Annotated in this window: 34 protein-coding genes; 20 read left to right on the plus strand and 14 right to left on the minus strand. The window is 40.8% G+C overall.

Features of this window, described 5'->3' with window-relative positions:
- The first annotated feature begins 290 nt into the window (after positions 1 to 290).
- Positions 291 to 1,631, plus strand: coding sequence for an amino-acid N-acetyltransferase (argA, locus tag L1272_RS15860; RefSeq protein WP_235373830.1), 1,341 nt, complete (start codon positions 291 to 293; stop codon positions 1,629 to 1,631).
- Positions 1,632 to 1,654: 23 nt separating this feature from the next.
- Here the strand turns inward: argA and L1272_RS15865 are convergent, their stop codons facing one another.
- On the minus strand, positions 1,655 to 2,725 hold the full coding sequence (locus L1272_RS15865) for a DUF3083 family protein (RefSeq protein WP_235373831.1): 1,071 nt from the start codon (positions 2,723 to 2,725) through the stop codon (positions 1,655 to 1,657).
- A 228-nt stretch (positions 2,726 to 2,953) separates the two neighbouring features.
- On the opposite strand from L1272_RS15865, the gene glnS reads away from it, so the two are divergent.
- Positions 2,954 to 4,621, plus strand: a complete 1,668-nt coding sequence (glnS, locus tag L1272_RS15870; RefSeq protein WP_054551362.1) for a glutamine--tRNA ligase — start codon at positions 2,954 to 2,956, stop codon at positions 4,619 to 4,621.
- An 86-nt stretch (positions 4,622 to 4,707) separates the two neighbouring features.
- Here glnS and L1272_RS15875 read toward each other — a convergent pair whose 3' ends face one another.
- Positions 4,708 to 7,113, minus strand: a complete 2,406-nt coding sequence (locus L1272_RS15875; RefSeq protein ID WP_235373842.1) for a TonB-dependent receptor — start codon at positions 7,111 to 7,113, stop codon at positions 4,708 to 4,710.
- A 165-nt stretch (positions 7,114 to 7,278) separates the two neighbouring features.
- On the opposite strand from L1272_RS15875, the gene L1272_RS15880 reads away from it, so the two are divergent.
- Positions 7,279 to 7,806, plus strand: a complete 528-nt coding sequence (locus tag L1272_RS15880) for a YaeQ family protein (RefSeq protein WP_054551360.1) — start codon at positions 7,279 to 7,281, stop codon at positions 7,804 to 7,806.
- Here the strand turns inward: L1272_RS15880 and yfaE are convergent.
- From yfaE to ubiG, 5 genes are all read right to left on the minus strand, one after another.
- Complete coding sequence (yfaE, locus tag L1272_RS15885; protein ID WP_054551359.1) at positions 7,803 to 8,075, minus strand: class I ribonucleotide reductase maintenance protein YfaE; 273 nt, start codon at positions 8,073 to 8,075, stop codon at positions 7,803 to 7,805. The two genes, L1272_RS15880 and yfaE, sit on opposite strands and share 4 nt — an antisense overlap.
- Complete coding sequence (gene nrdB / locus L1272_RS15890) at positions 8,075 to 9,205, minus strand: class Ia ribonucleoside-diphosphate reductase subunit beta (protein ID WP_054551358.1); 1,131 nt, start codon at positions 9,203 to 9,205, stop codon at positions 8,075 to 8,077. The genes yfaE and nrdB overlap by 1 nt, the downstream gene beginning before the upstream one ends.
- Positions 9,206 to 9,275: 70 nt before the next feature.
- Positions 9,276 to 11,561: a class 1a ribonucleoside-diphosphate reductase subunit alpha gene (gene nrdA, locus L1272_RS15895; protein ID WP_054551357.1), complete on the minus strand. Its 2,286-nt coding sequence runs from the start codon at positions 11,559 to 11,561 to the stop codon at positions 9,276 to 9,278.
- A gap of 392 nt (positions 11,562 to 11,953) precedes the next feature.
- Complete coding sequence (locus L1272_RS15900; RefSeq protein WP_199529665.1) at positions 11,954 to 12,628, minus strand: HAD family hydrolase; 675 nt, start codon at positions 12,626 to 12,628, stop codon at positions 11,954 to 11,956.
- On the minus strand, positions 12,628 to 13,338 hold the full coding sequence (ubiG, locus tag L1272_RS15905) for a bifunctional 2-polyprenyl-6-hydroxyphenol methylase/3-demethylubiquinol 3-O-methyltransferase UbiG (protein WP_054551355.1): 711 nt from the start codon (positions 13,336 to 13,338) through the stop codon (positions 12,628 to 12,630). Before ubiG ends, L1272_RS15900 begins: the two co-directional genes overlap by 1 nt.
- 176 nt (positions 13,339 to 13,514) lie before the next feature.
- On the opposite strand from ubiG, the gene gyrA reads away from it, so the two are divergent.
- From gyrA to L1272_RS15960, 11 genes are all read left to right on the plus strand, one after another.
- A complete protein-coding gene (gene gyrA, locus L1272_RS15910; protein ID WP_138600685.1) occupies positions 13,515 to 16,211 on the plus strand; it encodes a DNA topoisomerase (ATP-hydrolyzing) subunit A in 2,697 nt (898 codons plus the stop codon).
- 69 nt (positions 16,212 to 16,280) lie between these two features.
- Positions 16,281 to 17,369: a 3-phosphoserine/phosphohydroxythreonine transaminase gene (serC, locus tag L1272_RS15915; RefSeq protein ID WP_235373832.1), complete on the plus strand. Its 1,089-nt coding sequence runs from the start codon at positions 16,281 to 16,283 to the stop codon at positions 17,367 to 17,369.
- Positions 17,370 to 17,371: 2 nt separating this feature from the next.
- Positions 17,372 to 18,652, plus strand: a complete 1,281-nt coding sequence (aroA, locus tag L1272_RS15920; protein WP_235373833.1) for a 3-phosphoshikimate 1-carboxyvinyltransferase — start codon at positions 17,372 to 17,374, stop codon at positions 18,650 to 18,652.
- 104 nt (positions 18,653 to 18,756) lie between these two features.
- Positions 18,757 to 19,464: a (d)CMP kinase gene (cmk, locus tag L1272_RS15925; protein ID WP_058585079.1), complete on the plus strand. Its 708-nt coding sequence runs from the start codon at positions 18,757 to 18,759 to the stop codon at positions 19,462 to 19,464.
- A gap of 98 nt (positions 19,465 to 19,562) precedes the next feature.
- A complete protein-coding gene (gene rpsA / locus L1272_RS15930) occupies positions 19,563 to 21,230 on the plus strand; it encodes a 30S ribosomal protein S1 (protein WP_054551350.1) in 1,668 nt (555 codons plus the stop codon).
- A 65-nt stretch (positions 21,231 to 21,295) separates the two neighbouring features.
- A complete protein-coding gene (ihfB, locus tag L1272_RS15935; protein WP_036968575.1) occupies positions 21,296 to 21,583 on the plus strand; it encodes an integration host factor subunit beta in 288 nt (95 codons plus the stop codon).
- Between the two features lie 20 nt (positions 21,584 to 21,603).
- The gene (locus tag L1272_RS15940; RefSeq protein WP_054551349.1) at positions 21,604 to 21,885 is read left to right on the plus strand and encodes a lipopolysaccharide assembly protein LapA domain-containing protein; all 282 of its coding nucleotides are present in this window, start codon (positions 21,604 to 21,606) and stop codon (positions 21,883 to 21,885) included.
- A gap of 2 nt (positions 21,886 to 21,887) precedes the next feature.
- Entirely contained in the window at positions 21,888 to 23,024 is a 1,137-nt protein-coding gene (lapB, locus tag L1272_RS15945) for a lipopolysaccharide assembly protein LapB (protein ID WP_235373834.1), read from the plus strand.
- A gap of 32 nt (positions 23,025 to 23,056) precedes the next feature.
- On the plus strand, positions 23,057 to 23,761 hold the full coding sequence (gene pyrF / locus L1272_RS15950) for an orotidine-5'-phosphate decarboxylase (protein WP_235373835.1): 705 nt from the start codon (positions 23,057 to 23,059) through the stop codon (positions 23,759 to 23,761).
- A 392-nt stretch (positions 23,762 to 24,153) separates the two neighbouring features.
- On the plus strand, positions 24,154 to 24,819 hold the full coding sequence (locus tag L1272_RS15955) for a hypothetical protein (protein WP_235373836.1): 666 nt from the start codon (positions 24,154 to 24,156) through the stop codon (positions 24,817 to 24,819).
- A gap of 561 nt (positions 24,820 to 25,380) precedes the next feature.
- On the plus strand, positions 25,381 to 26,832 hold the full coding sequence (locus tag L1272_RS15960; RefSeq protein ID WP_055197233.1) for a P-loop ATPase, Sll1717 family: 1,452 nt from the start codon (positions 25,381 to 25,383) through the stop codon (positions 26,830 to 26,832).
- A 271-nt stretch (positions 26,833 to 27,103) separates the two neighbouring features.
- Here the strand turns inward: L1272_RS15960 and L1272_RS15965 are convergent, their stop codons facing one another.
- Both L1272_RS15965 and L1272_RS15970 read right to left on the minus strand, forming a co-directional pair.
- Positions 27,104 to 27,934 carry a CvfB family protein gene (locus L1272_RS15965; RefSeq protein ID WP_199529659.1) on the minus strand — a complete coding sequence of 277 codons (831 nt, stop codon included), beginning with the start codon at positions 27,932 to 27,934 and terminating at the stop codon, positions 27,104 to 27,106.
- Between the two features lie 2 nt (positions 27,935 to 27,936).
- Positions 27,937 to 29,262: a DEAD/DEAH box helicase gene (locus tag L1272_RS15970; protein ID WP_235373843.1), complete on the minus strand. Its 1,326-nt coding sequence runs from the start codon at positions 29,260 to 29,262 to the stop codon at positions 27,937 to 27,939.
- 199 nt (positions 29,263 to 29,461) lie between these two features.
- Here L1272_RS15970 and trhO point away from each other — a divergent pair, with 199 nt between their 5' ends.
- From trhO to L1272_RS15995, 5 genes are all read left to right on the plus strand, one after another.
- Positions 29,462 to 30,469: an oxygen-dependent tRNA uridine(34) hydroxylase TrhO gene (gene trhO, locus L1272_RS15975; RefSeq protein WP_166340207.1), complete on the plus strand. Its 1,008-nt coding sequence runs from the start codon at positions 29,462 to 29,464 to the stop codon at positions 30,467 to 30,469.
- Between the two features lie 290 nt (positions 30,470 to 30,759).
- Positions 30,760 to 31,776, plus strand: coding sequence for an efflux RND transporter periplasmic adaptor subunit (locus L1272_RS15980; RefSeq protein ID WP_268841509.1), 1,017 nt, complete (start codon positions 30,760 to 30,762; stop codon positions 31,774 to 31,776).
- Between the two features lie 2 nt (positions 31,777 to 31,778).
- Entirely contained in the window at positions 31,779 to 34,856 is a 3,078-nt protein-coding gene (locus tag L1272_RS15985; RefSeq protein WP_138601366.1) for an efflux RND transporter permease subunit, read from the plus strand.
- An 84-nt stretch (positions 34,857 to 34,940) separates the two neighbouring features.
- Positions 34,941 to 36,839, plus strand: coding sequence for a DUF294 nucleotidyltransferase-like domain-containing protein (locus L1272_RS15990; RefSeq protein ID WP_138619468.1), 1,899 nt, complete (start codon positions 34,941 to 34,943; stop codon positions 36,837 to 36,839).
- Entirely contained in the window at positions 36,839 to 37,546 is a 708-nt protein-coding gene (locus tag L1272_RS15995; RefSeq protein ID WP_235373837.1) for a 3'-5' exonuclease, read from the plus strand. Before L1272_RS15990 ends, L1272_RS15995 begins: the two co-directional genes overlap by 1 nt.
- A 107-nt stretch (positions 37,547 to 37,653) precedes the next feature.
- Here the strand turns inward: L1272_RS15995 and L1272_RS16000 are convergent, their stop codons facing one another.
- From L1272_RS16000 to L1272_RS16020, 5 genes are all read right to left on the minus strand, one after another.
- Complete coding sequence (locus L1272_RS16000; RefSeq protein WP_235373838.1) at positions 37,654 to 39,228, minus strand: BCCT family transporter; 1,575 nt, start codon at positions 39,226 to 39,228, stop codon at positions 37,654 to 37,656.
- 332 nt (positions 39,229 to 39,560) lie between these two features.
- Positions 39,561 to 41,228, minus strand: a complete 1,668-nt coding sequence (gene asnB, locus L1272_RS16005; RefSeq protein WP_138619474.1) for an asparagine synthase B — start codon at positions 41,226 to 41,228, stop codon at positions 39,561 to 39,563.
- Positions 41,229 to 41,596: 368 nt separating this feature from the next.
- On the minus strand, positions 41,597 to 42,532 hold the full coding sequence (locus L1272_RS16010; protein WP_235373839.1) for a biotin-dependent carboxyltransferase family protein: 936 nt from the start codon (positions 42,530 to 42,532) through the stop codon (positions 41,597 to 41,599).
- The gene (gene pxpB, locus L1272_RS16015; RefSeq protein ID WP_054553782.1) at positions 42,529 to 43,197 is read right to left on the minus strand and encodes a 5-oxoprolinase subunit PxpB; all 669 of its coding nucleotides are present in this window, start codon (positions 43,195 to 43,197) and stop codon (positions 42,529 to 42,531) included. The genes L1272_RS16010 and pxpB overlap by 4 nt, the downstream gene beginning before the upstream one ends.
- Positions 43,198 to 43,349: 152 nt before the next feature.
- On the minus strand, positions 43,350 to 44,873 hold the full coding sequence (locus L1272_RS16020; protein ID WP_235373840.1) for a leucyl aminopeptidase: 1,524 nt from the start codon (positions 44,871 to 44,873) through the stop codon (positions 43,350 to 43,352).
- 157 nt (positions 44,874 to 45,030) lie between these two features.
- On the opposite strand from L1272_RS16020, the gene msrA reads away from it, so the two are divergent.
- Entirely contained in the window at positions 45,031 to 46,308 is a 1,278-nt protein-coding gene (gene msrA / locus L1272_RS16025) for a peptide-methionine (S)-S-oxide reductase MsrA (protein ID WP_235373841.1), read from the plus strand.
- Positions 46,309 to 46,767 lie beyond the last annotated feature (459 nt).

Here is a 46,767-nt window from a genome sequence, read left to right on the forward strand (position 1 = left end):
CATATCATCGAAGTGCTGAATTAGAGACATAAAAAATCCGATATTATTTCTAATATCGGATTTTGAAGCTATGAAAAGATCAGTCAAGTGATCATAAAAATATTCTTAACTGATCAGCATTACGCTAATGCGGGCCTTTTTTGTATTTATCCCTTTCTTATAACTCGCACGAAAATTCCACCTACAAATTAAGAATAATAATGCTTTATTTGTGAATATAAATTCTCTACACTTGTGGCTTGTATATCTGTTTTTATTAAAACATTCGACTTTAATAAGGTAAATATTACGTGCGTACCACAGAATTGGTAGATGGATTTCGCCAGTCAACCCCATACGTTAATGCTCACCGCGGTAAAACATTCGTTGTTATGCTTGGCGGGGAGGCGATCGATCAGTCTGGTTGTCGCAGCATCATCAACGATGTCGCGTTATTAACTAGTCTTGGTATTAAGATTGTTTTAGTGTTTGGTGCTCGCCCACAGTTTAACGCAGCGCTTGAGCAAGTTGGCATAACTAGTCAGTTTCATAATGAGATACGGGTAACTGATAACGCAACATTTGATGTAATTAAGAAAGTTGCGGGTGCAATGCAGTTCGATATAACCGCGCGTTTATCTACGTCTTTAAGTAGTACACCAATGTCTGGCTCATTTTTAAATGTGGTGAGTGGTAATTTTGTTATTGCTCAGCCTTTAGGTGTTGATGAAGGTGTTGACTATCATCATTCAGGTAGAGTGAGACGTATTGATGTTGCGGGTATTCGCCACCAGTTAGATAACAACGGAATTGTTCTGCTTGGGCCAATAGCGGCGTCTGTTACAGGTGAAAGCTTTAACTTAACTGCTGAAGAAATTGCTACGCAAGTAGCGCTCAAGCTTCGCGCCGATAAAATGCTTGGCTTTTGTCAAGAAGCCGGTATTTTGGATGAAAATGGTGAAGCAATTGCAGAGCTAATGCCAAATGAAGCTGAGCAACTATTAGCAAGCTACCGCAAGCAACCTGACTCATGTGTCAGCGCAACCGTATTCTTACAAGCTGCAATTGATGCTTGTCGAGGTGGCGTACATCGTTGCCATCTTGTTAGTTACAAAGAAGATGGCGCCTTATTACAAGAGCTGTTCTCTTTAGATGGTATTGGTACACAAATCGCACCGCAAAGCTCTGAGCAATTACGAAGTGCCAGTATTGCTGATATTACCGGTATCATTAACCTTATTAGACCCCTTGAACAGCAAGGCTATTTGGTGCGTCGTTCTCGTGAACAGCTAGAAATCGAAATTGAACAATTTACGGTTATCGAGCGTGATGGGCTAATCATTGCCTGTGCTGCGCTATATCCGTTTGCTGACGAACAGGTTGGAGAATTTGCAAGTTTGGCTGTTCACCCTCAGTACCGAGATGCCGACCGCGGAAGTTATCTACTGAGGTTTATTATTAACAAGGCTAAACGTGCAGGTTATTCGCATTTATTTGCTCTCACCACACGCAGCATTCACTGGTTTTTAGAGCAAAGCTTTGAAATAGTGACAGTTGATGAACTACCTGCGAAGAAAAAAGCGCTATATAATCATGAACGCCGCTCTAAAGTATTGCGTCTAGATTTAACTAAACTAGGTAATAAGCGGTGACGCATGCGTCACCGCTTATACTCTTAATATTGATAGTTAATGTGCTGATAAAAACGCACACGTAAATCTTGGCGAGTCGGATTAAACGCCAGCTCGTCAGTAACTTCATTTATCGCACTTTGCACTTGATTCATAAACTTACCATAACCAATGTCATGCTTGTCTTTATCGGCTGCGGCAATCACAAAATGTAGCGAATCTACAAGTTGATCTGCATCCCAGTACTGTTGTAATTGCACTTTTTCAGAGCTGCAATCAAAGGTTAACTTTTGTAGTTCGCTGTTACTTTGTGCGTTATCAATATTGCTATTACGAACAATAGGGCGGGTACCGTTAGCGATGAAAGCACCGAGTTTTAAGCCGCGTTTATCACATGCTCGTTTGAAGGCATCAAAGATGTATTGATAAAACTGCGTATAATTCTCTTCATTCAACATATGCTGAAATTGCGTTTTAATGGCACGAGTTACTGGAATCGAAAACCCAGCGTATGTCATCTCACTGTGTTCATTTGGCACATGACATTGGCGAGACTGGTAACGTGGGTATAAGCTACGTAATTTATAGCCATAGCTTTCTTTGTGACCTTTTGCTTTAGCAAATAAATCATAAGTTAGGTGTTGGTGGTCACGAATTTTAAGAGGTGGTTGGCCGCTTAGTAGCTTTTCTTGTAGTGAGTTGATCACTCTTTGCACATTATGATGAAAACTAGCCGCATGAGCGCGAATATCTTCACCGGTCGCTAAGAATAATAAACGAATTTTTTTGCATTTTTGCTCACCATCAGCAAATACATTATGTGCTTCATGGTATTGTGGGTTATAGAAAAACAAAATTTGCTTAGCGGTTTCTAAGCTATATGCCTCATCATGGTAACGAACCACTGGCAGTTTATCGTTGGCGATTAGGTGTACATTATGTAATTCATACTCATCACATAGTGCAAATAACTCCCTTGCAAGACGCTTATAAGCACAGCTCACGTTGGTGAACTGGGCAAAAAACTCATCAGTAGGTTTAAATTCAACTAACACATACTGGTTTGCACGTGCTGAGCTTGGAATATAGACTCGATGTTGATTGAGCGAAGCCATCTCTTTTCCTTATTGGTAGTGAAACTGACGGCACTATATCGCTAGTCAATGATCATTTTATTGCGTTAGAACAATTTTTTTACCGATTTTGTCCAGTCTGTGAACTATGTATTCAACAATCGACGTAATATCTTCAATAAACATGATGCAACCACTGTATGTTAGGGTTTGTTTTTGTAATAATGCATTAGTTTTGTCACCATGCAATATTCAGAGGATTATGCTCCTATGGCGGAAATTGAGAATCGCCCAAGTAACTTTATTAGAACGCGTATCGACGAAGATCTAGCAAGCGGTAAGCATGCGTCTACACACACGCGTTTTCCACCAGAACCAAACGGTTTTTTACACATTGGTCATGCAAAGTCTATTTGTTTGAATTTTGGTATCGCCCAAGATTATCAAGGTCTTTGTAACTTACGTTTTGATGATACGAATCCAGAAAAAGAAGACATCAACTACGTAAATTCGATTAAAGAAGATGTGCAGTGGTTAGGTTTCCAGTGGGATGGTGAAATTAAATATTCATCTAACTATTTCGATGCGTTATACGGCTATGCTGTTGAGCTTATCGAAAAAGGCCTAGCGTATGTGTGTTTCTTATCGCCAGATCAAGCCCGTGAATACCGTGGTACTTTAAAAGAGCCGGGTAAAAATAGCCCACACCGTGATACGCCAGTTGAAGAAAACCTAGCGCTATTCGAAAAAATGCGTAATGGTGAGTTCAAAGAAGGCGAATGTGTACTGCGTGCTAAAATCGATATGGCAAGCTCATTCATGGTATTGCGTGATCCAATTTTATACCGTGTACGTTTTGCTCATCACCACCAAACAGGTGACAAGTGGTGCATTTACCCAATGTACGACTTCACGCACTGTATTTCAGATGCGCTAGAAGGTATTACACATTCATTATGTACGCTTGAGTTCCAAGATAACCGTCGCTTATACGATTGGGTATTAGATAACATCAGCCTTGAGTGTCATCCGCAACAAATCGAGTTCTCACGATTAAATCTTGAGTACACCATTATGTCTAAGCGTAAATTAAACGACTTAGTAGTAAATGGTCATGTTGAAGGCTGGGATGACCCACGTATGCCAACGATTGCTGGTCTACGTCGTCGTGGTTATACACCTGCATCAGTGCGTGAGTTCTGTTCTCGTATCGGTATCACTAAACAAGAAAACATGGTTGAAATGGGCATGCTAGAAGCTTGTATCCGTGAAGACCTAAATGAACATGCACCTCGTGCAATGGCTGTTCTTGATCCGGTGAAGATTGTTATCGAAAACTATGACGCAGATAAAGTAGAAACATTGTCTGTAGCAAATCACCCGAATAAAGAAGAGATGGGTCGCCGTGACGTACCTTTCACTCGTGAACTTTATATCGAGCGTGAAGACTTCCGTGAAGAAGCAAACAATAAGTTTAAGCGTTTAGTTCTTGATAAAGAAGTACGTTTACGTGGTGCGTATGTAATTAAAGCTGAGCGCGTTGAAAAAGACGAAAACGGCGAAATTACAACTATCTTCTGCTCTTACGATCCTGAAACTTTGGGTAAAAACCCAAGTGATGGCCGTAAGGTTAAAGGTGTAATTCACTGGGTATCAGCAAGTGAATCTATCACAGCTGAAGTTCGTTTATACGACCGTTTATTTAACGTGCCAAACCCAGCGGCAGCAGAAGACTTTAACGCAACACTAAACCCTGAATCACTTGTGGTTCTTGAAAATGCGAAAGTTGAGCCGTCACTTGCAAATGCACAAGCAGAGCAGGGCTTCCAGTTTGAGCGTACAGGTTACTTCTGTCGTGATAGCAAAGCAGAAACATTAGTATTCAATCAAACTGTGGGTCTTCGTGATTCATGGGCAAAGATTGAACAAAAGGGCTAATACCTAATTTTGTTAAGTTTCTATGCTTAATAAAAAACCCTTTCACTTTAAAAGTGAAAGGGTTTTTTTATAACTATTGAAAGCGATTAGAAATAACCGCGAATACCTAAGCTGAAGTTACGACCAGGTAGTGGTGCTTTTTCTTTAATGAATGAGCTGTGTACGAAACCAAGTTCATCGGTTAAGTTGTCAACATTGATGTAAAGCTGTGTATCAACAGGACCTAAGTCAAGTTGGTAGTTAGCTGATGCATCAAATAGGGTATAACCGTCAGTTTTTGTCTCGTAAGCAGTAATGTCAGACTGCTCAAAATAATGAGTACCGGTTAGGCTAAACTTCCAATCAGACACTGTGTACTGTAATTCAGAACCTAGTTTATTAGCCGGAATACGCGGTAAATAACCTTCATCATCTTTTAGCTTAGCCGTTGTTGAATCACCAAACACTTTAACTAGCGCATTTGGCGTCACTTGATAGTGTACGTCAAATTCAATACCGTATAATTTCGCATCTTTACTTGTGAATTGATAAACCGCCATTGCATCTTCATCTGCATCAGCTGCAGATTCTAAGCCATGCTCTTCATCGAAAACTAAACCGGTATTTTGCTGGAAGTAGTAGTTTTCAATGTCGTTATAGAAGAAGTTAACTGTGTAACCAAAGTCACCAATAAAACGACGGAAACTTAGATCAAAGTTCGTTGCAGTTTCTTGCTCGATATCTTCTGGCTCAAAATGAATTTCGCCATCTTCAATATGATAACCAAGGCCTAGCTCGTAAGTACCTGTTGAGATATGAATACCGTTTGAAAGTAATTCAGCACTTAGCGGCGCACGTTCTGAACGAGATACACTTAAAGCAACACTTTGGCCTTCTTGATATTGCCAAATTGCACCTGCAGATAAGCTTAGGTTTGTGAAATCTTCACTGTAGTTAATGATTTCAGCTTCTTCTTCGTCATGGTACTCTTCTTCTTCTTCATGATCGTGATCATGATGATGCTCAGCCATGCTTACAGCAGAATCGATTTGATAATCTTCAAGGCGTGCACCTAGCTCAATGGTCACATCACCAAACTGGCGCTCTTCAAGAACGAATAACGCGTTTGTTTTAGTGACACTTGCTGGCGTAAATGCTTCTTCACCATCTGCATCATAGTCAGACTCAGTGTAGTGATAACCAGCCATGCCGTGCCAAAGGCCTAACTTGTGCTCAACGGTTGCACGTGCTTCGGTTGTTTTGTTTGTAAACACGGTGCCCACTGCACCATCTTCAATTTCAGCGTGTTTGTAGTCTGTGTAGCCAACGCGTAGTGAGATATTTTCAATCCAGTTATCATGAAGTGCATAGCTCATGTAGCCTTGCCAGCGATCTTGCTCTAGCTGTGCAAATACTGATTCTTCGTGCTCTTCTTCACCTTCATGTTCGTCATGATCTTCCTCTTCTTCATGATGATGATGCTCATGAGCAGGAATACCATAATCTGTTTCGATGCGGCCGTATGACACACCTAGCGTTAGATGATCGCCCACGTAACTAGTACCAAAATTAACTGTTTGGCTATCAATAAAGGTGTTTTCTACGCTATTAGCAGTTTCGTGTTCTTCATGTTCTTCACCTTCATGCTCTTCATGTTCCTCAGGAAGCTCAAAGTTCGGTGTGTCGTAATCGTGACCTTTGCGCTTAGTACCGTCAAAATGGAAGTTGAAACCATCGTTACCGGTTTCAAGTTTTGCAGCATAGGTGTTGGTATTAGATACTGTATCGTGTGTATATTGAGCAGCGCCGGTTAAAGACTCGATGTTATCGGTAGGAATACGGTTATCAACAACGTTCACCACACCACCGATAGCGCCAGAGCCATAAAGTAGAGTAGCAGGGCCGCGAAGTACTTCGATTTGCTCTGCTGCTAGGCTGTCATTTGATGTTGCGTGGTCAGGGCCGATACGAGATGCATCACTGCTATCAAGGCCATTTTGGGTGATCTTCACACGCGGACCATCTAAACCACGAATAATTGGGCTTGATGAAACTGGGCCAAAGTAGCTAGCATTAACGCCCGGTAAACCTTTTAGTGTTTCGCCTAATGTCGGTTTTGCTTTGTCTTTTAACTCATCACCGGCTAAAACATTCACAGGCGAAATCATTTCAAGACTATTTTTATGAAGCGCTGATGCATAAACAACAACTGTTTCAACTGAGGTTGGTGTAAGCGTAACCACAACATTTTGGTCTTCGCCATTAATAGCAATACGCTTATCGATGAAATTGTTTTTACTGATGTGAAGCTGACCTTTATTGTCTACATCAATTTTAAACTGACCTTGTTTGTCAGTCACAACGCTTTGTGATTTGCCGTGTACATGTATTTCAGCATTGCTGATAGGTTGTTGGTTTTTATCTAATACTTGACCTGTGATCACAGCAGCCATTGTTGATTGAGAAAACAGCGCAGCGGCAACAGCACTAGAAAGAATTGAAACTTGTTTCATCATTACTACTTCTAAGTTTGTTGTTGAGTGTTGCGTTATATTATAACGCTGAAAATATTAATCGCAATAACGTTATACTATAACTTTACCTATACCTTAACCCTAAGTCGCGATTTTATCACCATACACTATACTTAGACTGTTACACTGAGATGGCTGAATCTTATGTCTGATAAAAATAGGGTATTCAAAGCAAATTTTACTATTGCTGATTTAAGAGAGCATCGTAATCACAAAGAGGTGTTTACCACTGCTTGTGACCGTCGTGAAAGCTATCAACACTTTGTACTCAAGCTTTTAAGTTATTGCTTATTTTCACACAACGAAACAGCCATATTGAATGCAAGGTTCAGTCATGCTGAACCGGATGTGTCAATAAAAGCGCTTGATGACCACTATCAAACATGGCTTGCTGTTGACCAACCGGATATTGTGCAGCTTAATAAAATCGCGAAGCGGGTTGATGAACTGTGGGTCGTGACAACCTTAAACAACGACTGGCTTAAAGAAAATGAACACCAGTTGGAACTTATTAATAATGGTCATTTAATTGCGTTTGATAACAGCTTTATTGAGGAATTAGCGAGTCATCTAACTAAAAATCTGCAGTGGGATGTTACGATTGATCAGCAAATGGTGAGTGTGTCAGATAAAGAAAATTTCTACCAAACGAGTAAGCTTATTTGGCATTAAAGCTCAATTTTTACCTTGCCATTGGGTTTACTACAACACAGCAATACTTCGCCTGTTCGAACGAACGCAAGCGGCTCTTGATTGTAGCTCACATCACCTTCGACTAATTTTGCACGGCATGCGCCACAATAACCTTCACGGCATTGGTAGGGGACATCTATTTTGTGTTGTTCTAGGCATTCAAGGAGAGATGAACAGCCAGAATCAAATTCAAGATTCTGGCTGTCTGTTCCTGCAAGGATAACCTCTGCAGTGGTGTTTGAGCTCATTACAGGTCGAAATCACCAAAGTCAGATGCATCAACTTGAGAGTCAATTTGACCAACAAGGTAAGAGCTGATTTCAGCTTCTTGTGGGGCAACTTGAACATTGTCTGATACTAACCAAGAGTTGATCCACGGAATAGGGTTACTCTTACTTTCGAACTGTGCAGGTAGGCCTACCGCAGTCATACGTGCATTAGTGATGTATTCAACGTATTGGCATAAGATATCTTTGTTAAGACCAATCATAGAACCATCTTTGAACAGGTATTCTGCCCAATCTTTTTCTTGTTCTGCTGCTTCAACAAACATCTGAATTGCTTCTTCACGACATTGTGCTGCAACGATTGCCATTTCTGGGTCGTCTTTACCTTCTTGCATAATGTTCAAGATGTGCTGTGTGCCAGATAAGTGTAGCGCTTCATCACGGGCGATTAGCTTGATGATTTTTGCATTACCTTCCATCAATTCACGCTCAGCGAAAGCAAATGAACAAGCAAAGCTTACATAGAAACGAATCGCTTCTAAGATGTTAACCGACATCATTGCTAGGTAAAGTTGCTTTTTAAGGTCAAATAAACTGACTTTAACTTCTTCACCGTTGATCACATGTTTACCTTCACCATATAGGTTGTAAACAGAAATCATGTTAATTAAATCATCGTAGTACTTAGTTACCGCATCAGCACGCTCACTGATCTTCTCGTTGCTTACAATATCGTCAAAGATAAGTTCAGGAGATTGCGTAACGTTACGAATAATGTGCGTGTATGAACGGCTATGAATGGTTTCACTGAACGCCCATGTTTCAATCCAAGTTTCTAACTCAGGAATAGACACAATAGGTAATAACGCAACGTTAGGTGAACGGCCTTGTACACTATCAAGAAGCGTTTGATATTTTAAGTTGCTTAAAAATATGTGCTTTTCGTGTTCTGGTAACGCTTGGAAGTCAAGACGGTCTTTACTTACATCAACTTCTTCCGGACGCCAAAAGAACGAAAGTTGCTTTTCGATTAGCTTTTCGAAGATAGGGTACTTTTGTTGGTCGTAACGTGACACGTTTACCGTTTGGCCGAAAAACATCGGTTCTTGTAATTGGTTATTATGATTTCGGCTAAAAGTTGTATATGACATAGTGATTTCTCAAAAAACAGTCAGGACAAAGCGGGCTAATGAGCCCGCTTTTGTTATGTTATTAATTTAATTAGATTTTACAAGCGCCGCCTGCACAACCGTCATCTTCTACCTCTGGTGTTAACTCATCTTGAGAGTCTGATGCACCATCACGTGTGTTGTGATAGTACAGGGTTTTAACACCAAGTTTATACGCAGTCAGTAGGTCTTTTAATAGCACCTTCATAGGTACTTTACCGCCTTCGTACTTAGATGGATCATAGTTAGTGTTTGCAGAGATCGTTTGGTCAACGAATTTTTGCATAATACCAACCAGTTGTAGGTAACCATCGTTTGAAGGAATATCCCACAGTAGCTCGTAGTTATCTTTCAGATTCTCATAATCTGGCACTACTTGCTTTAAGATACCATCTTTACTTGCTTTAACGCTGATATGACCACGTGGTGGCTCGATACCATTTGTTGCGTTAGAGATTTGCGATGATGTCTCTGAAGGCATAAGGGCAGATAGCGTTGAGTTACGCATACCGTGCTCTTTAATGCTCTCGCGTAATGAATCCCAATCTAAGTGAAGAGGCTCATCACAGAACTGATCTAGGTCACGTTTGTAAGTATCTGTTGGCATAATGCCTTGAGAATACGTTGTCTCGTTAAATTTAGGACACGCACCACGTTCTTTCGCTAACTCATTTGATGCTTTCATTAGGTAATATTGAATTGCTTCAAATGTCTTGTGAGTTAGGGCATTTGCGCTGCCATCTGAGTAACGCTTACCATTTTTCGCTAAGTAGTACGCGTAGTTAATAACACCAATACCTAGCGTACGACGACCCATAGTCGCGTTTTTAGCCGCAGGAACAGGGTAGTCTTGGAAATCAAGTAAGTTATCAAGGGCACGTACTGCAAGTTCAGCAAGCTCTTCTAATTCATCAAGTGATTCAATTGCACCTAAGTTAAACGCCGACAGCGTACAAAGTGCAATTTCACCTTCTTCATCCATTACATTGCTAAGTGGCTTAGTTGGTAATGCAATTTCTAAACATAAGTTGGATTGACGAATTGGTGCCACAGTCGAGATGAACGGGCTGTGCGTATTACAGTGGTCAACGTTTTGCAAGTAGATACGACCTGTGCTGGCACGCTCTTGTGCAAACATTGAGAATAACTCAATCGCCTTAATACGTTTTTTACGAATTGACTCGTCTTGCTCGTATTTGATGTATAGCTCATCAAACTTTGCTTGATCTTCAAAGAACGCATCGTATAGACCCGGTACATCTGATGGGCTAAATAATGTGATGTAATCGTCTTTGATTAAACGGCTATACATTAATTTGTTGAACTGCACACCGTAGTCAAGGTGACGTACACGGTTATCATCAACACCACGGTTGTTCTTAAGAACAAGTAGGTTTTCAACTTCTAAGTGCCAAAGTGGGTAGAACAGCGTTGCTGCGCCGCCACGAACACCACCTTGTGAACAGCTCTTAACTGCTGTTTGGAAGTGCTTATAAAACGGAATACAACCTGTATGGTACGCTTCGCCGTTACGAATAGGGCTACCAAGGGCACGGATGCGACCGGCATTAATACCAATACCTGCACGTTGCGAAACATATTTAACAATCGCAGACGATGTTGCATTAATAGAATCTAGGCTATCACCACATTCAATAAGTACACATGAGCTGAACTGACGTGTAGGGGTACGTACACCTGCCATGATAGGTGTCGGTAATGAAATTTTGAATGTAGATACTGCATCATAAAAACGCTTGATGTAATCAAGGCGTGTCTCTTTTGGATAATCAGAGAATAAGCTTGCAGCCACTAAGATATATAAAAACTGTGCACTTTCGTAGATTTCACCAGTAACACGGTTTTGAACTAAATACTTACCTTCAAGTTGCTTTACAGCAGCGTAGCTGAAGTTTAAGTCACGGTTGTGATCGATGTAAGCATCTAACTCGTCAATTTCTTGCTCGGTATAATCAACAAGTAGGTGTTGATCATAACGCTTGTCTTCAACTAATTTGGTGATGTGATCGTATAAGCGCGGCGGCTCAAATTGACCATATGCTTTTTTACGTAAATGGAATACAGCTAAGCGAGCAGCGAGGTATTGGTAATCAGGCGTATCTTTAGAGATCTGATCAGCTGCAGCTTTGATGATTGTTTCATGAATGTCATCGGTACGAATGCCGTCATAAAATTGAATGTGTGATTTTAATTCAACTTGTGAGACAGACACATTCTCTAGACCTTCTGCGGCCCAAGCGATCACGCGATGGATCTTATCTAGATCAAGTGACTCTTTACGGCCGTCACGTTTGCTTACAGATAGCTGTTGGTTCATAGTTTTGCCTGTATTCCTTGGGAAATTTTAGTTGTAAGACAAAGGTATTCTTTAATGTAATTATTATTATTCAACACCAAGATAAACTAATTGAATAACATTTAGCCACAATATCTGGTGTTGTTTAAATTGCAGATCACAAGATAGTGTGGTCTGAGTTGTTTTGCAAGGGATAGAATTGCCCCAATTTGTGGATAACTATTGGATAAGCGCATTGTGTTAGTAACCATTAACCTTTGAACATTCATAGACGACGAAATTTGTAGAAATCAACAAAAGATCCAGAAAATTTACCGTTTTGAAAAATAAATTTTGACTGATTTTTTTATCATCAATGAATGCTCAAAAGTAAATCAAATCACAATATATGGTGTTTCAATTATCAAATAACACTATATATGGTTTAAACCATCAATCGGCGTTTGCCAATTGAAATCCGCTTGCCAGCCAAGTGCAGCGTCTATACTGGGTATATAACCCCATAACGCTGTTGCGCTGTACATATTGGCCGCTTTTGCAGCTTGAATATCACGTTCAGCATCACCGATGTATAAACAACGGCTCGGATCAACATCTAAGATCTCAGCAGTGTGTAATAGTGGATCCGGTGATGGTTTTGACACAGCTAATGTATCGCCACTCACAACTGCCTTCGCATCACGCAAGGAGGGAATAGCCTGCACTAAGGGCTCAGTTAAAAAGCCGGGCTTATTAGTCATAATGCCCCACTTAATATTGTTTTGCTCAAGTGCAATTAAAAGCTGTTCGATGCCGTTGAAGCATTTACTGTGCACAGCAATATCTTCGGCGTAATAGTCAAGAAGCTGCTGGCGCAAGGCGAGTTGTTCAAGTTCGGGCCATTTATCCCCAAACCCTACTTCTAATAATGCTTTTGCACCGTTAGACGCAGCAGGGCGATAAACATGCTCAGCAACAGGCGCCACATTGGCGTCTGCTAACACGCGGTTTAATGCACCACCTAAGTCATCCGCGGTATCGAGTAGTGTGCCATCTAAATCAAAGATAAACGCATCAAAATCGATAGAGGGTGTTTGCACACCACTCATTAGGCTAGTTTCTCAAAGTGCAGGATGTAATTAACACTTACATCATCATTTAAGCTGTACTGCTTAGAAAACGGGTTATAGTGAAGACCGGTACTGGCGCGTACTTTTAATCCTGCTTCTTCTGCCCATGCAATAAGCTGCGCAGGTTTGATAAACTTTTTATGGTCATGCGTACCTTCAGGCACCATTTTTAAAAGCTTTTCAGCACCGACAATAGCAAACAAGTAGGCTTTTGGTGTTTTATTTAATGTTGAAAAGAACACATCAGCGCCCGGTTTAGCAAGGTCTGCTACAGCACGAATAATAGAAGCAGGGTCTGGAACATGCTCAAGCATTTCCATACAAGTCACTACATCAAAGCGAGCAGGGTGCTCAGCAGCGAATTGCTCTGCAGGTACTTTTATATAATCAACAGGTACGCCTGTTTCTAAACTATGTAACTTAGCAACGGTAAGTGGCTCTTGGCCCATATCGATACCGGTTACTTTAGCGCCCATACGCGCCATACTTTCACTTAAGATGCCGCCACCACAGCCAACATCTAAGGTTTCCTTATCAAATAAGCCGCCTACTTTATCAGCGACAAAATCCAAGCGAAGAGGATTTATTTCATGAAGGGGTTTGAACTCTCCGTCGCGGTCCCACCAACGTTCTGCGATGGCTTCAAACTTTGCAATTTCTGCATTATCTACATTTTGATGCTCGGTCATAAAAAACTTCCTCGTTAATCTGAGGCCATTATATAGGGGGAAATTAATAAATCGCAAAGATTTAGCGCCTGTAAATCTAAATAAATTGTGATAGCATGGTCTGGAAATAATAACTAAAGCTCTTAAGACGGCGGTTTGCCTCTTAATGAGTCAATACTGAAGGAATGTGAAATCAAATGACTGATCTCGCCAATGAAATTCTGCCAGTCAATATTGAAGATGAATTAAAAAACTCCTACCTTGATTACGCGATGAGTGTAATCGTAGGACGTGCATTGCCAGACGTACGCGACGGCTTAAAGCCAGTTCACCGCCGCGTTTTATTCGCAATGAACGAACTCAATAATGATTGGAATAAACCTTACAAGAAATCAGCACGTGTTGTTGGTGATGTAATCGGTAAGTACCACCCACATGGCGACAGCGCGGTATATGACACCATCGTTCGTATGGCGCAGCCTTTCTCATTACGCTATATGCTTGTTGACGGCCAAGGTAACTTTGGTTCTGTTGACGGTGACTCTGCGGCAGCAATGCGTTATACGGAAGTCCGTATGGCGAAAATGTCACATGAATTATTAGCTGATTTAGAAAAAGAAACGGTTGATTACGTACCTAACTACGACGGTACTGAGCAAATTCCTGACGTATTACCTACAAAAGTACCTAACTTACTAGTAAACGGTTCTTCAGGTATCGCGGTTGGTATGGCAACGAACATTCCACCTCATAACTTAACAGAAGTTATCAATGGCTGTTTAGCGCTTATTCAAAACCCTGATATGTCAATTGCTGACCTTATTGAATATATCCCAGGTCCAGATTTCCCGACTGCGGCGATTATCAATGGTAAAAAAGGCATTGAGCAAGCGTACCTAACAGGTCGTGGTAAGGTATATATCCGTGCTCGTGCTGAAATCGAAGTTGACGAAAAAACCGGTCGTGAAACAATCATCGTTCACGAAATCCCTTATCAAGTTAACAAAGCACGCCTAATCGAAAAGATCGCAGAGCTTGTTAAAGATAAGAAGATTGAAGGTATTAGTGCACTACGTGACGAATCAGATAAAGACGGTATGCGTATCGTTATCGAAATCAAACGTGGTGATGTTGGTGAAGTAATCTTAAACAACCTTTATGCACAAACTCAGTTACAAACTGTGTTTGGTATGAACATGGTTGCACTTGATAACAACCAACCTAAGTGTTTCAACTTAAAAGAAATGCTTGAAGCGTTTATCGTACACCGCCGTGAAGTTGTTACACGTCGTACTGTATTCGATTTACGTAAAGCCCGTGATCGTGCTCACACGCTTGAAGGTTTAGCGATTGCCCTTGCGAATATCGACCCAATTATCGAACTAATTCGTAAGTCACCAACACCAGCAGAAGCAAAAGCGGCACTAACAGCACGTTCTTGGGAACTAGGCACTGTTAAAGCAATGCTTGAAAAAGCAGGTGAAGATAACGTTGCACGTCCTGATTGGTTAGCGGCTGATTTAGGTATCCGTGACGGTCAGTACTATTTATCTGAGCAACAAGCACAAGCAATTCTAGACTTACGTTTACACAAACTAACAGGTCTTGAGCATGAGAAGATCTTAGACGAGTATCAAACACTTCTTGATCTAATTGCTGAGCTTTTACATATTCTTTCAAGCCCAGAGCGTTTAATGGAAGTTATCCGCGACGAGCTAGTAGAAATTAAAGAGCAATATGGTGACGAACGTCGTACTGAAATCAGTGCAGCAGCTCACGATATTAGCCTTGAAGACCTAATCAATGAAGAAGACGTTGTTGTAACGCTTTCTCACGAAGGTTACGTTAAGTATCAACCATTATCGGATTACGAAGCACAGCGTCGTGGTGGTAAAGGTAAGTCAGCAACGAAGATGAAAGATGAAGACTTCATCGAACGTCTATTAGTTGCTAACACGCACGATACAATCTTATGTTTCTCAACAGCAGGTCGCTTATACTGGTTGAAAGTATATCAGTTACCATTAGCAAGCCGTGCAGCGCGTGGTAAGCCAATTGTTAACTTATTACCTCTTGAAGCTGATGAGCGTATTACTGCTATTTTACCAGTACGTGAGTACGAAGAAGATAAATACATCTTCATGGCAACTGCGTTTGGTACAGTTAAGAAAACACCACTTACAGCATACAGCCGTCAACGTGCGAGCGGTATCATCGCAGTTAACCTAAATGAAGGCGATAGCCTAATTGGTGTTGATATCACTGATGGCACGAATGAAATCATGCTATTCACTGATGCTGGTAAAGTTGTTCGCTTTAAAGAAGCAGAAGAGTCAGCAGTTGTTGATGAAAACGGTAACCCAGTTCTAGACGAAAACGGTAACCCAGAAATCCGCTTCAAAGGTGTACGTCCAATGGGTCGTACAGCAACAGGTGTTCGTGGTATTAAGATGGCTGACGACCAACGCGTTGTGTCGTTAATCGTACCTAAGTCAGATGGCGCAATCCTAACTGTGACAGAAAACGGTTACGGTAAGCGTACTGCACTTGAAGATTACCCATCGAAGAGCCGTGCAACACAAGGTGTTGTATCAATCAAAGTAAGCGAGCGTAATGGCGCTGTGGTTGGTGCAGTACAAGTTGACGATAACGACGAAATCATGATTATCTCGAATCGCGGTACCTTAGTACGTACTCGTGTAAATGAGGTTTCTACGGTTGGTCGTAATACTCAAGGCGTTATTTTGATACGAACTATTGACGAAGAGCAAGTAGTTGGTTTACAACGTATCGAAGAAATCGAAGTTGATGAGCTAGAAGCCATCGAAGGCGAGGCCGTTGAAGTAGTCGATACCAATACTGAAGAAACGGGTGATAACCCACCTTCAGAATAACATTGATTTAAAAAGCGGCTTCGGCCGCTTTTTTTATCCGCACTATAATTACTGGAATGAGGCAAAGTAATGACTAAGTATAATTTTTGTGCAGGACCGGCAATGCTACCGCCGGCAGTTATGCAAAAAGCACAAAAAGAATTTATAGATTGGCAAGGTTTAGGTGTCTCTGTGATGGAAATTAGCCATCGCAGCAGCGACTTTTTAGCGCTTACCACTAAATGTGAAGCAAGCCTGCGTCGTTTAATGAATATTAGCGATGAGTTTGAAGTGTTATTTATGCACGGCGGTGGCCGTGGTCAATTCAGTGCTGTGCCACTGAATCTTCACCTTGATGATAAGCCAGCCGTGTACTGTGAAAACGGTGTGTGGTCTAAAGGGGCTACTTCAGAAGCGGCAAAATTCACTGCAGTTGAAAGCATCAATGTACGTGATGATGAGCAGCAAAATGGCCAGTTCTCTATAAAACCAGCAAGCAGCTGGGAATTACCTGCTGATGCGTCATACATTCACTATTGTCCGAATGAAACCATCGATGGCATTGAAATTTTTGACGTACCATCACACCCATCAGCACCGATTGTGGCTGATATGTCATCAACTATTTTATCGCGTGAGTTTGACGTAAATCAGTTTGATCTTATTTACGCTGGCGCACAAAAAAATATTGGCCCATCTGGTTTATCAATTGTTATTGTTCGCAAAACGCTTCTTGAGCGTGAAGGTCTGGCAAAGCCAGGTATTCTTGATTACGCATTAGAAGCAAAACAAGGCAGCATGTATAACACACCACCGACATTTGCGTGGTACTTAGCTGCTGAAGTTTTTGAATGGCTAGAAGCAAACGGCGGCGTTAAAGCGATGGAAGAACAAAACATCGCAAAAGCAGAACTTCTTTACAGCTACATTGATAGCTCAGGTTTTTACAGCAATAAAGTTGCTAAGCATTGCCGTTCGCGCATGAACGTTCCGTTTTGGTTAAACGACGAATCACTGAATGATAAATTCATTAGTGAGTCAAAAGAAGCAGGCTTATTAGCCCTTGAAGGTCACCGTATTGTCGGTGGTATGCGCGCAAGCATTTATAATGCGATGCCACTTGAAGGTGTTCAAGCCTTGGTTAATTTTATGGAAAAATTCGCCAAGGAGAACAGCTAATTATGGAACAGCTTCGTCTTGAACCGATTGCAAAGGTAAATGGTAGTGTGACACTGCCTGGCTCAAAAAGTTTATCAAACCGTATCTTACTGCTTGCTGCTCTTGCAGAGGGCACAACGGTTGTTGAAAACCTACTAGATAGTGATGACATTCGTCACATGTTAGGTGCATTAAATCTTCTAGGCGTAAATGTATCGCTTAACGAAGATAAAACAGTGGCCACCGTAGAGGGTGTTGCAGGTAAATTTAAAACTCCGAGTGAGCCACTATTTTTAGGTAATGCCGGAACTGCTTATCGTCCACTAACAGCGGTTTTAGCTGCTGTAGAAGGCGAGTACCAGCTGGTGGGTGAGCCGCGTATGGAAGAGCGCCCAATCGGCCACTTGGTAGATGCACTGCAAGCACTGGGTGGTGATGTTGAATACCTTAAGCATAAAGATTATCCACCACTGGCCATTAAAGGCGGCAAAATCAACGGTGGCAAAGTTGAAATTGATGGCAGCATTTCTAGCCAGTTCTTAACAGCGCTACTAATGGCAGCACCATTATTTAATGGCGATACAGAAATCACCATTAAAGGCACGCTGGTATCAAAGCCTTACATTGATATTACTCTAGGTGTAATGAAGCGCTTTGGCGTTACTGTAAGCCATGACAATTACGAAACATTTTACGTTAAAGGCTGTCAGCAGTATCAAGCACTTGAGCGCATTATGGTTGAAGGTGATGCATCAAGCGCCTCTTATTTTGTTGCGGCGGCTGCAATAGCAGGTGGCGAAATTGAAATTAACGGGGTAGGTGCGGCATCTGTTCAAGGTGATATTGGTTTTGCCAAAGTGATGGAACAAGTAGGCGCCAAAATCGATTGGTACGATGAAAAGCTAGTGGTTCGTAAAGGCGAGCTAAACGCGGTTGATATTGATGCCAATGCAATCCCTGATGCGGCAATGACACTCGCCACTGTTGCGCTTTTTGCAAAAGGTAAAACAGCAATTCGTAATATCTATAACTGGCGTGTAAAAGAAACAGATCGTTTATATGCCATGGCGACAGAGCTTCGTAAAGTTGGCGCAGAAGTGGTTGAAGGTGAAGATTTCATCGAAATTACACCACCAGACACTTTTAACGATGTAGCGATTGATACCTATAACGATCACCGTATTGCCATGTGTTTTGCAATGGTTGCCGTTGGCGGAAAGCCGATAACCATTAACGATCCTAAGTGTACATACAAAACTTTTCCAACGTTTTTCAAAGTACTAGAGTCTGTCTCAAGTCAATAAAACAGAAGAAAATATAAAAAGTTACATTCTAAATGCGGATCTATTTCTAGAACTGGCGTATAATATCGCGGTTTTATTTTGGTGTGCATTGCAGGAGGTTATAAATGCAGGCGTTATCAATGCCCGTAATCACCATCGATGGCCCAAGTGGTTCAGGTAAAGGAACTGTTTGTCGCTTGTTAGCCGAGAAATTAGGTTGGGATGTATTAGACAGTGGAGCGATTTACCGTGTGCTGTCACTTGCAGCGCTTCATCATCAAATTGAACTAGATAATGAAGATGCGCTAGTTCCGCTAGCTGCAAACTTAGATGTACAGTTTTTGGTCGATAGCCAAACGCATACTTCTAAAATTGTCTTGGAAGGCGAAGACGTCACAACCACAATTCGTAACGAAGAAGTGGGTGCTGCGGCATCAAAGATTGCTGCATTACCACGGGTGAGAGAAGCATTATTACGTCGTCAACGTGCGTTTCGTACTGAGAGCGGCTTAATTGCCGATGGTCGTGACATGGGCACAGTTGTGTTCCCAGATGCACCATTGAAGATTTATTTAACCGCATCAGCTGAAGAGCGCGCTCGTCGTCGCTTTGCTGAGTTGAACGAACGCGGTCTTGATGTTACACTAAGTGGTCTACTTGAGGACATAAAAGCTCGCGATCACCGTGATATGACGCGTGAAGTTGCGCCGCTTGTTCCTGCAGAAGACGCCATTGAGCTCGATACTAGCGAGCTCAATGCAATGCAAGTGTTTGATAAAGTAGTAACTTTACTCGACGAAGCAGTACTTGCAGGAAAGCTTCCAAAAGCTTAAAAGTAATTTATTAAGGTGCCGGCAGGAAGCCAGTGCTATTTTAACAACCCCATGCAGCATGGTTGCTAATTGGTTATTTAATTATTTAGAGACGTATAATGTCAGAAAATTTTGCGCAGTTATTTGAAGAAAGCCTTAAGGGTTTTGAAGCAGAGCAAGGCTCTATCGTTAAAGGTACTGTTATCTCAATCGAGAACAACATCGTACTTGTTGATGCTGGTCTTAAATCTGAAAGTGCAATCCCTGCTGAGCAATTCAAAAATGCTGCTGGTGAACTAGAAGTTGCTGTTGGCGACGAAGTAGATGTTGCTTTAGACGCAATCGAAGACGGTTTCGGTGAAACTATCCTTTCTCGTGAGAAAGCGAAGCGTCACGAAGCGTGGATCCGCTTAGAAAAAGCATGTGAAGAGCAAGAGACTGTTACTGGTGTTATCAACGGTAAAGTTAAAGGCGGTTTCACTGTTGAAGTTGATTCAATCCGTGCCTTCCTACCTGGTTCACTTGTTGATGTTCGTCCAGTACGTGACACAACTCACCTTGAAGGTAAAGAGCTTGAGTTCAAAGTAATCAAGCTTGACCAAAAACGTAACAACGTTGTTGTTTCTCGCCGTGCAGTTATCGAATCAGAGAACTCACAAGAGCGTGAAGAACTTCTTGCTAACCTTGTTGAAGGTCAAGAAGTTAAAGGTATCGTTAAGAACCTTACAGACTACGGTGCGTTCGTTGACCTTGGTGGTGTTGACGGTCTACTACACATCACAGACATGGCGTGGAAGCGTGTTAAGCACCCTTCAGAAATCGTTAATGTTGGCGACGAAATCGCAGTTAAAGTTCTTAAATTCGACAAAGAAAAGACTCGTGTATCTCTAGGCCTTAAACAGCTTGGCGAAGATCCATGGGCAGCTATCGCTGGTCGTTACCCAGAAGGTTCTAAGCTTTCTGGTCGTGTAACTAACCTTACTGACTACGGTTGTTTCGTTGAAATCGAAGAAGGCGTAGAAGGTCTAGTACACGTTTCTGAAATGGATTGGACTAACAAGAACATCCACCCTTCAAAAGTTGTTTCACTAGGTGACACTGTTGAAGTTATGGTTCTTGAAATCGACGAAGAGCGTCGTCGTATTTCTCTTGGTCTTAAGCAATGTATTGCTAACCCATGGCAAGAATTTGCTCGTCTACAAAACAAAGGCGACCAAGTTACTGGTAAGATCAAATCAATCACTGACTTTGGTATCTTCATCGGTCTTGAAGGCGGTATTGACGGTCTTGTTCACCTTTCAGACATTTCTTGGAACACGCCAGGCGAAGAAGCTGTACGTGAATTCAAGAAAGGCGACGAAATCACTGCTATCGTATTACAAGTTGACCCAGAGCGTGAGCGTATCTCTCTAGGCGTTAAACAAATCGAAGCTGACCCATTCAATAACTACCTGGACGCAAACAAAAAAGGTGCTATTGTTAAAGGTAAAGTGACTGAAGTTGATGCGAAAGGCGCAACTGTTGAGCTAATCGAAGGCGTTGAAGGTTACATCCGTGTAGCTGATATCGCTCAAGAGCGTGTTGAAGATGCTACTACTGTAGTTTCTGCAGGCGACGAAATCGAAGCGAAATACGTTGGTGTTGATCGTAAGAACCGCACTTTAAGCTTATCTGTTAAAGCTCTTTTCGAAGCAGAAGAGAAAGAAGTACTAGAGAAGCTTAAGAAAGAAGAGCCAGCGTTCGAAAACGCTATGGCTGCAGCATTCAAAAATGCTCAAAAAGACTAATATCTAGTCTTTTAAAATTGGAAGGGCAGTTTTGCCCTTCCTTTACCACTCTTTAAGGAAACGCTATGACTAAGTCAGAATTGATAGAACAACTTGCCGAGCAACACGCACACATCCCTGTGAAAGATGTTGAAAATGCCGTTAAAGAAATTCTTGAACAAATGGCCGGCTCATTATCTAGCTCAGATCGCATCGAGATCCGTGGCTTTGGAAGTTTCTCATTGCATTACCGTTCTCCTCGCACAGGTCGTAATCCAAAGACTGGCGAAACAGTTGAGTTAGACGGTAAGCACGTACCACATTTTAAACCAGGTAAAGAATTACGTGACCGCGTAAATGCGAGTATTGCCTAGTTTTATACAGGAGTAGTTACTTGTTTAGGGTATTAAAAATTGTATTAATTGCGCTGTGTTTATTTATTGCGTTTGTACTTGGTTCACAGAATCCACAATTGGTGCAAATCAATTATTTAATCGCGAGTAATACTTTGCCCCTAGCTGTTGTAATAAGTATCTGCTTTATTTTAGGTGTCGCAATTGGTTGTTTTATAAGCTTTACACTGTTTTCTCAGTTAAAGTGGCAAAATTATCGCTTAAAGAAAAAATTAGCGCCTGAAAAAAACAATAAAAAGCTTGTTGCTAATAAAGACACCTAATCATGATTGAGCTTCTGTTTTTACTTTTACCCGTTGCAGCCGGTTACGGTTGGATAATGGGTAAAAACAGCGCTAAAAACCAAGCTCATCAGCTTAATCGCCAAATTACCTCTGAATATTCCAAAGGCCTTAAATTTCTCTTAGACAGAGAAGAAGACCAAGGCTTAGAGCACCTTATTAATCTACTCGAAGTTGCCGCTGATTCTGTTGAACACTATTCAACGCTTGCAACTATGTTCCGCCGCCGTGGCGAACTTGACCGCGCTATTAAAATTCATGAGCTGCTATTAAAACATCCAAGTCTTGATGAGCAACAAGCTGCAACCAGCCGCTTAGAACTCGCTGAAGACTACATTATGGCAGGCTTGTTAGATGGTGCAGAAGAGCATTTAGTATGGCTTGTTAAGGCAGGCTATAAAGAAGCGTTAGAGCCTATTATTAATCTTTATTCACAAACCCGTGAATGGGAAAAGGGCATTAACATGTACGAGGCCCACAGTGAGTTGTTCACTAAACCTCAGCATGTAAAAGCGATTGCCAATTTTTACTGTGAAGCAGCGTTACAAGATAACGATACGCAAATTATGCGTAAAGCTATTAGCTTAAACTATAAAGCAATTCGCCCATTGTATGAGCTTGGTCACAGTGCTTTCACCAAAGAAGATTATGTAAAAGCAATTTACTATTGGCGTGAGCTGATTAGCCAGTTCACGTTTTTTGCGCCGGTATTTATTGAAGAATTAGCGCTAAGTTATCAAAAGCTCAATTTAACGCATCAGTTTTACGAATTACTCAATGAACTGCTCGATAAAGGTGGCGTATTAATAAAAATAAAACACTGCCAAGCGTTACTTGAGCAAGGGCACATCGAGCAAGCAATTAAATTTTTAACGGATAGTTTAAAGCGTCATCCGACTATTCGTGGCTTTAGCTTTTTATTACAGCTACTTGCCAAACAAAACAACGATATTAAAGATGTACTCGATCAAATTGATAAGCTAGTTACGTCTTATATCGCAACCAAACCTGATTTTCAGTGCCAACACTGTGGCTTTACCAGTCATACCATTTATTGGGTATGTCCATCTTGTAAGCACTGGGAAACAATTGTTCCAAGCCGTGGCATAGACGGTTTTTAATTCATATTAGCCCATTAGTTTTTAGGAAAGTTATGTCTGTCGAAGATTCAAAAAAAGTATTAATTGCCCTTGATTATGATGATCAACAAACAGCTCTTGCGTTTGTAAAGCAATTATCGCCTGATACGTGTCGCCTTAAAGTAGGCAAAGAAATGTTCACGTATTTTGGTCCTAGCTTTGTTAAGGAACTAATCGACTTAGGTTTTGATGTATTCTTAGACCTAAAATTTCACGATATTCCAAACACAGTGGCTAAAGCTGTAACAGCAGCTGCAAAAATGGGTGTGTGGATGGTTAACGTGCATGCCTCTGGCGGCGTTGAAATGATGACCAAAGCAAAACAAGCTTTAGAGCAGTTTGGTGATGACGCACCGTTATTGATTGCAGTAACTGTACTTACTAGTATGGATGCCGCAGAGCTTACTCGTTTAGGTGTAGATAAAACACCAGAAGAGCAAGTAATTTACCTAGCAAAGCTTGCTAAAGAATCAGGTCTTGACGGGGTAGTGTGCTCAGCACAAGAAGCGAAAAAGCTAAAAGCAGAACTAGGCGCAGACTTTAAACTGGTTACTCCGGGTATTCGCCCAGCAGGCAGTGATGCAGGCGACCAAAAACGCATCATGACACCAAAACAAGCCGTTGAAGATGGCAGCGACTATTTAGTTGTAGGCCGCCCAATCACCCAATCGCCAGACCCAGTTGCAACACTAAAAGAAATTAACGACTCACTAAAATAAGCTCGTTATTTTAAAATAGTCTCTAAAGAGCATTGTATGCGTGATTTATATCGCGCTAGATACAATGCTCTTTTTTATGTGATGAAATACTTAGAATAAATTAGGTACTTACTTAACTGATACGAAAGGAGCCTTTATACAATGTAAAATTATAGTTGCTTATTTAGCCTAGTTTAGGTGTAATGTATAAATAATATTTACTAAGTTGTACAAGAGCATTAGTTAAAGTTATTAATCTAGCTAGGGAATTCTAAGCCTCTAAAAAGCAATTTATATAGTATATAGACCACCAACAAAGACATATCGAACTGGTGGCAGCGCAGTCTCACAAGTAATTATTCAATAAATACTATTTGTCCCATTAAGCTAAATAGTTATTAATATGAGGGAATATGGAATCTATTAGTGAAGTTTTAGTCCGAACTGAACAAACCCTAGAAACAGCAAAACATGGTTTTGACGACCTAGTTTCCAAAAATAAGGTTAGACGTTTTACTGGTTTAAGGAACCTTATTGTATTTGGCCGTTCTGTAACTTTTGTACTTCAAAATCTAAAGTCAGTTATTGGTAAAGATAGATTTGATAGTTGGTATGAACCTCACCAAGAATCTATGAAGCAAGATGTCGTAATGAAATATTTTGTAAAGCTACGAAATGAACTAGAAAAACAAGGACGTTTACCAGTTTCTTCATCTGCGCGTATCCATAACTTTTCCTCTGATATGATCTCTAAATATAAACAGCCGCCAGGAACTGTTGGGTTTTTTATTGGAGATCAACTGGGTGGAAGTGGCTTTGAGGTTGAGTTACCAGATGGAACAAAAGAGAAATATTATGTAGAAATACCATCTAGCGTTGCAGAAGTAACTCAGCATTTTAATGAATTGCCAGTCCCTGATGACAATGAACTTAAGGCTCAAACTATTGAACAGCTTTCAGAGTATTTCCTCAATACATTAGAAGCTTTATTGGATAATGCTCGAAAAGAGTTTCTTGAGCAAGAGACTCAAACTGTAAATGGACGCCGTCTACCACCTTTTATTAGGGTCGTGAAATAGAACTAATTTCAATATTATAAACGCATACAAATAATTTTTTGTTTTGTGTTTCATTATACAGATTTAGGCCAAAAATTTTTTAGTAGTCCAATTTTTATATCCTGCTGTATCCTCACAAGCTAAAATCTGCAATAACTAAACTGTTTTAGTGGTTCCTGTGGAGTTAATTAGTAATATAAATACTTCGATTACACGGCTGCGTTGATGTTTTTTAATCTTTCTAGTTTATAAATTTTACTCAAGCAGTTTTATCTAATTTTAAATTTTATATTAATTGGGTTTCGAATGTCAGATATAGGAAGCTTAATTACAAGCGAGAAGAAGGCTTTGGGAGTCAACAAAGTGAAATTCTTTATTTTGGCTTTAACCTGATTAATTAAAATCTTTATATTGTTGCTATAACATTCTTAGGTAAAGCCTTTCTGATAAATAAAGAAAATAGTCATATGTAATCTTAATTATTTGTTTACAAAGGTGTTTTTAGATGAAATTATTAGCTAAACAATTTAACACTATTTTTGTTTGAAAAGTCACAAGTAATTGATAGGGAAATTATAATAAATGTTAAGAATTAAACTGAATGATAAGTCATTATTTGGGAATGACGCAGGTGAAGATGAATTACAAGAGGTACTAAATTCTTATTTCATTGAAAATGATGATTTTGATGAATTTTATGATGTTGATAATCGTTTAAGTGTAGTTAGTGCGCGCAAAGGAATGGGAAAGTCTACGCTACTATCAAAATTGGATTTTGATTTAACAAATAAAGAAGAGTTGGGAAAGCCAATAGTTGTTAGGGTCACTGGAAATTCACTTTTAGGGTTAGGTGATTTTGCAGGAAAAGATCCTGCTTATTTAGAAAATTACTGGAAGCAGATTATATGTAAAGAGATAAATATCCACATTGGTAAAAAATTAAATTTTGCTTTCACTAGTGATGAGATTTCAATGGTAGAAATTTCAGAGTTAGAAGGAATGAAAAGTAAAAACCTGATTGGCGGGTTAATATCAAGAATCAAAGGAAAGATTCCTTTGATGTCAGTAGAAGCTACGGGTTTCAAACCTGAAAACCTTGAGCGCTTATTAACTAATTACCTAGAGGCTAATAGCGATAAGAAGATTTGGGTTTTGGTTGATGATATTGATGCTAAATATATTGATAGTGAAGATTATCAACATCGAATCAGTTCTTTTTTTAGTGCAATAAGAAGTCTATGCCATGACGTAAAAAATCTGAATATTAGAACTACTGTGCGATCAGATGTTTGGACTAATTTAAGACATGTAGAAGATTTAGATAAATGGGATCAGTACATAATTAATATTGCGTGGACTAAACGGCAAATGAGAGACATGTTAGCTAAAAAAATATTATCTTACGTAAAAAGAAAACACCCCGAATCCCTTGAAGCCAAATATAAACTTGACAAAGATTATAATAAACTAATTGGGTTAGTCTTCTTATCTCCCATTAAATGGTCGGGTAAAGAGCGGCCTGTTTTTGATGCTATAAATGCATTTTCTAATCATCGACCAAGGTCTATGGGCCAACTATGTCGGATGGCGGCTAACCAAGCACATAAAAGTCGATGCAAAGTATCATTGAAGCAAATAAATGAAATTTTAACTAAGTTTGGTCAAAATAGGCGTGATGATTTAATAAAAGAGCATATTCATCAATTTCCAGAGCTTGAAAATCTTATTGATTCTTTGAGAGCAGGGCAAAAAGAATATAAACTTTCTGATTTAGAAATTGTGTTTGATACGAAATTTGTTAAAGGTAGAGCGGCATCTGATATACCACACATAGATGGGAAACCTTACATTGCTCCAATTGATTTAGGGCACTTTATGTATAAAACGGGGTTAATTTCAAAGTTGCCTGATAACCAACAAAATTTTACGTTTTACTCTGACGATCCAGACCTTTTTTATTCTCAAGCGAATAAGGATAATGATATAACTTGGTCAGTTCACCCAAGTTATAGAAACTTTTTAAATATCAATTAAAGTAGATAAAATATCTAAAAAGAAAATATAAATTGCTTTGTTAAGTTTTTTCGTTAATTATAATTCACTGTTTTATTTCATCTGAAGTGACGTTACATATTTATGCTTCATCCGAAGTAGTCTCACTTCAGACCTAAATACAATTAGCTCAGATTACCGTTTGAAAATTGACGGCAAACGTACGTTAAAACTATAAAACCAATAAGAATAAAAAAAGAGTAAAGCTTTCACTTTACTCTTTTTAGATACTTGTTAAATCGCAACTCGCAACTTACTTCAATCTAATCGACGTTGCTTCAATCTCAATTAAACCTTGCTTAAACAAACCACCAATGGCTTTTTTGTAGTTTGCTTTACTGGTTGAGAAAGTCTTTTTAATTGCTTCTGGGTCTGACTTATCACCTAAGTGAAGTACGCCGCCTTCTGCTTTTAATTTTGCTAAGATTTTTTCGCCTAAGTCGTTTACTTTGCCCATGCCTGGCTTTTCAAGTAGTACGTCGATTTTGCCGTCTTCACGTACTTTTTGAATAAAGCCTTTTAAGCGCTGGCCAACAAATAGCTTTTTAAATACGGTGTTGTAGTAAACCACGCCAATGTGGGCTTCGTTCACGAGTACTTTGTAACCAAGGTCTGTTTTACCGGCAACGATTAAGTCAACTTCTTCCATTACTGAGTAAGTTGGTGCTTCTTTCGATAAAAATTTATTAAAGTTGCTCGATGCACAAATACGTTGGCTGGCGTTATCTAGGTATAAACGTACAAGATACGAAAAGCCGTCTTTCATTTTTGGCTTTTGTTCGTTGTATGGCGCTAGTACGTCTTTTTCGAGGCCCCAATCCAAAAACGCACCAGTGCTGTTGATGGCTTTAACACGTAGTAGGGCATATTCGCCCACTTCAGCTAAAGGTTTTTTTGTGGTACCGGTTGGGTGACCTGCGTGATCTAAGTAAATGAATACTTGAACGCTGTCGCCAGCTTCTAGTTCGTAATCAATTTCTTTGCTTGGCAAGAATACTTCGCCTAAATCACGGCCATCTAAATAAGCACCTTCGTTAGACATTTCGTTAACGAAAAGGGTTTGTGTGGTTCCTAAAATACTCATTGTTATTCCTGTTCTGGCTTTTTCTTACGGCGCATTGGAGCAAAACCATCTACATCAATTGGTGCTTGAATAGGGGCTTTTGGCTTTTTAGGGGCTGCTTTGCGTTTTGGTTTTGCAGGTTTAGCTGCCACTTTTTTCTCTGCTTTTTTCCAAACTGTGTTTGGTTTTTTCTCACGCAAACCTTTAAATTTACCAACAAGGCCGTCAACGGTGAAAAAGCTTAATTCATCATTTAAAAATGCTTTAATTGCTTTGTAGCTTGGCCAATCTTTCGGGCCTATTAACGAAATAGCAGTTCCTTTAAAGCCTGCGCGACCAGTTCTACCAATACGGTGCACATACTCTTCAGCATGTTTTGGTAGGTCAAAGTTAATAACGTGAGTCACGCTTAATAAATCAAGACCACGTGATGCAACATCTGTGGTGATTAAGATTTTAAAGTTTTCACGGCTAAAGGCATCCATAATTTCAAGACGCTTAGCCTGTGTTAAGTCACCCGCAAGTGCTTGCGCTTTAAAGCCTTTATCATTTAATAGCTGGCTTAAACGTTGAGTATCTGCACGTGTTGCGGTGAAAATAATGCATTGGCCAACATTGTCTTGTTTTACAAAGTGCTCAAGTAGGGCTTCTTTGTGATCTAAGTGATCAGCTAAATAAAGTTGCTGAGTAATGTCACTATGTTGCTCGTTTGATGCACTTAACAGAATTTGTTTTGGTGATCGTAAAAGGTTACGTGACAAAGCATCAACTTGTGCATGGTCAAGGGTTGCTGAAAACAATAACGTTTGGCGTAAACGGTGATCAGCAAGCTCGTTAATCATTTTAACTTGATCGGTAAAGCCTAAATCTAAAATACGGTCAGCTTCATCAAAAATTAAAAGCTCTAAGCCTGAAAGCTGTAATGAGCGTTGACTCAAATGGTCAGCTAAACGCCCCGGAGTACCCACTACAAAATGAGGGTCTTTACGAAGCGCTTTAATTTGATCGTTAAAGTTTTCACCACCCAGTACTTTTACTGCACTAATGTTTGTGCCGGCAATTAATAGCCTTAATTGGCTGTACACTTGGGTTGCTAATTCGCGGGTAGGCGCAACGATCAAAACGCGCGGGTCGCGTTTACTGAGTGCTTTTTGTTTCATTACGCGCTGTACAGCAGGTAATAAAAACGCCAGCGTTTTGCCCGATCCTGTTTTTGACTGTGCAAAAATATCATGGCCTGCGATAGCTGTTGGTACCGCGTGCGCTTGAATGTCAGTGGGCTGGGTGATGCCTTGATGCGCAAGTTGTTTTTCGAGGCGTGTATCAATCCCAAGTTCAGTAAAATGCAATGCGTAATCTCCGATGAGCAAAATTTGTAAATCCTGTTCATTATAACGCACTTGCCTCACTTGGAGACAGTAAAAACACAGCTATTTCGCATCAGTTTTTGCAATTATCGCTAATTCGCGTAAAATACTCGCCCTCAATGCGCCGGATTTGCGATTCGGTTAACGCCCCACATGGGCATTTAAAGCAAAAGGTAAAACCATGACTGCTGTTCATAAAGACAATGTAACTAGCGAGCACTTTGTTGTTTGCGCACTTTACAAATTTGTAGCCCTTCCTGATTTTGAAGCGATTCGCCAACCACTACTAAAAGTAATGGAAGACAATGAAGTACGCGGTACTTTGTTACTTGCGGCTGAAGGTATCAACGGTACTGTTTCTGCTAAACGTGAAGGTATCGATAACCTACTTGCATGGTTAGATTCACAACCAAACCTAGACAACATTGTGACTAAAGAGTCATATGATGATGAATGCCCGTTCTACCGTACTAAGGTAAAACTGAAAAAAGAAATCGTAACTATGGGTGTTGAAGGTATCGACCCACGTGAAGTAGTGGGTACATACGTAAAACCAGCTGATTGGAATGCATTAATTTCAGATCCTGAAGTGATTCTTATCGATACGCGTAACGATTACGAAATCGAGATCGGTACTTTCCAAAATGCCGTTGATCCAAACACGAAGACATTCCGCGAATTCCCAGCATGGGCGAAAGAAAACCTAGACCCAGCAAAGCACAAAAAAGTCGCTATGTTCTGTACCGGTGGTATTCGCTGTGAAAAATCAACTGCGTACATGAAAGAGCAAGGCTTTGACGAAGTATTCCACCTTGAAGGCGGTATTCTTAAGTACTTAGAAGAAGTACCAAAAGAAGAAACCATGTGGGAAGGTGAGTGTTTTGTATTTGATAACCGTGTAGCGGTAAATCACGATTTACAAAAAGGCTCTTACGACCAATGTCACGCATGTCGTATGCCTATCACTGAAGAAGAAAAGCAAAAGCCTGAATACATGGAGGGTGTATCGTGTCATCACTGTCACGACAGCCTAACAGAAGAGCAACGTGCCCGTTTTGCTGAGCGTCAAAAGCAAATCGAGTTAGCACAAGCGCGTGGCGAAGGGCACATCGGTAACGAAGCGCAAGAAGTTCTTCGTAAGCGTAAAGAAGCTAAAAAAGCACAAAAAGAAGCACAGCGCCAACAGTAATTGCTAGCTTAATGAGTTGATAGAAACCCCAGCATAGTCTGGGGTTTTTTTATGTCTATTCAAAAGGAACAAATAACTAATCAATCTGATTGTGTAGAGGTAACCATTGCAAGCGAAGCACACTTAAAAGAGGTCGATTCATCACATTGTCGTTTCTAATTAGAAAACACAGGCGATGTATGGGTTTATTTCACCTTGGCTAATTGTTTATTAAACGAAGTCAGCTTTTTATTGATCACAAAGCTGTTACACTTCGTAACAATCAAAACGATTCTTATTTAGGTGAAATTTTGACAATTGGCAAATTACATACATGGACTTTAATTGCCTGTATTAGTTGTGTTTCCGTCGCTGAGGCGGCTAATGTAGTTGTAGAATCAGTGTCTGTTGAAAAGTCTAAACAACAGATAAAAGCAGTGGGTAATGCAGAAGCGATTCACTCAGTCACTCTTTACCCAGCCGTTGGGGACAGAGTCACCGCTGTTTACTTTAAACCAGGCGATAACGTTGCCAAAGGTGACTTACTATTAGAGCTTGATTCACGTAGACAAAAAGCAGCGTTGATCGAAGCTGAAATTACTTTAAAAGATGCTGAGCGCACCATGAAAAGGCTTGAAGAAAGCCACGCCCGTGGTGCGGTGCCGCAAAGTGATTTAGATGATGCGAAAACACTTTATGAGCTTGCAAAAGTCCAGTTAATGCAAGCCAAAACAGAGCGTGAAGACCGTGAAGTACGTGCTCCGTTCAGTGGTGTTATGGGTTTAACTGACGTCGAAGTAGGCGATAGGATCACAACCCAAACAGCCATTGCCACTATCGATGATATTTCTGAGCTTTATATCAATTTTAATGCCCCAGAAGCCGCTATCTCAGTGCTTAAACAAAAATCATCGGTTGAAGTGGTGCCTTGGTTAGGCGATAAAGCTTACACGGCTAAGGTGGCAGAGCTTGATTCGCGTATCAATGCGCAAACCCGCACACTCAGAACAAAAGCCAAACTTGACAATAATGCTCAGCAATTTATGCCGGGTATGAGCTTTCGTGTGCACATAAATATTCTAGGTGAAGAGCTTGCTGTAGTACCCGAAGCAGCCATGATGTGGGGGGCATCAGGCCCTTACGTATGGAAGAGTGTCGATAAAAAAGCCACACGCGTTGATGTTAAAATTGAGCAGCGTTTAGCAGGGCGTTTACTAGTCTCTGGTGGCTTAAACGAAGGTGACTTATTGGTGACAGAAGGCGTTCAGCGCCTAAGACCTAATCAAGAGCTTAATTTCATCAATGAAGTGCAGCTAGCCAAGGAGTAATGATGAAACAGCAACCTATGATGGAAGACTTGCCATCAATGGCGATACGTCGCCCTGTTTTAATTGTGGTACTTAACTTACTCATTATTATTGCCGGTATCGCTGCAATAGCAGGGGTTGAAGTACGTGAGCTTCCTGATGTTGATAGACCACGTATTACTGTATCAGCGTCTTTCCCTGGTGGTTCACCGGAGACCGTAGATACCGAAGTAACTAGCAAGCTCGAAGGGGCAGTTGCGAGGGTAAGTGGTGTAAAGTCGATTCGTGCTCAAAGTGAAGAAAACAATGCTCGTATTGTGGTTGAGTTTCGCCCCGGTGTTAATTTAGATGATGCTGCAAACGAAACGCGAGAATCGGTAGCCCGTGTGCAGCGAGAGTTACCCGAAGAAGTTGAACGGGTATCAATTATTAAAGCCGATAACGATGCCGAAGCGGTTGTATCGTTAACGGTATCAAGTGATAGCTTATCCCTTGAGGCGTTGACAGAGCGTGTTGATGTTGACTTAGCCCCGCAGTTTTTAACCATTCCTGGAGTTGCCGATGTTCGCTTAAATGGTGACCGCGAACGGGTGCTTAGAGTGCGTATCGACCCACTTAAGCTAAGCAGCTTTAACCTTACGGTACCAGATATTGCCAACGTACTTCGCCAAGCTCCCTTTGATGTACCTGCGGGTAGTTTAAAATCAAGCGATCAACAGGTGATCGTTCGTGCTGATGCAACGTCAATCTCTGCTGAACAAGTAGCCGATATCATCGTTCGAGATGATACCCGTATTGGCGATGTTGCGGCTGTTTACTTTGGCCCAGCTGATCCGCGTTCGTTCGTGAGGCTGAATGGTACACCTGTGATTGGTATGGAAATTATTCGTCAGGCGCAATCTAATACCATTGAAATTTCAGATGAAGTGCTAACTTTAATCGAACGTATGCGAGTGCGTTTTCCTGAAATGGAATTTACTTTAACCTCTGATGATGCTCAGTTTATCAGAAGCTCAGTTGATGAAGTTATTAACTCACTTTTACTAACCGTGCTGTTAGTGGTGATCACACTGTGGGTGTTTATTGGCTCATGGCGCGCAACGCTGGTTCCTGCATTTGCGATACCTGTTGCATTAATTGGCTCTTTAGCACTTATTTGGGCGCTTGGTTTCTCAATTAATATTCTTACCTTGCTTGCACTCGTGTTAGCTACTGGCCTAATTGTAGATGATGCCATTGTGGTAAGTGAAAACATACAACGTCAGCGGGGCTTAGGTCTTGGTCGTCGTGCAGCTGCAGTGGTTGGTACCCGTGAAGTTTTCTTTGCTGTTGTGGCAACAACCGCCGTATTAGCTGCGGTGTTTGTGCCTATCGCTTTTTTACCATCAACAGCAGGGCGACTATTTAGAGAGTTTGGTGGGGTATTAGCTGGCGCTGTGATCATTTCAAGCTTTGTTGCGCTGTCTTTGGTCCCTGCGCTGACATCAAAACTGAAATTAAAGCAGGGCGGTTTTCATCCATTTGCAAAAGTTGGCCATGTGTTAGCCGCTGTTTATAAGCGCACAATACACGGTGTACTTGAGCATGCATGGATTACCTTCTTTGCATGCTTGTTGGTTGCTGCAGGCTCTGGGGCACTGTATTTCAATCTAGATAATGAGCTATTACCAACAGAAGATCGCGGTAAAATTCGTATTTTTGCTCGTGGTCCAGATGGTGTAGGCTTGAACTTTATGGACAGACAAGCGGTGCAAATGGAAGATATCTTACTGCCGTATGTTGAAAGTGGTGATATTGAGTCTATTTACACTGTGGTTGGGCAGTGGGACCCAAATATTGTATTTATTACTGTGCCGCTAAAACATTGGGACGAACGTCATTTTAGTCAGCAAGAAATTATCAATAAAATACGTGAACCTTTAGGTAATATTCCTGGTGCGGCTGGTTACCCAGGTGGTTCAAATAGTTTGAACTTGCGTGGTCAAGGCGGTGGTATTGAGCTTGCCTTATTGGGCCAAGACTACCTCGAGATATTTAAAGCTGCGCAAGACTTTTCTGCTGAAATTGAAAAAGCAGTGCCAGAAGTGGCACCTGTGCGTATTTCATATCAGCCGTCACAGCCACAATTACGGGTTAATATTGATAGACGTCGTGCTGAAGAGCTTGGCGTATCGCTCAGTGATATCTCCGTAACGTTACGTGCTGCAATCAATGGTGATGATATTGCCGATTTAAACATTGGTGATCAATCAATCCCGATTATGTTGCAAGCACAAAACCAAACTATCACTAACCCAAGCGATTTAGCTAACTTGTATGTTGGTGGCCGTAATGGTCAATTAGTTCCATTAAGTAGTGTGGCAACCATTACTGAAGAAGGTGTTGCAGCAGAGCTTGAGCGCCACGCGCAGCGCCGTGCTATTGAACTGAGCATGGAAATGCCAGAGGGCGTAACTATTGCTGAGCTGGTTACAAAAATCCGTGATATATCAGAGCAATCTCTGCCTGCGGGTATCAGCTTGGCGTTTAAAGGTGAGGCATTAACCTTTGAAGAAACCGCCAATGAAGTATTAGTGACCTATGTATTGGCCTTTTTAATTGTTCTTCTGGTATTGGCAGCGCAATTTGAAAGTGTGAATAGTGCAATCGTTGTTATGATCACTGTACCATTTGGTATTACATCAGCAATTTTAGCGTTATATCTAACAGGTACATCATTAAACATTTACTCGCAAATTGGTTTAGTGATGCTGATTGGTCTAATTGCTAAAAACGCCATCTTGCTGGTGGAGTTTGCCGACCAATTACGTGACCAAGGCCGCTCGGTTAGAGTGGCGGTAGAAGAGGCCGCACTAGTGCGCCTTCGTCCAATCGCGATGACACTGGTTTCAACTTTATTAGGTGCATTACCACTTATTTTATCTACCGGTGCAGGGGCTGAGGCTCGTAACGCGATTGGTTGGGTAGTATTTGGCGGTTTAGCACTGGCGGTGTTATTTACCCTCTATTTAACGCCTGTTATTTACCTTGGTTTAGCTCGCTTTACTAAACCAAGAGGTGATGAGTCGAAACTTCTGGCTGAAGAGTTAGAAAAGGCTTAATCCTACTTAATTGGCTATTTTTTCTTTGAAAAAATAGCCAATTACCCTCACAATTAAATCAAATGTTTAAAACTAGGTACGCGTATGCAAGCCGAACACGTCGATATCGCCCAATTTCTTTCTGATCACGCTCCCTTTGATGATCTTCCTGAAGAGGCGGTAAATAAACTCGCATCACAAGTAGAAATCGCTTATTTTCGCGCAGGCACTGAAATACTAAATTATGGCGAGGATATCGCTGATTTATTTGTTATTCGAACAGGTGCTGTAGAGATATATCGTCGTGATGGTGATTTATACAACCGTTTAACTATCGGCGGCATTTTTGGGCAAATGGGCCTTCTGATGAACCGCAAAGTGCGCTTTCCGGCAAAGGCACTCGAAGACACCTTAGTTTATTGCATTAATGTTGAGTTGTTTAATCAATACTGCGACGAATACGAAACATTTGCTGATTTTTTTGAAGCCGATGGTAATGTGCGCCTTCACCAAGCAATTGTTGAACAGGCAGACAGCAACGATTTAACAACCGCCAAGGTTAAGTCGCTTCTTCATCGTGATGTTGTCACTGTGGCAAAAGATGCCTCTGTGCAAATGGTTGCGCAATTAATGACGCAAGAGTCGGTATCGTCTGTGCTGGTTACTGATGCCGATAAACCAATCAGTGATGATCCTGATGATGACGACGGCCAAGTTGTTGGCATTATTACTGACCGTGACTTACGCACCAGTGTAATTGCTGAAGGGTTAAGTTACGAAGCTCCAGCTGCGCAAATAATGCAAAAAGACTTAATACTACTCGATAGTAATGCCTATGTGTTTGAAGCTGTACTGGCCATGCTCAGAGATAACATTCACCACTTGCCTGTGGTTGTTAAGAAAAAGCCGATTGGCGTTATTTCGTTATCGGATATTTTACGCTACGAGTCGCAAAGTAGCTTATTGTTAGTGCGCGGCATATTAGCTCAGCAATCGGTTGAAGATTTAGCTCACTATGCAAGGCAATTACCTAATGTATTTGTTCGTATGGTTAACGAAGATGCTAACTCTCACATGATTGGTACCGCAATGGCTGTAATAGGGCGTACCTTCAAACAGCGTTTACTTGATTTAGCTGAAGAAAAGTTTGGCCCACCGCCGGTTCCTTATTGCTTCATCGCTTTAGGTTCAATGGCGCGTGATGAGCAATTAATTGTGACCGACCAAGATAACGCCATTATCCTTGATAATAGTTTTAACGAGGAATTACATGACGAGTATTTTCAGAATTTGGCTGATTTTGTTTGTGACGGTTTAGCTGAGTGTGGCTACAAATATTGTGAAGGTGAAATCATGGCGTCATTTAAAAAGTGGCGTTTAACACGCGAGCAGTGGAAAGAGCAATTTGCAGGTTGGATGGCCGAACCGAAACCGCAGGCTTTATTACATAGTTCGATCTTTTTTGATTTAGATGGTGTTTACGGTAAAAACAAATGGGCCGATGAGCTCAAACGCTTTATTGCAACAGAAGGGCGTAAGAATAAACGTTTCTTGGCAAACCTTGCTGCGAATGCGCGTAACAGAACGCCGCCTTTAGGTTTCTTTAAAGATTTTGTGTTAGAGCATAATGGCCAACACAAGCGCTCTATGAACTTAAAACGCCGCGGTACAGCGCCTTTATCTGATGTAATACGCGTGCATGCATTAGCGATAGGCAGTCGTAAACAAAATTCATTCGAGCGTTTAGAAGATATTATCGAAGCTAAACTACTTCCTGAAGGCAAAGCACAAGATTTACGAGACGCCCTAGAGTACATTGCCATGATCAGAATTAGACACCAAGCGTGGCAAATAGAAAAGCTTGATGAAGCGCCAGATAACGATCTTGAGCCTCATTTACTTTCTCCTTTTGAGCAGCGCAATCTTAAAGAGGCGTTTGCCATTTTAGATAAAGCGCAGAATTTCCTAAAATTCAGATACTCTGCTAACTCAGGGATGAAGTAATGGCAAAACAAGGGGCAAAACTTGATTGGCCGACTCGGTATCAAGAGTTATTAACACAGAGCAAACAGCCGTTAATCAAAGCGTTTTATGAATCAGCTATTTGTGATTTAAGCACACCAATTAGTGATATTCCCTTAGTAGCACTTGATTTTGAAACAACCGGTCTAAATTATCAAAATGACGATATCGTCAGTGTTGGTTTAATTCCATTTAATACCAAGCGTATTTTTTGTAAAGATAGCCAACATTGGATTGTTCAACCAAGGCGCAAGCTTGCTGAAGAGTCGATTGTTATTCATGGTATAACTCACTCAGAAGTGAGCGATGCACCTGACTTTTCAACGATTATGGCGCCTTTGTTAGCAGCATTAAAAGGCAAAGTGATTGTGGTGCATTTTGCTCCCATTGAACGGCACTTTTTATATCAAGCGTTGCAAGCCCGTTTAGGCGAAGGGCTTGAATTTGCCGTTATAGACACGCTAGATCTGGAAACGCGCGCACTTAAAGCAAAGCAGGGGTTACTAGGTCGACTATTTAATTCTAAGCTGGATTCTGTGCGCTTAGCTGACTCTCGCATTCGTTATTCGTTACCAGCGTATCAAAACCACAATGCACTTAATGATGCCACAGCCACCGCAGAGCTGCTACAAGCGCAAATAGCTTACCACTACCGCCCAGATACGCCACTCAGCGAATTACTAATATAGCGCTCGTAGCACCGACGTTATGTCGGGTATTTAAATTATTTGAGCAAAGCTTATCAATAAAAAAACGCCGCAAAAAATGCGGCGTTTTTTATTATTTCAAAGCGTATTTAGTGTCTTGGTTCTGTTCGTAAACCTAGGAGTAAACTCACACACATTAATAGCAATACAAAGGTAAACGGCAAGCCCGTAGATACGGCGCCGGCTTGTAAGGCCTCGATTGCTTGTGTGCCACCAATCCAAACAAGTGCAGCTGCAATTGCACCCTCGATTGTAGCCCAGAAAATACGTTGTGGCACTGGCGCGTCAACTTTACCACCAGCGGTGATTGAGTCGATTACTAATGAACCTGAGTCAGATGACGTAATAAAGAACACCAGTACTAGCACAATTGCAATGAATGAAAGCACTTGCGACATTGGCAGGGCTTCAAACATTTGGAACATAGCTAGTGGTACATCAGTTAAGCCTTTTTCACCAAGTACACCTACTTTATCAATCACTTGTTCAATAGCGATACCACCATAAATTGACATCCAGAAGATAGTCACAACAGTAGGAACTAGTAATACAGCAATTAAGAACTCACGGATTGTGCGGCCTTCAGATACGCGTGCAATGAACATACCTACGAACGGTGACCATGAAATCCACCAAGCCCAGTAGAATACAGTCCAGCCATGCATCCATGTTTCATCTTCACGACCATGAGGATTACTCAGTGGAATAATGTTTTCAACATAACCCATTACTGTATTAGGAAGGTTGCCAAATGCTGCAGAAAACCCAACAAGTGCAACAAATACGAGTAATACAAAAGCGATAAGCATGTTTACGTTACTAAGCAGTTTTACACCGCCGTCGATACCGCGAACAACAGAAATAACAGCTAGTAACGTCACACCAATAATAACGCCTATTTCTAAGCCAATTCCGCTATCAGTACTAAATACGTGATTAATACCAGCAGCGGCTTGTTGTGCGCCTAAACCAAGAGATGTTGCAAGGCCAAATAAAGTGGCAAGTACAGCTAGAATATCAATAAGGTGGCCAGGCCAGCCCCACGCTTTGTCACCTAAAATTGGGTAAAAAATTGAACGAATAGATAACGGCAAACCTTTGTTATAGCAAAAGAATGCGAGTGAAAGCGAAACAACCGCGTAAATTGCCCAAGGGTGTAAACCCCAGTGGAACATAGTTGCACCCATTGCCAGTTTAGCGGCTTCCGGCGTGTTTGCTTCAACACCAAGTGGTGTTTCGTACCAACCTGTAAAGTAGGCGACAGGTTCTGCGACGCCCCAGAACATTAAGCCTATACCCATACCTGCAGCAAATAACATTGCAAGCCAAGAAATACGCGAATGAGTTGGACGTGCTTCTTTACCACCAAGGCGGATATTACCGTATGGTGAAACAATTAACGCTAAGCAAAACAATACGAATAAGTTTGCTGACCACATAAAAAAGCCATCAAAGTTATTAATAATGTCGTTTTTAATTCCATTTAAGGTTGTTTTTGCTGTTTCAGCATCTGAAATAAGTGTTGCCACTAAAAATAGGGCAATTAATCCAGCACTAATGCCAAATACAGGGTTGTGCACATCAAAACCCCATTTTTGTACATTGTCCTGTCCGACAGTGTAGTCGGTATTGTCGATACTGTACTTGTCATGATGTTCGCTCATGAATACCTCTTGTTGTGATTATATTTAGCAGAGAGCTAAACGGCCGGTTGGCACAAGCTTGGCTATTACTATTTTTACGTATCAAACCCAAAAATAGTTTGTAGACTAATTAAATTTGTACCAAAGTTTAGTCTTTAGTGTAGGAGCTCGAAAAAAAATGTAAATGGTTTTGTCCCTAAACAGCCGAATAAATGCAGTTTTTTAGGTTTTTTGTTGTAATTGTGAACAAATTAGGCAGCGAAAGGAATAATGTGATGACAGTATTATTTCAAAGCAAATTATTTCAATTGAGAGGAAAGTGCTGCAAACACAGGGCTTGCAGCACAAAGTTACTACTTTTTGTAAGCGTCGTTATGAACGCCAGCAGCACGACCTGAAGGGTCAGCATTGTTTTGGAAAGATGCATCCCAAGCGAGTGCTTCAGGAGTAGAACAAGCAACAGATTTGCCATGCGGAACACATTTTGCGGCGGCATCACCAGGGAAGTGCTCTTCGAAAATACTACGATAGAAATACGCTTCTTTAGAATCAGGCGTATTGATCGGGTATTTGTATTTTGCATTAGCAAGGTCTTGATCGCTAACTTGTTCGTTCACATACTCTTTTAACGTATCAATCCAGTTATAGCCTACACCATCAGAGAACTGCTCTTTTTGGCGCCAAAGCACGTCGTCTGGCAGGTAGCCGTCGAACGCTTCACGAATAATGTGCTTTTCGATTTTACCGTCTTTACACATTTTCGCTTCTGGGTTGATACGCATTGCTACGTCTACAAATTCTTTATCTAAGAATGGCACTCGCGCTTCAACGCCCCATGCTGCCATTGATTTATTCGCACGCAAGCAATCGAACATATGTAGTTTAGAGACTTTACGGTTAAGCTCTTCATGGAACTCTTGCGCATTTGGTGCTTTGTGGAAATAAAGGTAACCACCAAATAGCTCATCAGCACCTTCGCCCGACAACACCATTTTAATACCCATGGCTTTAATTTGGCGCGCCATTAAGTACATCGGCGTTGAGGCACGAATAGTTGTTACATCGTACGTTTCGATGTGATAAATCACTTCACGTAGGGCATCAATACCTTCTTGAATGGTGAAGTGAATAGGGTGGTGAACCGTACCAATCATATCAGCTACTTTTTGTGCAGCTGCTAAATCGGGTGAACCCTCAAGACCCACAGAGAATGAATGCAGTTTTGGCCACCATGCATCAGACTCATCATTATCTTCGATACGTTTTGCAGCAAAACGTTGTGTGATAGCTGAAATTACCGATGAATCTAAACCGCCTGATAATAGAACACCGTAAGGTACGTCACACATTAATTGACGTTTAACAGCAGCTTCTAAGCCTTCTTTAACATCGCTTGATTTAGCTTCGTTGTCTTTTACTGCGTCATAGCTTTGCCAATCGCGGCTGTAATACTTACGAAGTTGACCATCTTTGCTCCACAAGAAATGACCCGGAGGGAATTCTTCAATATGTTTACAAATTGGCGATAATGCTTTTAATTCTGAGGCAACATAAAAGTTACCATGTTCATCATGACCTGTATAAAGGGGAATAATACCGATATGGTCACGACCAATTAAGTAGGCATCTTGCTCTTCGTCGTATAAACAAAACGCGAAAATACCATTTAAATCGTCTAAAAACTCAGGGCCTTTTTGCTTATATAAAGCCAAAATAACTTCACAGTCTGACTGAGTTTGAAAAGTAAAATCAGTTTCTAAGCTGGCAGCGAGCTCTTTGTGGTTATAAATTTCACCGTTAACAGCAAGGATATTTGTACGCTCAGGGTTGTACAAAGGCTGTGCACCACTCGATACGCCAACAATCGCTAGACGCTCGTGCACTAAAATAGCTTTATCTGACGAATACACGCCGGACCAATCTGGCCCGCGGTGCCTTAATAGTTTTGACATCTCAATTGCTTGGCTACGCAATTGAGCGGGATCAGATTTAATATCTAATACCCCAAAAATTGAACACATAGTGACTCCTCATTCCAAATATGTGCGCAGTTAACAGAATTTATATAACTGCGAATGTTTGTTTTAACAGAAATAATTACCTAAGTCACACAGGTTTTTTAATTAATTGAGAATAAAATATGCACCTGCGCTAACCTCTTTGCACCAGTATGGGGTAAGTGGTTAAAGGGTGAGCGGTTTAAATGCTTGATTTGTGCAAATTGGATGATAATGAGTCTGGAATAAAGGCTTTTGTTAGTAAATAATCTGCACTGCTTTGGTGCAAAGGAATGTATAAGGTTTTTACCTTTCTAAATGTATAGACAAGCTTTAAAGCAATGCGAGCAAAGACTTTCTTTGCTCGCTTTTTAAACACCAATAAATTAACGCTATTTATTAATATAGTTTAGTGCTATCGCAAGTTGATTTAAGTGCGCAGTGAGTTTTTCTTGTGCTGCATGGGCTTCTTTAAGTGTAACAAACTTAAAGTGAAGGAAATCACCGGGTTTTAATTGTGCAAAGTGACGAAGATCGGCTTCGATCACGGTACCGAGCAATGGGTAACCACCCGTTGTTTGCGCATCGTTTAATAGCACTATGGGTTCACCATTTGGCGGAAGCTGAATACAGCCAGGAGCGACAGCCATAGAGAGTAATGAAACATCATGGCTGATATCACACTCATCACTTAATAGCCGTGTGCCCATGCGGTTACTATTAGGCGATACATGCCATGAATGATTTATAAAGTTAACGATGGTGTCTTTTGGTAACAGTGCTGCATGTGGTGCGGCATGAATACGAATTTGTGTACTTTTAGGTGGTAGCATAGCGCCTAAGCCAATTTTGGTATTGTACCTTGGCGTTATATCAAAACTATCGCCAGCCTGTAGTGCTTGACCGGTCAAGCCACCAAAACCTGCTAATATATCTGTTGAGTAAGAATCTAAAATTGGCTCAGGTAAATGCCACTCGCCGCCAATCGCAAGGTAACTTCTAAAACCATGACGCGCCGCATTAAACTTTAATACATCGCCTTTTTTTATGTAAAAGCTCCAGCCTGGTTCAACAGCATTGCCATTCACTGTGGCTTTCATATCTGTACCGTGCAGTGCAATGTAGTAATCGTTATCGAACTGAATTTCGGCAAGACCCAAAGTGATTTCAATAACGGGGTTGTTGTCGTCGTTGCCGACTAAACGGTTTGTAATAACTTGAGCATAAGGGTCAATGCACCCTGATTGTCCAATGCCTAAATGGCGAGATCCTGTGCGGCCTTGATCTTGTATAGACATTTGCATACCAGGTTTGATGATAGTGATCATTTTAACACCTCCTGAATAACAAACTCTAAAGTATCACCGGGTTCGATAGCACAAGGCGAGGCTGCATTGATATCAAATAGACGAAAATCTGTATGACCAATAATTTGCCAGCCTCCAGGGGAGCTTTCAGGGTAAATACCGGTTTGATTGCCGCCAATAGCAACAGATCCTTTTGGAACAGAGAGCCTTGGTTCAGCATGTCGAGGTGTGAAAAGTTGTGGATTTAAACCATCTAAATAAGCAAAACCGGGTTTAAAGCCTAAAAAAAGCACGTGGTATTTGGCACTGCTGTGCATTTGAGCAACATCATCAACAGACAGATTATGATGTTTAGCAACATGTGCTATATCAGGCCCATATTCACCACCATAACGAGTCGCAAGTTTATGATGACGTGAGTTAAAGTCAGTAGCTTTAAGTTCGTGCCATTGTTCAAGTAATCGTGGCAGCCAACCAGCAAGTTGAGCGGGCTCTTTCAGGTAAAGTGTTAAATTATTATTGGCAGGGACTACATCAACAAAGTCATCACTGCTTTGGCAATATTGTGCTAATGCCCATATTTTCTTTTGCGTAGTGAGTATGTCGCTTGCTGTTTCATAGGCATCAAAAAAGATGCTATGCGTAGTGAGCGCCATAATTTTAGGTGTACTTTTGGTCGTAGTCATTGCGTATCAATCTTATTATTATCCCTTAATGCTTATTAGCATATAGGCTGTTTGTTGATGATGTAAATGTGTCTTTAGTGTTAATTAGAAAAACTCAAGACAATCAAGTGGCTATAATAGTTTATAACCACTTGATAAAGTGCAATGTCTAATTACTGTGCGTTATTTAGTAACCAATTAGACAGTAAACGTACGCCATAGCCTGTACCGCCTTCAGCTAGTTCATCTTTTGCTTTAGAGTTTAGCGCGTTACCTGCAATATCAATGTGAACCCAACGTGTGTCACCGGCAAAGTTTTGTAAGAAACTCGCTGCTGTAGTAGCACCTGGGCCATGTGAACCGATGTTTTTAAGATCAGCAATGTCTGACTTTAATGCATCTTCATAACCTAGAGGTAAACGCCATAGGTTTTCATTTACTTGCTTACCCGCAATAGTTAGTTGCTCAACAAGAGTATCATCATCAGAGAAAACCGCCGCGTATTCATTACCTACAGCACGAATTTTAGACCCAGTTAGGGTCGCAACATCAACCATAATACTTGGCTTGTACTTGTCGCGGGCATACCACATTGCATCACTCAGTACTAAGCGACCTTCAGCATCTGTATTAACAATTTCAACACTTAAACCTTCGGCTGTTCTTACAACATCGCCAGGCGCAACAGCAAATTGCGATACCATATTGGCAGCCATGCCCATTACAGCAACAACGTTTGTGTCGGCTTTAGCCAGTGCCATTGCTTTAACAGTACCCAGTACTGCAGCTGCCCCTGCCATGTCTGATTTCATGCGGGCAATTGACGCGCCTGTTTTAAGGCTGTAGCCACCTGAATCAAAGGTAATACCTTTACCCACTAACGCGATAGGGGTGTTTTTATTACCTTGATAATGAGCAACCACTAAACGTGCACCTTCTTCGCTACCACGACCAACTGCTTCAAGTGCACCCATGCCTAGCTTTTTAATTTGCTTAGGCTCTAAAACAGTAATTTTAACACCTAACTTTTTAAGCTCTTTTGCCGCTTTAGCAAAATCAACCGGTGTCATTTCTGTTGCAACTTCAGAGGTTAAGTCACGTGCTAAAAATACACCTTGTTCAATGCTTTGTAGTAATTTATGGTTTTTGACCGCTTGGTCTAAATTATCAACATCTAATGTGTAGTTAACAACGTGGCTGTCTTGTTCTTTTTTGTATTGCTCAAAACGGTGGTCACGTAAATTTGCGCCATGTGCAAATTCTGCTGCATATTTAGCATTGATTGCGCTGTCTTTAAGCTCTGAAAAATCAAGGCTAACATTTGCTTGTTTAGCCGACTGCAATTTAGCGTGAACGTTACCACCTAGTTTTGCCATTTTTGCTGCATCTAGTTTTGGCTGCTCTCCTAAGCCAACAAGTAAGATGCGTTGATGGTCGCTACCGTTTGGTGCGATAACTTCTAACGTTTTGCCATAACCTGCTTTAAAGTCGCTAAATTCAATGACTTTATTTAGGTGAGTTTGGGTTTCTGGCTTTAAATAATTAAAATTAGCAACTTGGCTATCTGTATCTAAAAATAAAACTAGTGTGTTGTCGTTCGGTTTAATTGATTTTGCAAAAGTGAACTCTGCGGCATTCACTTGCGTAGCAAGTGTTAATCCTAATGTAATAGCAGATAAGCTGTGTGCAATTTTCATTTTTTAATATCCCAATGTTAAAAAGCTGTGTTTTACCGTAAATAAGGTTAAGAGTTAAATTGTTAGCGGTGAATCGCTGTTTACATGCGTTTAAGTTGAAATTATTAATACCTATACGCGGTCTGTCTTAAATACAGGCTTTTAAGAGGAAATTAGTATGACAATTAAGTCGATGTTACTGACACTATTCACTTGCAGTGCCATTTTTACCACCAGCCCAATTAAAGCTGAAACAATGCCAGATAACGCAACAGGGCATATTGAAACCATTGTGCTAGGTTCAGGTTGTTTTTGGGGAGCAGAAAAACGTTACGAAGCACTTGATGGCGTGTTGGATGCGGTATCTGGCTATGCCGATGGGCATGGTTTTAAAGCGACCTACAAGAACATAACACGTAGCTCGCGACGCTTTGATAAAAACAATTATGCAGAAGTTGTTAAAGTGACATACAACAGCAACGAGTTAACAACACAATCACTGTTAATTCATTATTTTGAAAATCATGATCCAACCCAGCTAAATCGCCAAGGTAATGATATTGGCACTCAATACCGCTCAACAATTTTGGTAAGTAATAATGAGCAACTCGAGGTTGCTAATACACTTAAAGATGAATACCAAAGTAAATTAACCGCAGCAGGCTACGGCAAGATTGTGACTGTGATAAAACCGCTTGACGCATTTTATGCTGCAGAGGATTATCACCAAGATTATTTAAAGAAAAACCCCAATGGCTATTGCCCTGATCATTCAACGGGCGTTGTATTCACACCAGTAGAAAAACAGCAGGTTGATAACACAGCCTTATTGGCAGGTAAGCAAATTGTAGTGATAGATGCTAAAGGTTATTGCCCATACTGTGAAAAGTTTAAAAAAGAGGTCGCTAATGAGTACATGGGGACAATTCCTATGACTTTCCGACATGCTGATCAACTTGATGGTTTAACGATTAAAACGCCGACTTGGGCAACACCCACGTTATTATTTATAGAAAATGGCGAAGAGGTTTATGGTCGCCAAGGCTATGTCAGTAAAGCTGAGTTTTACAAAGCCTTAGGCGCATTTAAACTAGGTGACAGTGAAGCCTTTAGAGTTGCATTTCATGCCAGAACAGACAGCCCATTTTGTAAGCAGTACGATATCTTTAAAAATACACCCGACGGTATTTTTATTGATAAGCTAAGTGGAGCGCCGCTTTTTGATACCCGAGATAGATTTAACTCAGGCACTGGCTGGCTTTCATTTACACATCCAGTTAAAGACAGTGTAACTATGCATGAAGACAACAGTTATGGCATGCAGCGTATTGAGCTTAAATCAAAAAGCTCGGGTATTCATTTAGGTCATTTGTTCCCTGGTGAAGGGCCAAGAGGTAAAGACAGGTACTGCATTAATGCAACAGTGCTTGATTTTGTGCCAAGAGATGAAACTTAAGAAGTTAGAACTTATTTATAGCCAGCTTTCAGAGCTGGCTTTTATATTAAAAGCTACCTCATACAATTCTTTATTAACATAAAGTTTATATTTCAATTAATAACAATAAAATATTATTTTAAATATAGATTTCAATCATACCTTCTTATTTTTATAAGCTATTGACTAGTTAATTTAAACCATAAATTACCAGTTATATGAAAAGTCTGATCGTACCTTATATAAAAACAGTTTAAAATGCGGTATGAATACAATAGTTCATTTCATGGAGGGTAAATGAATAAACAGCAATTAAATGATATTTCGTTACAAAAAATTTGGATTGGTGAGCTCCCGAATTCAGATAATAAGTGCACCACTCATGGTTAAACGGTGAGAAGAGATCAACTGCCTGTTGGTGGTACTCTGTAATCGCCAAAAAACAAGAGTAGATACCATGAGTTACAAGCAGTTGATCGA

Source organism: Pseudoalteromonas sp. PAST1 (assembly GCF_021532515.1).
Taxonomy (GTDB): Bacteria; Pseudomonadota; Gammaproteobacteria; order Enterobacterales; family Alteromonadaceae; genus Pseudoalteromonas; species Pseudoalteromonas simplex.

Bases quoted from the DNA above. Each gene is read 5' to 3' on its own strand.
- L1272_RS15865 (WP_235373831.1), bottom strand. From the start codon at position 2,725: ATGGCTTCGCTCAATCAACATCGAGTCTATATTCCAAGCTCAGCACGT.
- glnS (WP_054551362.1), top strand. From the start codon at position 2,954: ATGGCGGAAATTGAGAATCGCCCAAGTAACTTTATTAGAACGCGTATC.
- L1272_RS15875 (WP_235373842.1), bottom strand. From the start codon at position 7,113: ATGAAACAAGTTTCAATTCTTTCTAGTGCTGTTGCCGCTGCGCTGTTT.
- L1272_RS15880 (WP_054551360.1), top strand. From the start codon at position 7,279: ATGTCTGATAAAAATAGGGTATTCAAAGCAAATTTTACTATTGCTGAT.
- yfaE (WP_054551359.1), bottom strand. From the start codon at position 8,075: ATGAGCTCAAACACCACTGCAGAGGTTATCCTTGCAGGAACAGACAGC.
- nrdB (WP_054551358.1), bottom strand. From the start codon at position 9,205: ATGTCATATACAACTTTTAGCCGAAATCATAATAACCAATTACAAGAA.
- nrdA (WP_054551357.1), bottom strand. From the start codon at position 11,561: ATGAACCAACAGCTATCTGTAAGCAAACGTGACGGCCGTAAAGAGTCA.
- L1272_RS15900 (WP_199529665.1), bottom strand. From the start codon at position 12,628: ATGAGTGGTGTGCAAACACCCTCTATCGATTTTGATGCGTTTATCTTT.
- ubiG (WP_054551355.1), bottom strand. From the start codon at position 13,338: ATGACCGAGCATCAAAATGTAGATAATGCAGAAATTGCAAAGTTTGAA.
- gyrA (WP_138600685.1), top strand. From the start codon at position 13,515: ATGACTGATCTCGCCAATGAAATTCTGCCAGTCAATATTGAAGATGAA.
- serC (WP_235373832.1), top strand. From the start codon at position 16,281: ATGACTAAGTATAATTTTTGTGCAGGACCGGCAATGCTACCGCCGGCA.
- aroA (WP_235373833.1), top strand. From the start codon at position 17,372: ATGGAACAGCTTCGTCTTGAACCGATTGCAAAGGTAAATGGTAGTGTG.
- cmk (WP_058585079.1), top strand. From the start codon at position 18,757: ATGCAGGCGTTATCAATGCCCGTAATCACCATCGATGGCCCAAGTGGT.
- rpsA (WP_054551350.1), top strand. From the start codon at position 19,563: ATGTCAGAAAATTTTGCGCAGTTATTTGAAGAAAGCCTTAAGGGTTTT.
- ihfB (WP_036968575.1), top strand. From the start codon at position 21,296: ATGACTAAGTCAGAATTGATAGAACAACTTGCCGAGCAACACGCACAC.
- lapB (WP_235373834.1), top strand. From the start codon at position 21,888: ATGATTGAGCTTCTGTTTTTACTTTTACCCGTTGCAGCCGGTTACGGT.
- pyrF (WP_235373835.1), top strand. From the start codon at position 23,057: ATGTCTGTCGAAGATTCAAAAAAAGTATTAATTGCCCTTGATTATGAT.
- L1272_RS15955 (WP_235373836.1), top strand. From the start codon at position 24,154: ATGGAATCTATTAGTGAAGTTTTAGTCCGAACTGAACAAACCCTAGAA.
- L1272_RS15960 (WP_055197233.1), top strand. From the start codon at position 25,381: ATGTTAAGAATTAAACTGAATGATAAGTCATTATTTGGGAATGACGCA.
- L1272_RS15965 (WP_199529659.1), bottom strand. From the start codon at position 27,934: ATGAGTATTTTAGGAACCACACAAACCCTTTTCGTTAACGAAATGTCT.
- trhO (WP_166340207.1), top strand. From the start codon at position 29,462: ATGACTGCTGTTCATAAAGACAATGTAACTAGCGAGCACTTTGTTGTT.
- L1272_RS15985 (WP_138601366.1), top strand. From the start codon at position 31,779: ATGAAACAGCAACCTATGATGGAAGACTTGCCATCAATGGCGATACGT.
- L1272_RS15990 (WP_138619468.1), top strand. From the start codon at position 34,941: ATGCAAGCCGAACACGTCGATATCGCCCAATTTCTTTCTGATCACGCT.
- L1272_RS15995 (WP_235373837.1), top strand. From the start codon at position 36,839: ATGGCAAAACAAGGGGCAAAACTTGATTGGCCGACTCGGTATCAAGAG.
- L1272_RS16000 (WP_235373838.1), bottom strand. From the start codon at position 39,228: ATGAGCGAACATCATGACAAGTACAGTATCGACAATACCGACTACACT.
- asnB (WP_138619474.1), bottom strand. From the start codon at position 41,228: ATGTGTTCAATTTTTGGGGTATTAGATATTAAATCTGATCCCGCTCAA.
- L1272_RS16010 (WP_235373839.1), bottom strand. From the start codon at position 42,532: ATGATCACTATCATCAAACCTGGTATGCAAATGTCTATACAAGATCAA.
- pxpB (WP_054553782.1), bottom strand. From the start codon at position 43,197: ATGACTACGACCAAAAGTACACCTAAAATTATGGCGCTCACTACGCAT.
- L1272_RS16020 (WP_235373840.1), bottom strand. From the start codon at position 44,873: ATGAAAATTGCACACAGCTTATCTGCTATTACATTAGGATTAACACTT.
- msrA (WP_235373841.1), top strand. From the start codon at position 45,031: ATGACAATTAAGTCGATGTTACTGACACTATTCACTTGCAGTGCCATT.